This window comes from Tsukamurella ocularis (assembly GCF_024807615.1).
GTDB classification, from domain to species: domain Bacteria; phylum Actinomycetota; class Actinomycetes; order Mycobacteriales; family Mycobacteriaceae; genus Tsukamurella; species Tsukamurella ocularis.
This window is the reverse complement of record NZ_JANUCJ010000004.1, coordinates 172,431-228,081: the sequence shown is the minus strand read 5'-3', so window position 1 is coordinate 228,081 and position 55,651 is coordinate 172,431. Positions and strand designations below refer to the sequence as shown.

Below are 55,651 nucleotides of genomic sequence, written 5' to 3'. Positions count from 1 at the left end.
CGGCATCGGCGGCCTGCTGGGCATGCGCATCGACGAGGTGAACGAGGGCGAGGTCACCTTCAGCCTCGACACCCGCACCGACTTCGCAAACCCCCTCGGCAGCGTGCACGGTGGGATCTGCGCCACCCTGCTGGACTCGGTCATGGGTTGCGCCGTGCACACCACGCTCGGCCCCGGCGTGGGCTATGGAACCCTGGAGCTGAAGGTGAACTACGTGCGCACCGTGCCCACCGACGGCGTCCACCTCACTGCGACCGGTCGGGTCATCCACGGCGGCCGTCAGGTCGCGACAGCGGAGGGCCGGGTCGAGGACGAGCGCGGCCGGCTCGTCGCGCACGGCACCACCACGTGCCTGATCTACCCAGCGATCACGCCGTAGCCCGCGCGGCGATCGAACCGTTCACCGACGACGGCAGCGAGGACAGCGACACCTGCCGCAACGACCGGGACGGCCACGCGCCGATGCGAGGACGACCCACGGCGTCGACGATCCCGGTCGCCAGGACGCGCGCCCGTTCGAGTTCAGTATCGTCGCCGAAGAATTCACGCCGGGTGGTCGCCAGGGGGGAGGCAGGCGTCGATGCGGCGGCGCGCCCGAGCCCCGGTCACGCCAGGGACGCGGCCGAGATCAGTGCCTCCAGGTGCCCCACGACGTCGTCCAAGGGCTCGACGGATCGCTCCACCCGGCACAGGATGATCGCCCCCTCGATCGAGGCGATCACCATCGTCGCGAGACTCTCGGCCGCACCCGGGTCGAGCCCGTCGGCCACCATCCCCGCGGCGAGGACCTCCCGCCAGCGCCGCATCGTGTGCGCGATCACCGGACGGAGGTGCTCCTCGTCGGACGAACCGCCCACGGCGACCGACACCACGGGACAGCCCGCTGCGAAGTCCGAGCCGCGCAGGACGGCGATCCAGAAGGCCGAGAACCGGCGCAGGGCCTCGACGGCACCGTCCCCCGAAGCGCCCTCGACGAGCGCGGTGATCGACTCTCCCGCGAAATCGAGCGCGTCCGCGACGAGTTCGGCGCGGCCACCCGGGAAGTGGTGGTAGACGGAGCCGCGAGGGGCGCCGCTGCGTTCGAGCACGGCGTCGATGGTCACCCCGGCTGCGCCCCGCTCCCGCATCAGATCGACGGCACTGAGCAGCATGCGTCGTCGGGTGTCTCCCCGTGGTGCCACTGTGCACCCCTCTCAACCCTTGCTCTGGATTATGGCCTAGTCCATACTAGGACCATGACCCCCGAGGCGCCCACCACCGACTGGCAGAAGTCCGCATGCATCCTCTGCGAGTGCAACTGCGGCCTGGAGATCCAGGTGCAGGACGGGCGGCTGGCCAAGATCCGCGGCGACAAGGAGCACGCGACGTCGCACGGCTACACCTGCGAGAAGCCGCTCCGCCTGGACCTCTACCAGAACGGGCGCGACCGGCTGACCTCGCCGCTGCGCCGCCGCCCGGACGGGACGTATGAGGAGATCGACTGGGACACCGCGATCTCGGAGATCGCCGCGCGGCTCACCGCCGTGAAGGAGACGCACGGCGGCGAACGGATCCTCTACTACTCCGGAGCCGGGCAGGGGAATCACCTACCCGCGGCGTACGGACAGTCGCTACGTGCGGCGCTCGGCACCCGGTTCTACTCGAACGCGCTCGCCCAGGAGAAGACGGGCGAGGCCTGGGTCGACGCGCAGCTCTACGGCACCCACACCAAGGGCGACTTCGAGCACGCGGAAGTGGTGATGTTCCTCGGCAAGAACCCTTGGCAGACGCACTCCTTCCCGCGCGCCAGGCCAGTGCTCAAGGAGATCGCCAAGGATCCCGCACGCTCGATGATCGTGCTCGACCCGCGCCGAAGCGAGACCGCGGCGATGGCCGACTTCCACCTGCAGGTCCAGCCCGGCACCGACGCATGGTGCCTCGCGGCGATGCTCGGCGTCCTGGTCGAGGAGGACCTGATCGACCACGCGTTCGTCGATGAGCACACCGACGGAATGGACGACGTGCTCGTCGTCTTGCGACGGATCCCCGTCGGCCAGTACGCCGCCACGTGCGGCGTCGACGAGGCCTTGATCCGCGCGGCGACCCGCCGGTTCGCGACCGCGGCAAGCGCGACGACGTACGAGGACCTCGGCGTTCAGCAAGCACCGAACAGCACGCTCGTCTCATACCTGAACAAGTTGCTGTGGATCCTCACCGGCAACTTCGGCCGTGCCGGCACGATGTTCCTGCACTCGTGGTTCTCCTCCCCCATCGGCTCCCCCGGAGGAGACCCCCGTCGCACGCGGCGAACACCGTCGAGTGGAGCGGCGAAGGCGGCGCGCCGGACGATCGCGAAGGGAGTCGCACTGGGTGCCGCCGGGCTCTCCCGCGCCGTGCCCGCGGTCGCCGGAACGCCGCTCCCCCACGCGCTCATCGATTCCGCCGCGCACGCGCTGCTCACTCGAATGGCACCGATGATGAGCGCGGGGCTCGCCGCCGAGCAGCAGCCGACGACCGAGCGCACGACGCCCGTCACGGGTGCGCGGATCATCGGCGGACTCATGCCGTGCAATTCGATCGCGGACGAGATCCTCACCGATCATCCGGATCGCCTCCGCGCCATGTGGATCGACAGTTCGAACCCCGCTCATTCTCTGCCGGAGTCGCGGCGGTTCATCGAGGCGATGCAGGCCTGCGAGCTCACCGTCGTCGTCGACGTCGCGATGACCGAGACCGCTCGCCAGGCCGACTACGTGCTGCCCGCATCGAGCCAGTTCGAGAAGTGGGAGTGCACCTTCTTCACCATGGAGTTCCCGCACAACGCCTTCCAGCTGCGTGCGCCACTCCTCGCTCCGCGGCCGGGCACTCTGCCCGAGCCGGAGATCTACGCCCGCCTGCTCCGCGAGCTCGGCGCCGTCGACACCGGGCTCCTGGACCGGCTTCGCACCGCACTCTCGGCCGGCACCGACGCGTTCGCGCTCGCGTTCTTCTCCGCCGCGGCCGCGGAACCGTCGCTGCTCCGCCTCGTCGGGTACGTCCTGTACGAGACGCTGGGGCCCACCCTGCCCGACGGTGCGCGCAGCGCCGCGATCCTGTGGGGAGCGGCCCAGCTGTGCGCGCTGTCCCACCCGGATTCCGTTGCCCGCGCGGGCTTCACCGGCTCGGGCATGCGGCCGGGACAGCAGCTCTTCGAGGCCGTCCTGCGCGAGCGGTCCGGCGTCACGTTCTCCGTCGACGAGTGGGAGAACGCCTGGGACTACGTGTTGCGGAAGGACAACCGCTTCACCGTCGCCATCCCCGAGCTGTTGGCCAAGGCCGACGAGCTCCGGGAGGCGCCGTCGTCGTGGACCTCGGAGGAGTTCCCCTTCGTCCTGATGGCCGGCGAACGGCGGTCCTTCACCGCCAACACGATCATCCGTGATCCCACGTGGCGGCGGCGGGACGCCGACGGCGCACTGCGGATCAGCGCCGAGGACGCGGACCGCCTCGGTCTGGAGCCGCAATCGCGGGTGCGGATCACGACCGAGGCGGGCTCGCTGGAGTCCTCGATCGAGATCAGCGACACGATGCGCGCCGGCCACGTCTCACTGCCCAACGGTCTCGGCCTCGACTACCCCGGCGAGGACGGCCTCACGCGGCCCGGCATCGCCCCCAACGAGCTCACCAGCGCGAAGTACCGCGACTGGTTCGCCGGGACACCGTGGCACAAGTACGTGCCCGCCCGCATCGAGCCGGTCTCGACATGACGCCGCCGACGGTGACCGTCGCCGACGTGATGCTGCGGCGCCCGACCGTGCATCCGGCCGATATCACCGTCGGCGCGGCGCGTACAGCGTTCGCGACGAGCCCCAAGCTCCACCTGCTCCTGCTGATCCGTGACGGAGCGCTCGTCGGAACACTGGACCGCGACGACCTGACCGGGACTACGGACGACGCCGCCCCCGCGCTCACTGTGGCATCTCTCGCGGAGCGCACCACCGCGCCCGGGGTGCCGGCCGCCCGGCTCCGCTCCCACATGATCACCACCGGGGTCCGGCGCCTCGCCGTCGTGGACGACGACCTGCGTTTACGGGGGCTGCTGTGCCTCAAGGCCAGCCGGACCGGATTCTGCACCGACGACGGTGTCGACGACATGCGGCGCCGGCGCCCCTCGGCACGCACTCGGTCGTCGACCCGCAGATGAGTCGAACCCAGCGCGTCAGCGGACGCATCCGACGAGGTCTGAACCCGCGCTCGCACGCCACCACTCGGCCACAAGCGCTCATGATCTTACTCACACGTAAAGAAGAATTGTGATGTACACCACACGACGACATTCGCCCTCCTACGCGGCACAGGCGCGCCGGACGGCAGCGCACAGCCGTGGCGGGCGTGCCACGTGCGACCGCTCCCCGCTGACGTTCGAGCAGGTCAGGACGGGTAGCCGATCCGAGGGCAGCAATGTGGCGGCGGAACAAGCCCGTGAGGCCGAGGGCGCGGCACTGCGATACCCGCCGGGTCGCTGCGGATCCCGCAGCGCGCAGTTCGTCATCCCATCACGTAACGAATGTGTGGCTAGTCGGGAGCAGGGGCTAATCTACCCCTGCTCCGAGGAGGCTCGGGGCACGGCGGTCCCGGCCCCCCGGACATCTCCGTGCAGCTAGCAGTGTGAGGGCCCGTGTCGATCATTCAATCCGGCGTCACCAAGGTCGCTCAGGGCGGCGTCTCCGCGCTCACTCAGGTGGGCATGATCTTCCAGCTGTTCGCGAGCATCGTCCGCAACACCTTCCGGCGGCCGTTCCAATTCCGCGAATTCATCGAGCAATCCTGGTTCATCGCGAGCGTGACCATTCTTCCGACGGCGCTGGTCGCCGTCCCCTTCGGCGCGATCGTCTCCCTGCAGACCGGTTCGCTCATCGGCCAACTCGGCGCCGAGAGCTTCACCGGCGCCGCGAGCGTCCTCGCCGTCGTTCAGCAGGGCGCCCCCGTGGTCACCGCACTCCTGGTCGCCGGCGCGGCCGGCAGCGCCGTGTGCGCCGATCTGGGCGCGCGCACCGTCCGCGAGGAGATCGCAGCGATGGAGGTGCTCGGCATCGACCCCGTCCACCGTCTCGTGGTTCCTCGCGTCCTCGGGATGATGTTGGTCAGTGCCTTTCTCAACGGCCTGGTCTCGGTCGTCGGCGTGGTGGGTGGCTACTTCTTCAACGTGGTTCTGCAGCACGGCACCCCCGGCGCGTACCTCGCCTCCTTCTCCGCGCTGGCGCAGCTCCCGGACCTTCTGGTCGGTGAACTCAAGGCTCTCGTCTTCGGCCTCATCGCCGGCGTGGTGGCCGCGTACAAGGGCCTCACCCCCGGCGGCGGCCCCAAGGGCGTCGGTGACGCCGTCAACCAGTCCGTGGTGATCGCCTTCCTGCTGCTGTTCTTCGCGAACATCATTCTCACCGCGGTGTACCTCCAGATCGTCCCGGCGAAGGGCTCGTAGACATGGCGTACTTCACCGGTAGGACCCGCCGGGCCGTCCAGGCGCCGCTCAAGGTCCTCGACAGCGCGGGCGAGCAGATGTCCTTTTACGCGCGGTCGATCGGCTTCATCCCCCAGTCTCTGCGCCGCTACCCCAAGGAGGTCGGACGGGTCCTCGCCGAGGTGGCCTTCGGCAGCGGCGCGCTCGCCGTCATCGCCGGCACGGTGGGCGTCGTGCTGATGCTCTGCGGCTTCACCGGCGTCGTCGTCGGCCTCCAGGGCAACGCCGCCCTCCAGCAGCTCGGCGCCTCGGTGATGACCGGCTTCCTCTCGGCCTACGTCAACACCCGTGAGTTGACGCCCCTGGTGGCCGCGCTGGCGATGTCCGCCACCGTCGGCTGCGGCTTCACCGCACAACTCGGAGCGATGCGGATCTCCGAGGAGGTCGACGCGCTCGAGGCCATGGCCATCCCGTCGATCGCCTTCCTCACCGCCACGCGCACGATCGCCGGCTTCATCGCTGTGATCCCGCTCTACATCGTCGGCCTGCTCGCGTCGTACGTCATGACCAGATTCGTCAACACCACGTTGCTCGGACAGTCGACGGGTACGTATGACCACTACTTCAACTTGTTCCTCTCGCCCGCCGACGTCCTGTGGTCGTTCGGCAAGGTGCTGGTTTTCGCCTTCGTTCTGGTGCTCGTCCACTGCTACTACGGCTACCACGCATCGGGCGGCCCCGCGGGTGTCGGCATGGCCGTCGGCCGGGCAGTGCGCACGTCCCTCGTCGCGATCGCGCTGCTCGACTTCTTCCTCAGCCTCGCGATCTGGGGCACCACGACGACGGTGAAGATCGCCTGATGCGCACGCTCCGCCGCCGTCTCCTGGGACTCGCCTTCTTCGGCGTGTGCGCCCTGTTCCTCGTCGTCACCATCGGCAAGTACCAGCAGCGCTTCGAGACCTTCACCTGGGTCGAGCTGAACACCGACACCGCCGGTGCGTCGCTCCCCGTGAACTCCGAGGTCCGAGCGCGCGGAGTCGAGGTGGGCACGGTCCGTGACGTCTCCGTGCGCGACGGCCACACCGTGATCCGGATGGGCCTCAAGCCCGACCAGGCTCGGCAGCTCCCCGGCGACGTCACCGCCCGGATCCTGCCCAAAACGCTCTTCGGCCAGCGCTACGTGGCTCTGCAGGTGCCGGCCGGACAGGGCGGTACTGGCACACCCGGAGCGACGGCGCTGCGCGATGGCGCGACGATCTCCACCGACACCTCCGGCAATGCCACCGAGCTGAACCAACTCTTCGACAAGCTTCTCCCCCTGCTCCGCGCCGTCCCGCCGGAGGATCTCAACGCCACGCTGGGCGCCCTCGCGAACGGTCTGTCGGGCAACGGGAAGAACCTGAACACCGCCTTCGAGCAGTTCACCACCGTCTTCACGCGCGTCAACGCGGTGATGCCCGACCTCCAGGCGACCCTGCGCTCGCTCGCCACCGTCACCGACACCTACGCCGATGCCCTGCCCGACCTGATCACCGCGCTCGACACCTTCCGCACGACGAACACGACCGTCGTCTCCGGGCGACAGGCCTTCCACGCCTTCTGGACCTCGGTGGCCGACGGTGCCGGACGCACCGCCGGGCTGCTCGAGGCGAACCGGTCCGAGCTGGTCACCGTCGCCAACAAGTCGCACACGACACTGACCATCCTGGCCCGCTACTCCCCCGAGTTCGGGTGCACCTTCGAGCGTTTCGCAACGCTCCTGCCCGAGGCCAACCGCATCGTCGGGGAGGGCACGAACCAGCCGGGCGCCCGGATCTCGATGATCATCGCGAACTCCCGCGGCCGCTACCTGCCCAACCAGGACGAGCCGCGCTGGTTCGACGACCGCGGACCGGCGTGCTACAACGCCGCCAAGGGAAAGCCGACCCCCGGATACAAGGGCGGGCCGCACGCCGGCGGTTCCTTTGCGCCACCGCTGCGCAACGTCGGCCCTCAGGACGGCCGGTTCCAGCTGCCCGAGCCGAACGTCTCGGCACCGTCGCAGATGCCGACGGTCGGTGTCGCCGCACAGAACTCCCGCGCAACGCGGGTGGCGTTCGCAGCGGCGTCCGGCGTGGACGCGAACGACGTCCCCGAATGGCTGACCGCCGCGTTCGTCCCCGCTCTCGCAGGCAAGGAGGTGGAGATCCGATGAAACCCATCACCGGTCCGTTGCTCAAGCTGATCGCCTTCGCCGTTATCACCGCCACCGCGACGGGCATCCTCGGTTCGTCGATCGCACAGAGCGACTGGTCGTTCTCGCGGGCCTATCACGCGATCTTCTCCGACGCGACGATGGTCCAGTCCGGCGACGACGTGCGGATCGCAGGTGTCCGCGTCGGTCAGGTCAAGGACGTGACGATCCACGACCGGGGCCGAGCGGATGTGGCCTTCACCCTCACCGACCGCGACTCCATCCCCGGCACGGCGACCGCGGCCCTCCGGCTCAAGAACCTCGTCGGCCAGCGCTACCTGGAGCTACTGCAGAGCCCCACCGACGACGAACCCGCACGGGGCACCGCGCGCACCTCGCCCTACAAGCCGGGCGACACCATCCCGATCGAGCGCACCCGGCCGGCAGTGAATCTCACCGACCTGTTCAACGGATTCCGGCCACTGTTCAAGCAGCTCACCGCCGACGACGTGAACACGCTCGCGAACCGCATCATCACGGTCTTCCAGGGACAGGGCGGCACGGTGAACGACCTGCTGGTGAACACGGCGTCGCTCACCAACACCATCGCCGACAAGGACCGCGTGATCGGCGAACTGATCACGAACCTGACCACAGTGCTGGGCACGATCAACGAGCGCGACAAGCAGTTCACCGACCTGCTGACCACCACCCAGCAGCTCGTGACCGGGCTGTCGCAGGACCGGGGCGCGATCGGCTCGTCGCTGGGCTCACTGGCGCAGCTCACGTCGGTGACCGAGTCGATCCTCACGCCGACGCGCGGCGCGATCAAGGACGACATCGCCGGCCTGAAGGCTCTCACCGACAAGCTCAACGGGCGCAGCGCCGACGTCGCCCACACCCTGAACTTCCTGCCCGGGAAGATCGAGGCCGTCGGTCGTCTCGCGTCCTTCGGCGGCTGGTTCCAGTTCTACCTGTGCGGCGTCGACCTGGTGGCGGGCACCGGCAAGGGCGACCGCCTCTCGCTGGCGATCGACGTTCCGTCGGTGAACCAGCCCGTGTACACGAACACCGCCACGCGGTGCTATCGGGACGGGAATCCGCGATGACCCACTCCTCCACGCCCCCCACCGATGAACGGCGACGCGGACAGCGGCGCTCCCCCATCCAGACCGGCGCGATGGGCATCGTCCTCCTCCTCATGGCAACTGCCTCGGCGTTCTTCATCGACCGCCTCCCCCTGGTCGGCGCGGGAACCACGTACACCGCGTTGTTCAGCGAGGCCGCCGGCCTGCTGCCGAGCAACGAGGTCCGCGTCGCCGGCGTCAAGGTCGGCACCGTCCAGTCCGTCGACCTCGACCTGAAGGCCGCGAAGGCGCGGGTGAAGTTCCGCGCCAAGGACGTCTGGCTCGGCGACAACACGTCCGCGAGCATCCAGATCAAAACGGTCCTCGGCCAGAAATACTTGGCACTGGACCCCCGCGGCGCGAATCGCCTGGACCCGAAGCACACGATCACCGACACCACCTCCCCGTACGACGTGGTCGCCGCCGTCTCCGACGCCTCCAGCACGATCGACAAGACGGATACGAAACGGCTCGCTCAGAGCATGCACACCCTCGCGGATGCCTTCCGCGAGACGCCGCCGAACGTCCGCGAATCGCTCACCGGCATCACCCGGCTGTCCGAGACGATCAACAAGCGCGACGAGGACCTGCAGCGCCTGTTGTCCGAGACCGGCAAGACGTCGAAGCTGCTGGCCGACCGCACGGAGAACTTCCGCAAGCTGATCAGCGACGCAGGCGCCCTGCTCACCACCCTGAACCAGCGCCAGGACGACATCACGCGGCTGCTGGAGACCACGCAGTCGCTCTCGACGACACTCACCGGCATCGTGCGCGACAACGAGAAGCAGATCGGTCCGGCGCTCACCTCGCTGCGTCAGGTGGTGCAGTTGCTGCAGGACAACAAGAAGGGCCTGGAGAGCACGATCACGCTCCTTGCGCCGTTCTACAAGGTCTACAGCAACGTCTTCGGCAACGGCCGGTGGCAGGAGTCGGTGGTCACCAACCTCACGCCGCCCGGGCTGCCGGTGATCCCCGGCAGCCGTCCTCCGGTCCGCACGGACTTCCTGACCAACGGAGGCCAGAAATGACGAGCCTCGAGAAGTTCGGCCTGAACCCGCGCCGCCTCGCCTACGCGGCGGCCGCCCTGGTGGCGGTCGTCGTCATCGCGAGCTGCGGCTGGTGGTTGGTACGCACGATGGGCGCCACTCGCGTCACCGCGTACTTCGACCGCGGTGTGGGCATCTACGCGGGCTCGGACGTGCGGATCCTCGGCGTCAAGGTCGGCGAGATCGACGAGGTCACGCCCGAGCGCGACCGCGTCCGGGTGCAGCTGCAGGTGAATCGAGGTGTGAAGCTGCCCAAGGACCTCTGGGCCGCGCAGGTCACCCCGTCGGTTATCTCCGACCGCTACGTCCAGCTCCTTCCCGTCTACACCGACGGCCCCACCGCGAGCAGCGGCGCCGTCGTGAACCAGGACCACACCATGACACCGGTCGAGATCGATCAGGTGTACGCGTCGATCAGCACGCTCGCCCAGGCCCTCGGCCCCGAGGGGGCGAACAAGGCGAAGGCGGGCGAGCAGGGCGCGCTGACGGACCTGCTCGACGTCTCCGCCGAGAACCTCGCGGGCAACGGCCAGGCGATGGCCGATGCCATCGCCGGCCTGTCGAAGGCGAGTACGACCCTGTCGAACTCGCGTGACAACATCGCGGCGACGGTCAAGGGGCTCAACACCTTCGTCACCATGCTCGCCGAGAACGACAAGCAGGTGCGTACCTTCAATACCCAGCTCGCGGACCTCACGAAGTACCTCGCCGGCGAACGCGACGACTTCACGAAGGCCTTGAACCTGCTGGCGACCGCCCTCGGCGACGTGGGTGCCTTCGTCCGGGACAACCGCGACGCACTGAGCTCGAACGTGCACGGCCTCACCGAGATCACGAAGGTGCTCAACGACACGAAGACCGCACAGGCGCAGATCCTCTCCTACCTGCCCGTCGCCGCGAGCAACCTGGATCAGGCCTACGACCCCGACTCCGGAACCCTGACCCTGCGCCCCAACCTCCCCGACCTGCAGGACCCGCTCGGCACCGCGTGCAAACTCGCCGACCTCGGCAAGCTCATGCCCGGCAACCCGCAGTTCGCGCAGATCTCGACGACGCTCGGCCCGCTGCTCTCGCAGTGCACCAACATCGCCAAGCAGATCACCGACGGCGTGCGCGTCCCCTCGCTCAACCTGCCGCTCGGCATCCTCTCGGGCGCCAACCTGCAGCGCGGCTCCGTGCCCGGCACGGTGCCCGGACGCACGGCACCGTCGGTCGACGGTGTGCTCCCGCCGACCCCGGCGGGCACGGGCCCGTCGACCACCGCGGTCGCGCCCAGCACCTCGGTCGTGCCCGGCACACCGTCGACGCCGGCCCCGACCGGTTCTGCGAAGCCCGCGGCGCCATCGACGACCGGAGGCGCACGATGAAGCGGCAGCTCCTGGCCTGCGGCGCGCTGGCGATGACCTCGGTCCTGCTCACGGCCTGCGGCGGCATCTACTCGGTGCCGCTGCCGGGAGGCCCGGCGCTCGGCGCGCACGCGACGACGCTCCACCTGCAGTTCGCGAACGTCATGGACCTCGTGCCCGAGTCCTCGGTGCGGATCGGCGGCGCCACCGTCGGCAAGGTCGAATCGATCGGCCTCGCCGAGGACGGCTGGACCGCCGACGTCGTGGTCAAGGTACGCGACGGGGTGAAGGTGCCCGCCGACAGCCGGGCCGCGATCGAGCAGTCGAACCTGTTGGGCGAGAAGTACGTCACGCTCGTCTCGTCCGCCGGATCCGACGGTGCCTCCCTGCAGAGCGGCGCGACCCTCCAGGCTGCGGCGAACAAGACCAACGCGTCCATCGAGCAGGTTCTGGGCGTGCTCTCGCTGGTACTCAACGACGGTGGGGTGGGCAAGCTCAAGCCCATCGTCGACGAGATCAACACCGCCACCAGCAACCCGCAGCGCGTGCGTTCGCTCATCACACAGACCGATCGGCTCATCGCGGGGCTGAACAAGCAGCGCTCCGACATCACGGCAGCGATCGATGGCGTCGCCAAACTGTCCGAACGAGCCGCGAACCAGACCGTGCAGATCAGCCGGATCCTCGCCGAACTGCCGCGCGGCACAGCGATCCTCAACGAACAGCGGCCCGAGATCATCGAGATGATCAAGCAACTCGACCGGCTCGGCAAGGTCGGGACCGAGGTGCTGTCGAAGTCGCAGAAGGAACTCATCGAGGACCTGCTGTCCCTGCGGCCCACCTTGCGCGCGCTTGCAGGAGCGGCCGACGACATCGTCACCGCGCTGCCCTTCATCGCCACCTTCCCGTTCCCGGACGCCGGTGTCGACGCGATCAAGGGTGATTCAATGAACCTGTTCATCTCGCTCGATACCCGCCTGATCAACCAGCTGGAGGCGCTCGGCGCGGGTGCCGGCCCCCCGACCCCGGTCACCCCGAAGTACGGCCCCGGCTCCGGCCGGGCGACGAGCACCACGCAGGGAGGCACGCGATGATCCCGAAGCTGCAACGGCGCCAGCTGCTGGTCTTCGCCGTGCTCGCGGTGGTCGGCATCGCCTTCGTCGGCGCCCAGTACGCCCGCATCGACAAGATGCTCGGATTCGGTGTCTACACGGTCAAGGTCATGCTCAAGGATTCCGGCGGCATCTTCACCAACGCCGAGGTCACCTACCGCGGTACGCCCGTCGGCCGGGTCGGGCAGCTGCACCTCGTCCCCGACGGTGTGCAGGTGGACCTGCAGCTCGACAAGAGCCGGCCGTCGGTGCCCGACGACGTCCAGGCCGTCGTGGCCGAACGCTCGTCGATCGGCGAGCAGTACCTCGACCTCGTGCCGAAGAAGCTGCCGGAGGGCGGCACACCGTCGAAGACCGTGCTCGCGGACGGCGCGGTCATCCGGGACACCCGAGTCCAGGAGCCGATCGAGGACTTCCTCAAGCACGTGACGGTACTCAGCGAGTCCGTCGATCCGGCCAAACTCAAGACCGTGGTCACGGAACTGTCGGTGGCGCTCGGCGGGAACGGCCAGAACCTGCGGGCCCTGGTCGAATCGCTGTCGCACCTCGCGCAGACAGGTAGCGACACCCTCGATCCGACCCTCTCGCTCATCACGAACGGCCGCACCGCGCTCGCGACGCAGGCCGAGCAGTCCTCGGCGATCCGGCAGTGGGCGGACAGCCTCAAGGTGGTCACCGCGACCCTCGCGAACAGCGATCCCGACCTGCGCAGGCTGCTCCAGACCGGCAACCTGTCGGCGACCCAGCTCAGCACGCTGGTCCAGCAGTCCGGCGGTGACGTGACGAAGGTGGTGCACGATCTGGCGTCGCAGCTGACGGCCGTCGACCCCGTGGCGCCCAACCTCAAGCAGATCCTGATCCTGTTCCCGATGATCGCGTCCGGCGCTTTCGCCACCTCACCGGGCGACGGTCTGCTGCACTACGGTGTGGTCCTCGAAGTGAACAACCCGCCGGCGTGCACCGTCGGATACGAATCGACGCAGAAGATGATCGACGCGATCAAGAAGCAGAACCCGGATTTCGATATCACCCGCGATCCGTTCCCCTTCAATACGCAGGTCGGCTGCGATGTGCCACAGGGCAACCCCACCGGCGTCCGGAGCGCGGATCGCGCCCGCTACGCCGATCCGCGCGTACCGCAGCCCTGGGACGGCAAGCCGAAGGTGATCGCACCGGACCGTCTCGACCTGGGTCCCGTCGCGCAGGCCGCCGCCACGATTCTGGGAGGGCACCCGAAGTGACGCAGCCCGCCGCCCGCAAGCCCCTCGCCCTGGCCCTGGGACTTCTCGCCGTGGCCATGATCGTCGCAGTCGTCGTGGGCGTGAACTGGTGGGGCCGGCACACGGCGCACGAACGCGCTGCTGCGCGCGATGCCGCCGTCGACGGTGCCCGTCAGGCCGTCATCGATATCCAGAAGATCGACACGAAGGACGTCGACGGGACGTTGCGGCGCATGGGCGAGGCGATGACCGGCGACCTGCGCAAGGACTGGGACGAGCGCGAGCGGGTGTCCACCGAGGACATGCTCAAGCAGTACACCGGCGTTGCGCTGCAGACGGATCCGGTGGTCGCCTCCGCCGCACCGATCGAGTTCGACGATGCCGGCGGCGCCGCGAAGGTGCTGGTGTACCTCGTGGTCCGCCAGTCCGAGAACGGGAAGCAGGCGGACAACGCCTACCGCTGGACCTATGTCATGTCGATGACCAGGGTCGACGGCACTTGGAAGGCGTCGGGGATGCAACCCCTGCAGGAGCGCGCCGCCATCGGCCCTGCGGATCCGTCGAAGCCGGCGACCGGCGCCGCGCCCGAGGCGACGACCGGGGCGTCACCCGCGCCTGCGACGCCCGCACCGCCGACCGCCGCGCCGGCGCCGGAGCCGAGCGAAGGAGGCACGCCGTGACCGAGGGCGCAAAGCCGGAGAGCATCGAGCCCGACGAGGCCGCACCCGCGCTGTCCCTGGACAAGTCCGACACCGTCGCGGATTCCTCGACGTCCAAGCGGCGCCCCGTCGCGCGCGGGACGTCGCTGCGCCGCCCCGTAACCGCCGCGCCCTCCCCCGGAGACCACCTCGACGATGCCGACAAGGCGGCCACCGCTGCTGCGTCGGACGCCGTCGACGTAGAGGCCCCGCCCGTCGCGCCGGCATCGCCGAAGAGCGCCGTTCCGGTGCGTCGGAACGAGTCGAACCGGCTGCCCATCGCGATCGGGGCTACGGCGGTGACCATCCTGGTCGTCGCGGCTCTCGTCGCGTGGATCCGGCCGTGGGCGGCCGCGGTGGACAATCGCGCCTTTGTGGACACCGGACTGACCACGCAGGTCACTTCCGTCGCGAAGCAGGCCGCGAAGGAGATCTACACGATCGACATGAACGACCTCGGACCGTGGGAGAAGCGCCTTGACGCGGTGTTGACACCGGGCATGATCGCCGAGGCGAAGAAGCTCCGGACCGCGATCACCCAGACCGCCGGCGCCCTCCAGGACGTGAAGGTCAAGGTCGACGACGGCGACCTGACCGCGGGTGTCTCCCTGGCGCGCGAGGATCACGCCGAGGTGCTGCTCAACGTGCGCCAGCAGGTGTCGACGCAGGGCGTACCCTTCGCGACGATGCAGTCGCCGATGAAGTTCGTACTGGACCGGTTCGACGGAACGTGGAAGGTCAGCTCGATCACGCCGCTGTAGGCCGGCGCTCAGTCGCCGTCAGGTGGCGGCGGGCCGCCTCGCCGCCAGTCGTCGACCGACGACGGTGCCGAGGGACGCGGGGATCACGATGAGCAGCGCCGTGAAGCACGCGCCGATGACGAGTTCGAAGGGCAGCGAGCCCTGCCCGATCCCCGGTAGCCACCACGTCCCGATCACCCAGCACATCGCGCCGGAGACGACGCCGGCGAAGAGCGCCGCCTTGAACCAGCGGCCCACGAGGTCGATGCCCTGTTCCGCGACCGGGTTCGCGCGGGCATCGGTGAGTCCGTCGTAGCCGCCGGCGATGATGGCGACGGCCATCACGACGGCAACCGCGGCGAAACGCTGCGCGCTCCCCTCCGTCGGGAAGGCCACGATGCCCCACGCCAGCGCGGAGCGCACGACGACCTGCACAGCCGCGAGGGCCACGCCACGGATCAGCCACGGTTTCATGGCGATGATTCTATCCGCCTTTCCCGCTCCGGCAGGTCATCAGGCCTCGCTGATGTGGCCCACACGACGGATCTGAACCACGAAGCGCCGACCCGGATGTCCCTCCCGGCCGGCGCTTCGTGGTCGACGCGCTACAGCATGCAGCTGACGCAGCCCTCGACCTCAGTGCCCTCTAGCGCCATCTGGCGCAGGCGGATGTAGTACAGGGTCTTGATGCCCTTGCGCCACGCGTAGATCTGCGCACGGTTCACGTCGCGCGTGGTGGCGGTGTCCTTGAAGAACAGCGTCAGCGACAGGCCCTGGTCCACGTGCTGCGTGGCGGCCGCGTACGTGTCGATGATCTTCTCGTAGCCGATCTCGTACGCGTCCTGGTAGTACTCCAGGTTGTCGTTGTCCATGTACGGCGCCGGGTAGTACACGCGGCCGATCTTGCCCTCCTTGCGGATCTCGACCTTCGCCGCGACGGGGTGGATCGAGCTCGTGGAGTGGTTGATGTAGCTGATCGAGCCCGTGGGCGGCACCGCCTGCAGGTTCTGGTTGTAGAGCCCATGCTTCTGGACGTCGGCCTTGAGCTCACGCCAGTCGTCCTGCGTGGGGACGTGGATCTCGGCGTCGGCGAAGAGCCCGGTGACCTTGTCGGTGGCCGGCTTCCACTCCTGCTCGGTGTACTTGTCGAAGAACTCGCCCGAGGCGTACTTGCTGTTCTCGAAGCCGCCGAAGGACTGGCCGCGCTCGCGCGCGATGTTGTTCGACGCGCGGATCGCGTGGAAGAGCACCGTGTAGAAGTAGATGTTCGTGAAGTCCACGCCCTCGTCGGAGCCGTAGAAGACCCGCTCGCGCGCCAGGTAGCCGTGCAGGTTCATCTGCCCGAGACCGATCGCGTGGGAGAGGTTGTTGCCCTTCTCGATCGACGGCACGGAGCTGATGTCGGTCTGGTCCGAGACGGCGGTGAGGCCGCGGATGGCGGTCTCGATGGTGGCGCCGAAATCGGGGCTGTCCATCGTCTTCGCGATGTTCAGCGAGCCCAGGTTGCAGGAGATGTCCTTGCCGATCTCGGCGTAGGACAGGTCGTCGTTGTAGGTCGACGGGGTGGAGACCTGCAGGATCTCGCTGCACAGGTTGGAGTGCGTGATCTTTCCGGCGATCGGGTTCGCGCGGTTCACGGTGTCCTCGTACATGATGTACGGGTAGCCCGACTCGAACTGCAGCTCGGCGAGGGTCTGGAAGAACTCGCGGGCGTTGATCTTGGTCTTGCGGATCCGCGAGTCGTCGACCATCTCGTGGTACTTCTCCGAGACGTTGACGTCCGCGAAGGGCACGCCGTACACGCGCTCCACGTCGTACGGGGAGAACAGGTACATGTCGTCGTTGTTCTTGGCGAGCTCGAAAGTGATGTCGGGGATCACCACGCCCAGCGACAGGGTCTTGATGCGGATCTTCTCGTCCGCGTTCTCCCGCTTGGTGTCGAGGAAGCGGTAGATGTCCGGGTGGTGCGCGTGCAGATACACGGCGCCCGCGCCCTGCCGGGCGCCGAGCTGGTTGGCGTAGCTGAACGAGTCCTCGAGCAGCTTCATGATCGGAATGACGCCCGAGCTCTGGTTCTCGATCTTCTTGATCGGCGCGCCGTGCTCGCGGATGTTGCTGAGCAGCAGCGCGACTCCGCCGCCGCGCTTGGACAGCTGCAGCGCGGAGTTGATCGAGCGGCCGATCGACTCCATGTTGTCCTCGATGCGGAGCAGGAAGCAGGAGACGGGCTCGCCGCGCTGCTTCTTGCCCGAGTTGAGGAAGGTGGGGGTGGCAGGCTGGAAGCGGCCGGCGATGATCTCGTCCACCAGGTTCACGGCCAGCTTCTCGTCACCGTCGGCGAGGGTGAGCGCGACCATGCAGACGCGGTCCTCGAAGCGCTCCAGGTAGCGCTTGCCGTCGAAGGTCTTCAGCGTGTAGCTGGTGTAGTACTTGAACGCGCCCAGGAAGGTGGGGAACCGGAACTTCTTGGCGTAGGCCGCGTCGAACAGGCCCTTGACGAAGGAGCGGCTGTACTTGTCCAGCACCTCGGGCTCGTAGTAGTTCTCCTCGATGAGGTAGTCGAGCTTCTCGTCCAGGTTGTGGAAGAAGACCGTGTTCTGGTTGACGTGCTGCAGGAAGTACTGCCGCGCGGCCTCCCGGTCCTTCTCGAACTGGATGCGCCCGTCCTTGTCGTACAGGTTGAGCATCGCGTTCAGGGCGTGGAAGTCCAGCTCGCTGTGGCCGGGGCCGCCGTGGACGCCGGACTGGCTCGCGGAGGGGACGAGATCTTCCTGAGTTGCGGTCATGAGCGCGCGCTTTCCTTTTCGGGGCTGGAGATGGTTCCGGCGAAGAATTCGGTGAGCCCGCTGTGGACGCGATCCACGTCGTCAGTGGTGCCCATGAGCTCGAAGCGGTAGAGGTACGGGACCCGGCACTTGCGCGAGATCACATCCCCCGCGAAGCAGAACTCTTCGCCGAAGTTGGTGTTCCCCGCCGCGATCACGCCGCGGATCAGGGAACGGTTGTGCTGGTCGTTGAGGAACCGGATCACCTGCTTGGGGACGTATCCCCCGCCCGAGAGCGCGGTGGCCTGCTTCCCCCCGCCGTACGTCGGGGTGATCAGGACGAAGGGCTCGTCGACGGTGAGCGGATCGGACGCCCGCGTCACCGGGATGCGCACGGCGCGCATGCCCAGCTTCTCGACGAATCGGTGCGTGTTCTCCGACACCGACGAGAAGTAGACGACGAGCGGCGCAGCCATCGCTACGCCGTGGCGGCGACGGCGGCGAGCGCCTTGACCCGGTCCGGGCGGAAGCCCGACCAGTGTGCATCGCCGGCGACGACGACGGGGGCCTGCAGGTAGCCGAGCGCCATGACGTAGTCGCGGGCGTCCGAATCCTCGGTGATGTCCACCACGCGGTACTCGAGGCCGGCCTTGTCGAGCGCCTTGTACGTGGCGTTGCACTGCACGCACGCAGGCTTGGTGTAGACGGTGATCTCGACCTGGCTCATGGACTGCTCCCCTTCGCTGGACGGCCCCGGAGACTGCTCGGAACCCGATTATCGACCTACGGACTGACAAGTTTTCTCGCCACGTTTACCTGCGTGAACTCAGTCGGTCAGCGGACCTCTCAGCGACGTCCTCATGCCTCCCGGACGACCTTTCGGCGCGTCCGCTCTCGCAGTGGACTGAACACTACACCTAGTGGTGGCCCCGAGGAAGCGACACAACCACTTGCGAACAACATTCGTGAAATTACCAGCTCGCAAGATGGTCTTTCGAGCGTTTTTCATCGTGAATCCCCAGGACACGCCGAGGATCGACGACACGCCGATCCGACACGCCCGGCACCGTCGGAACACCGCCCGCGACGGCCATGCGGACGCGCGGGACCGCCCTACCGGACGGGTGCGACGAGCCTCTCGAGGAGGTCGCCCGCGCGCTGCGCGACGGCGTCGTGCTCGCGGACCGACTTGCCGTCGAGGCCGGAGATCGGAAACTCCTCGACGAGCCCCTCGGGGACCTCGCCACCGGCGATGGTGACGGCCCGCTCCGCGTCGGCCAGGGTGGTGTCCAGACGGTGCCCCACACCGGCCAGGGCGACCCGCTTGCCCGAGAGCGCGCTGGCACCGTAGGGCCGAGAGCCCCAGTCGATGACGTTCTTGAGCACAGCACTGACGGTGCCGTTGTTGGGCGGGGCGAGCAGCAGGAGGGCGTCCGCCGCCGCGATCCGGTCGCGGAGGGCCGCAGCGGTGGCCGGCGCACCCTCGCCGTCGATGTCCTCGTTGTAGAAGGGCACGTCCGCGATCCCCTCGGCGATCTCGACGCGCACCCCCTCGGGCGCGTTCGCGACTGCGACCTCGGCCAGCTCGCGATTGAGTGAGCTGCTGCGCAGCGATCCGACGACGGCGAGCACGGTGATGTCCGACATGATCCTCAGTTCTCCTGACGTTCCGAGCGACCCCGTCGGGCCGCATCCGCACACGTTAACGGACTTCGGTCCGGATTTCTTCCCCGGGATCATGGTGAGTCGAAAACCCGCACGGTAGGCTCCATCCGATGACCGGACCACTCCTGCCCCTCGCGCAGCCGCAGACCGAGCCGCGCCGTGACGCGGCCCGCAACCGCGAGCTGCTCATCGACGCGGCGCAGCGGCTGTTCGCCGAGCACGGCGTCGACGCGGTGAGCATGGACGCGGTGGCGCAGGCGGCCGGCGTGGGCAAGGGCACCGTCTTCCGCCGCTTCGGCTCGCGCGCCGGGCTCCTGCAGGCGCTGCTCGACCACGACGAGACCGAGCTGCAGCATCGCTTCATGTTCGGCCCGCCGCCGCTGGGCCCGGACGGGGACCCGGTGTACCGCCTCACCGAGTACGGCACGGCCCGGATGCAGCTCATCGCGCGCCACGGCGACCTGCTGCGGGGCGCCGAACAGGCCTCCCGCGACCCGTACGACGCCCCGCCGTGGCGGGTGTCGACGATGACGGTGCGCGCCATGCTCGTCGAGGCGGGGCGCACGGCGCAGGCCGACGTGTGGGCAGCGGCGCTGATGGCCACTCTCAGCCCGGCATGGGTACTCCATCAGCTGGCCTCCGGCGTCACTCAGGATGAGCTCGAGGCCGTCTGGGCGGAGCACGTGCGCCTAGTGACCGCGCTCTGAGATCTTCGCCAGGTAGGCGAACCGGTCGTTCGCCACGCGCATCGCGATCTCGTAGGGCAGCGCGAACTTCCGCTTCCAGAAGTAGCCGAAGCGCGTGTCGAGCGAGGTGTACACGAGAAACCGGTTGTGGAGCACCCCGTCGACGATCGCCTGGGCCGCCTTCTCCGCGGTCACCTTCGGGAAGGCGTCGATGCCCTTGTTGACCTTCGGATTGGTGCGGTCGACCCCGTTGATCTCGACGGTCTTCACCAGGCCGGTCTCCACGGCGCCGGGCACGACCACCGAGACGCCGATGCCGTGCCGGCGCAGGTCGTAGCGGAGCACCTCGGAGACCCCGACGAGGCCGAACTTCGCGGCCGAGTACGCGGCGTGCCAGGGCAGTGCGATGAGGCCGGCCGTCGACGAGACGTTGACCAGCTGGCCGCCGCGGCCCGCGGCGATCATCGGCGGGACGAAGGTCTCGATCACATGGATCGGGCCCATGAGGTTCACGTCCACGGTCTTGCGCCACTGCTCGTGGGTGAGGTTCTCGACAGTGCCCCATACGGCGATGCCCGCGACGTTCATCACGATGTCGAGGGCGCCGGCGGCGGCGTGCACCTCGTCGGCGAACGCGCGGACCGCGTCATAGTCGGAGACGTCGAACGCCCTGGACGCGATGACCTTCGCGCCCAGGGCGGTGACGTGGCGGCTGACGGCGTCGAGCTGTTCGGTGTTGATGTCGGTCAACACCAGCTCGGCGCCGTGCGCCGCGAGGAGATTCGCGGTAGCGCGGCCGATCCCGCTGGCGGCGCCGGTGACGAGGACCTTCTTCCCCTTCAGGTCCTTGATCGGCGGGGCCATGTGGACGAGCCGGACGATATTGCGGAGTGCCATATCAGCCAGCTTGCCAGATCGGGCCGCGCTACCGCTTCCCGCCGGGGCGTGACGTCCCCGGCGGAAGTCGGTGCGGTGTGATTCCTACTTCGGCAGGATCGCGCCGGCGCTCAGGATCGCCTTGAGGATCTCCTGCGCGGCGGCCGGACCCTGCGCAGACTGCAGGGAGTTGAAGGCCTGCGGGCTGGAGATCAGCGTGTTGACGAGCTGCGTCCCCTGCGCGCTGGTGAGGAACTCGGCGGCCTTGGGTCCCATCTCGAAGAGGGAGTTCAGGCCCAGGGGCTGAGCCTGCCCGGGGATCGTCAGCGTTGGAAGCTGCGGCAGAGCCACCTGTCCCAGACCGGGGATGGTCACCGAGGTGCCCTGCGGCGCAGCCGCCGCCGGCGCGGTCGCCTGCGGCGCGATGCCGGCCGCCGGGGTCGCGCCGCCCTGCAGCATCGGCACACCCGAGACGATCGGAGAGGCCCCGGCGCCCACGCCCGGAGACACGGGGGCTGCCGCGGCGGGCGCGCCCGGCACGGCGGGGACGATCGGGGTCTGCGCCGGGGCGGTCGGCACAGCCGCCGGAGCGGTGGCGGCAGGCGCCGTCGCCGCGGGCGCGGCCGGAGCCGCGGGGGTCACCGGCACCACCGGGTCGACCTGCGGCGCGACGGGCTGAGCCACGACGGGTTGCTCGACGACGCCGCCGGGCTTGACCTTCCCGGTCAGCTGCTGGATCACGCCATTGGTGAGGACGGAGGCGTACTGGGTCTGACCTTCACGCGAGGTGAGCAGCGCCGCATCGTCGGCGTTGGCCAGGTTCCCCAGGTTCGCGTAGACGAGCGGGATGTTCACCAGCGAGGCGAGGGCGTTGGTGGTCTTCGCGATGCCGTCCTGGCCGCCGAAGTACTGCGCGGGCACGAAGCCGCCGGCGCGGGTGGCGTCGCGGAGGACCGTGGTTGCGGGGTCGCTGACGGCCTGCTGGGCCGTCACCTTGGGGTCGGTGGCGCCCGGAGCGGCCGTCTCCAGCACGAACCCGCGCTGGGCCGCATCCTGGACCGCGCTGTTGATGCTCACGGCGAGGTCGGCGCCGGACGTGTTCGCGGCGGTGGCGCGCTGGTCGACGCAACCGCCGAAGCCGGCGTCGTCCGCGCGGGAGAGAATGACCTTGGCGCCCTGGGTCTTGAGCGCCGCCTCCACCATCTTGGCCACGGCGAAGTTGACGGAGTGGTCGGCGGTGCCGTTGGAGGCGATCGCCACCGGATTGACGCAGGGCACCTGGCCGCCACGCCCGTCGGCGACCTTGCGGGCCTGCTCGACGGCCGACGCGACGGAGGATCCGGCGTCGAGGAACACTGTCTTGCCGGTCAGCGGCTTGGCCGGTGCGGCGGGGGCGGGGTCGGCGGATGCGAAGCCGGGCACGCCGAACAGCGCGACGGCCGCAGTCGCAAGCGAGCCTGCGAGGACACGGGTCTTCTTCATGGGTAGCTGGGCGCCGGGGAAGTGGCGCCGCTCTCCTTCCAAGTCTCTTGTGCAACTTTCGTCACATCAGTCACACGAGAAACAGTCAACCATCAATTGAGACTTTAGGAAAACCTCAACCTTGATCGTTATCGGATCGTTACCAACGCAGGACGCCCGTCAGTCCTCGAGGATCGCCGAATCAGCTTGCGCCGCAGCCGAGTACCGCAGCAGGGAGAGCACTGCCCGCGGGTCGGAGGGGGCGTCCGGGTCCGCCAGGCATTCCTCGACCCGGGCGCGGATCCCCTCGTCGTCGAGCCCGATACCGAGCAGGACGAGTACCGACGCCGCCCCGCCCCGCCGGCCGCGCTCCGGGGCAGTCCGCACGTGCCGCCCGACGGCGTGCACCTCAAGGCGGGTGCCGTCCGCAACGGTGACGAAGCCCTTCGTCCGGAAGACGCCCTGCGGCGGATCGGCGAGCAGCGCAGCGGTCGCGCGGGCGTCCAGCGGCCCGGTCTCCACGGTGACGGCGGCGTAATCGTCGTGCAGGTGCCGATGCGATTCGCCGTGGTCATGATCGTGGTGGTGGTCGTGCTCGCGCAGCGCCTCGTCGAGGGTGAGCTGGCGCGGGGAGTCACGCCGTTGGGCGGCCCGGCGTGCCAGGACCTCTGCGTCGATGAGGAGACCCACCGGCACGACGGCGTCAACCGTCCCCACCACCGGGGCGGACGGCGCGTGCTCGCGCACCAGCGACCGCGCAGCGTCCGGGTCGGTGGCGAGATCGATCTTGTTGAGCACCACCAGGTCGGCGAGCGCCAGGTGGTGTCGCAGCGAGGGGTGCCGCTCCATCGTGCCCGCGAGGTGCGCGGCGTCCGCGACGTAGACGAGCCCGCCGTAGTCGATCCGCGGATCCTCCGCGAGCACCACGCGCCGGACCATCGCCGCGGGCTCGGCAAGCCCGGAGGCCTCGACCACGACGAGGTCGAGGTCGCGTGCGGCGAGCGAGGACAGCACGTCCTCGAGCTCGTCGTCGTCGACGGTGCAGCACACGCACCCGTTGCTCAGGGAGACGGTCCGCACCGACCCGCCGCCGGACGCGCCGGAGACGAGCATCGCGTCGATGTTCACCGTGCCGAAGTCGTTGACCACGACGCCGATCCGGGCGTCCCCCGCGCCGGACAACAGGTGATTGAGCAGCGTCGACTTGCCCGCGCCCAGGTAGCCGGCCACCACGACGACGGGAACGGGACCGCCGCTCACGGCGCGCAGTCCTCGCACAGCACCGCCAGAACCCGGTCCTGCGGCGGCGCGAGGTTCGCGACGTTCGAGGTCGGCGCACCGCACGCGGTACAGCGACCGATCTGCTTCGCCGCGTCGGAGAAGTCGATGCGCATGCGCCGGTCGAAGACGTACATCGAGCCCTCCCAGAGTCCGCGGTCGCCGAACCGCTCGCCGTACCGTGCGATGCCGCCCTCGAGCTGGTAGACCTCGCCGAACCCCCGGCTGCGCATCACAGCACTGAGCACCTCGCAGCGCACGCCGCCGGTGCAATAGGTGATCACCGGGCGGTCCTTGAGATGGTCGTACTCCCCCGCGTCGAGCAGGGTCACGAAGTCGCGGGTCGTCGTAGCCGGGGTAACCACCGCGCCGGCGAACCGGCCGATCTCGGCCTCGATGGCATTGCGGCCGTCGAAGAAGACGGCGTCGGGCTTCTCAGCGACCAGCGCGTGCACCTCGTCGGGCGTCAAGGGCACTCCCCCGCCGCGGACCCCGGCCTCGTCGACCTCCACCTCGTCGGGGACGCCGAAGGTGACGATCTCGTCGCGCACCTTGACCGAGAGCTTGGGGAAATCCTCGGCAGAGCCGTCGGACCACTTCACGTCGGCGCCCTTGAAGGCCGAGTACTCGCGGACGGCGCGCACATACCGCTTCACCGCCCGGATCTCGCCGCCCACCGTGACATTGATCCCGTGGCGGGAGACGATGATCCGGCCGCGGAGACCGTTCGCCTCACACAGCGCCCGCTGCCACAGCCGGATCGCCTCCGGATCGGCCAGCGGGGCGAATACGTAGAACAGCACGACCTTGCCCATGACGCCCACCATTCTATCCAGGCCGCCTTGCGCTCAGCCTGCGTCCAAGGGTTCCGACGATGCCCCCGCTCCCCTTCAATGGCCCCCATGCCTTTTCGCCTCCCCCGCCGCGCCGCGGCGCTCGCCACCGCCCTCGTCGCGGTGCTCGGCGTCTCCGCGTGTGCGTCGTCGACGGGGCCCGCGTACGACCCGTCCGCGCCGATCGCCGACCAGGTCCCGGCCGGCACCGTCATCACGGTCGCCGACCAGCAGTCGATCCTCAAGACGATGCTCACCGCGTCCGGGGAGGCCACGAAGCTGGGGTTCACCGTGAAGTTCGCGGACTTCGCCGGCGGCCCCGCGATCCTCGAGTCCTTCCGCGCCGACGCCACGCAGGTCGCGATCGTCGCAGATGTGCCCCCGATCCACGCCCGGATCGCCCGCTTCCCCAGCCCGATCATCAAGGCCTGGCAGCTCGACCGCGGCGGCGTCTCGACCGTCGCGCGTCCCGGTGTGCAACTACGCACCGCTGCCGACCTGCGCGGACGCAAGATCGGCTACGCCGAAGGCACCGCCCATCAGGCCATGGTCCTTCGCCTGTTGCGCTCGGCGGGCCTGTCGAAGCACGACGTCCAGCTGGTCCCGCTCCAGCTCACCGAGGTGGGCGAGGCGCTCGGCGCCGGCCAGATCGACATCGCCCCGCTGATGGAGCCCATCAGCACCAAGTACCGGCTCGCCCACCCGGACGCGCAGGTGCTGCCGGACAAGCTCAACCAGGACGCTCAGTCCGGCCTGATGTTCCTCTACTCGCCGCAGGCCGCGCTAGCCGATCCCGCCCGGGTCGCGGCCCTGAAGCGACTCTCGGCGGCGGTCGACCGCGCCCGCGCGTGGGTGGACGCCGACAAGGACCGCTGGATCCAGACCTATTACGCGGGGGCGCTGAAGATCCCCGCCGCCGTCGGCCGTATCGCGTACGAGGGCCAGGGCAGCTGGCGGTCCGTGCCGCTCGACCGCGCCCTCGTCGCGCGCCAGCAGAGCACCATCGACGTCCTCGCCGACTTCGGCGAGATCCCCGGCGGCCGCGTCTCCGCCGACGGTTCCGTCGACTTCCGGTTCGACACCCATCCCGCAACGTAAGGGCCCTCCCGTGACCTCTCCCCCGACCGGCCGCCTCGGCAGCGGCCTCGCCCACGATTCCGCACCCGAGCAGCGACCGGGCGCCCTCGATCCCGACCACGAGCTCCTGCCCCGCACGTCCACGCGCCGCGCCCTCGTCGACTCCCGACCCATCGGCGCATGGATCCTCGCCGGCCCCGCGCTCGTCGTCGCCCTGTGGGCCGCGGGCTCCGCCACCGGGATCATCCCGGACACCGTGCTGTCCGCGCCGTGGACCGTGGCGAACACTGCGTGGAACCTCGCGGTCGACGGGTCGCTGTGGTCCAACGTCTGGGCCTCCGCGCAGCGTGCGATCATCGGCGGCGTCCTTGGCGTGAGCCTCGCCGTCGTGCTCGCCCTACTGTCCGGGCTCACCCGCCCCGGCGAGGCCCTCATCGACGGAACCGTCACCATCTACCGCGCGATCCCCGCGCTCGCCTTGCTGCCCCTGTTCATCGTCTGGTTCGGCATCGGCGAGGAGATGAAGATCATCCTCATCACCCTGGCGGTCGCGACGCCGGTCTACCTCAACACCCACGCGGGCCTGCGCGGCATCGACCGCAAGTACGTCGAGCTCGCGGAGACCGTCGGCCTCAGTCGCGCGAAGTTCGTGCGGTACATCGCGATCCCCGGTGCCCTGCCCGGCTTCTTCACGGGCCTGCGCCTCGGGGCGACCGTGGCCTGGCTCGCGCTGGTCGTCGTCGAGCAGGTCGGCGCTTCCGACGGCATCGGCTACCTCATGTACAAGGCCCGGCTCTACGGCCTGACCGACGTCATCGTCGTGGGCCTCGCCGTCTACGCGATCCTCGGCTTCGGCACTGATCTCCTCGTCCGCTTCTCCGCACGAAAGGCCCTGTCATGGCAGAGCACCCTGGCCCACTGAGCACGCCGACCGCGAACGGAGACAAGGACGGTCCGGTGATCGAGGCGCGGAACCTGGTACGGGGCTTCGACGGTCGCGCGGTTCTCCGCGGCGTCGACCTGACCATCCGCCGCGGCGAGTTCGTCGCGCTGCTCGGCCGGTCCGGCTCCGGCAAGTCGACGCTGCTGCGGGCCATCGCCGGCCTCGACGACGGCGTGCCCGGATCCGGTGTGCTCGAGGTCGATCCGCGACGCGCCGTGGTCTTCCAGGACTCCCGGCTGCTCCCCTGGTCCCGCGTCCTCGACAACGTCATCCTGGGCCTGGGTGGCGCCGACGCCGAAGGCGTGGGCCGCGAACTCCTGCGCGAGGTGGAGCTGGATGGGCGCGAGAAGGCCTGGCCGCGCGAACTCTCCGGCGGACAGCAGCAGCGCGTCGCGCTGGCCCGCAGCCTGGTCCGCGAGCCCGCCGTGCTGCTGGCCGACGAGCCCTTCGGCGCCCTCGACGCGCTGACCAAGCTCAAGATGCACGACCTGCTCCGCCGCCTCGTCGCGCGGCACCGCCCCGGAGTCCTGCTCATCACCCACGACGTCGACGAGGCCATCGCGCTCGCCGACCGGATCCTCGTGCTGGACCACGGCATCCTCTCCGTGGACGTCACCCTCTCCGACGGTGCCGGGCGCCGGCCCGGCGAGTCCGGGTTCGCGGAGTTGCGCGGTTCGCTGCTCGACGCCCTGGGCGTGGAGCAGGATTCGGTGGTGGCCGCCACCGCATGACGATTCCCGACCACGCCCGCGGGTACGACGGCTTCGCCGGGCGGATCGGCCGCTCCGAGGCCGAATCGGAGCCGGCCTGGCCGGCGGAGGTGCGGGCCCGGCCCGGGGCGCCGAACATCATCGTCGTCCTCGTCGACGACATGGGCTTCTCGGACATCGGGCCCTACGGCTCGGAGATCCCCACCCCGCACCTGGACGCGCTCGCCGCCCGCGGCATCGTCTCCACCAACCACCACACCACCCCCGTGTGCTCCCCCGCCCGCGCGGCCCTGCTCACCGGGCTCAACCCGCACCGCGCGGGCTACGGCTCGGTCGCCAACTCCGACCCGGGCTTCCCCAACCTGCGCCTGAGCCTCGCCGACGACGTGCTCACCCTGCCGGAGATCCTCCGCGAATCCGGCTACGCCACCCACGCGGTCGGCAAGTGGCACCTCGCGAAGGACTCGCGGCTCGGACCCGACGCCGACCGCTCGTCGTGGCCCCTGCAGCGCGGCTTCGACCACTACTACGGCTCCCTAGAGGGACTGAACTCCTTCTTCCACCCGAACCAGCTAGTGCGCGACAACACCGTCGACCCGGTGACCGAGTACCCGGAGGACTTCTACGTCACCGACGCGCTCACGGACACCGCTGTCTCCTGGATCAAGGACCTCCGGGCGCACGACGCCGAGAAGCCCTTCTTCCTCTACTTCGCGCACATCGCGATGCACGGCCCGCTGCAGGTGAAGGACGTGGACCTGCCGCGCGGCGACCTCGACTACGCCCGAGGCTGGGACGCCGTGCGCAAGCAGCGGTTCGCGCGACAGCAGGAGCTCGGGCTGTTCGGCGCGGACGTCCGGCCGGCGCGGCGCAACAGCGAGCCCGGCTACGACGTGCCGCCATGGGACGAGCTCGATCCCGAGCGGCAGCGGCGGTTCGCCCGGTACATGCAGGTGTACGCGGCGATGGTGCGCACCGTCGACGACAGCCTCGGCCGGCTGCTGGAGACCGTCGAGCAGCTGGGCGAGCTGGACGACACGATCGTCGTCTTCACCTCCGACAACGGCGGCACCGCCGAGGGCGGCCCGGAGGGCACCCGCAGCTACTTCGCCGAGTTCGTGAAGTTCGCCGACGGCATCGGCCCCGACGGCTGGGAGGGCGACGTCGACCATCCGGAGGAGCTCATCGGCACCGCGCGGCTCGGCGTGCACTACCCGCGCGGCTGGGGGCAGGTGTCCAACACGCCCTTCCGGTTCTACAAGGGCCAGACCTTCGCAGGCGGCGTCCGCGTGCCCCTCGTCCTGTCGTGGCCCACGGGCCTGCCGGACGCGCACGGCGTGCGCGACCAGTTCTCCTTCGTCACCGACGTGGCGCCCACCCTGCTGGACCTGGCGGGCGTGCCGACACCCGCCACGCGGCACGGCCTCCCCGCGCAGGAGCGCGACGGGCTCTCTCAGCGCGCCGCCTGGTCCGACGCGACAGCACCGTCGGCCCGCACGCGCCAGTACTCGGAGTTCCGTGGGCACCGCGGCTACTACCGCGACGGCTGGAAGCTGCTGAGCCTGCACGGCCGGGGCGACGACGCGCTCGCGCCGCGCTGGCAGCTCTTCGACAACCGGGCGGACCCAGCGGAGACCACCGACCTCGCCGAGCAGCATCCCGGCCTCGTCGCCGAGCTCGCCGCCGAGTGGGAACACGAGGCCTGGCGGAACACGGTGTTCCCGATCGTGATCGACGGCTCCACCCGCAATCCCGCGGAGCGGCGCCTCGTCGATCCCGTGCGACTGCTGCCCGGCACACCCGTGCTCGAGCGGTACCGCTCGGCGAAACTTGTGCAGTACAGGGACTTCCGCGTCGACATCGACGTCGAGTTCGCCGACGGCGCCGAGGGCGTCCTCGTCGCGCACGGCGACGCGCTGGGCGGCTACCTCGTCTACGTCGAGGACCGAGCGGTCGTCGTCGGCTACAACGCCTACGGCCGGTACGCCGAGGCCCGCTCGGGCCCCGTCGAGCCGGGACGTCGCACCGTCGCGCTCACGGCGACGGTGCGCCCGAACCTGCGCTGGGACCTCGCTCTCGCGGTCGACGGAACCGAAGCCGCAGCGCTGACCGATCGCGTCCAGCTCATCGGCATGGCGCCGTGGACAGGGATCTCCGTCGGCCTCGACGCCCGCGGACCGGTCGCCTGGGAGCTGCGCGAGCGCCGCGGTACCTTCCCGTACTCCGGTGCGCTGCACGCGGTCACGTACACGCCGGGCCCCGTGGGCGTTCCGTCGGACGACATCGACCGACTGCAGCAGGAGGCCCAGGAGGAGGCGGACTGAGCGGGATTGCGCCCGCGCTGAACGCAACCCTGGCCCCGTCGGCCCGGATCGGGTGAGCTGGATGCACCACGCACGCAACGCACCCCGGAGGCACCCATGACCGCAACGCTCGAGCCCACCACCACCGCGCCCGAGATCACCGTGACCAAGCTTGGCGAGCACATCGGGGCGATCGTGCACGGGGTCCGGGTCGGCGGCGACATCGACGACGCGACCGCGGAGACGATCCTCGACCTGCTCGCCGAGCACGAGGTCATCTTCTTCCGCGGCCAGGACCACCTCGACGACGCCGGCCAGCACGCCTTCGCCGCGCGCCTCGGCGTGCCGACCACCCCGCACCCGACGGTCCGCTCGAACTCGGACCTGCTGCCCATCGAGGGCGCGGCGAACAGCTGGCACACCGACGTCTCCTTCGTCGACCGCGTACCGAAGGCGTCGATCCTGCGGCCCGTCGAGCTGCCGCCGCACGGCGGGAACACGACGTGGGCGTCCACCACGCGCGCCTACGACCGGCTGCCGGAGCCGCTCAAGGCGCTCGCCGAGAACCTGCGCGCGCTGCACACCAACGACTACGACTACGCCGGCCACAACGCCACCTACCAGCGCGCCGAGTACCACAAGGAGTTCATCCGCAACATCTTCGAGGCCGAGCACCCCGTCGTGCGCGTGCACCCGGAGACGGGCCGCCGCTCGCTCCTGCTGGGCCACTTCGTGAAGTCCTTCGCGGGCCTGAGCACGCAGGACTCGGCGCCGATCCTCGCGCTGCTCCAGCGGCGGATCGAGAACCCGGACAACACCGTCCGCTGGGCGTGGCAGCCGGGCGACGTCGCGATCTGGGACAACCGCTCCACCCAGCACTTCGGCATCAACGACTACGGCGACCACAAGCGCCTGCTGCGCCGCGTGACCCTCGCGGGCGACCTGCCCGTCGGCGTCGACGGCAAGGAGGGCGTGGCGCTCAAGGGCGATGCCTCGGACTACGCGCCCGTGACCCCTGCGCGCTCGCGGGGCTGATCCAGCCAGCCCAGGATCCGCTCGTAGACGGCGTCCGAGCGGAGCAGGGTGAAGTGATGGGCTCCGCCGAGGTGCATCCCCGCCTCGGCGGTGAACCCGATGCGGCGGGCCTTTCGACGGCCCGCCGCACTCGGCGCGAGCACCAGCCCGTCGCCCAGGAGGCGCCCCACCGGGTGCCGCGCGTCGCGGGTGAAGGTGGCGGCGACGAAGAAGTGCTCCGCGCCCTCCAGGAGCGGGATCTCCGCCGCGGCGGCCGCGCCGAGCGCGTCGGCCTCGCGGCCCCGCCAGTCCTCGTCGACGATCGAACCCCCGCGCAGGTCACGGATCCCCGCGCTGCGCCGGCGCAGTAGCCGCCCGAAGGGCGCCGTCTCCGGGATCGCGGTCAACGCCGCGCTGCCGTAGTGCGCGGCCTGCTCCAGTGGGGCGCCCAGGTGCGGCGTCCCGAGGCTGACGGTGGCCGACACCGCGGCAGACCACGCCATCACCGCCTCGTCGGCGAGATGCGCCGCGGTGCGGGCGACGAGGCCGCCCATGGAGTGGCCGATCAGCACGAGGTCCGTGACGGGGACCGGCCAGGCCGCGACGAGCCGCTCCAACAGCTGCGCCAGATCGCGACCGTTGTCGCTGATGTGTCGCCCGCTGTTGTAGCGGACGTACACCGGCGTGGCGCCGAGGTCCACCGCGAGCCGCACGCCGTAGTCGTCGGCCTCCAGGCCGCCCACGCCCCACGCGTGCTCGGTCTCGGTGAGCCCGTGCAGGAGCACCACCACGCGACCCGTCGCGCCGTCGAAAACCTCCGCCGGATCCAGCCGGCCGACCGGGACGGGCCCCTCCCCCAGGTGGACGACGGCACCGTCGATGCGGACCGTGACGGGGTCCGCGGCCAGCGGTGAGGCCCGGGTCTCGAGGTCGTCGCCGATGAGCCCCAGCACGGCGCCGATCAGCGTCGCCCCGCGCACCGTCTCCGACGGTGGCCGGTCCCCCGGCCAGTCCGCACCGACGGCCGCGACCCGCCCCACTGTCCGCGCGACGGTGCTGATGGTTGCGTAGACGCCGTCGGTAATGCCGTCGTGCAGCGCGCGCACCGGCGCGACCACGGGGCCGACGCCCAGGCGGACGTAGCGGAAGACCCGGTCGGAGATCGCCCGGTGCACGCAGTGCACACCGTCAGCGGCACCCGCGATCTCACTGCAGCCCAGCTCAGCGAGAGCGCGCACCTCGGCTCGACGGCGATCTTCGACAACACTCACGAAGATCGAGTGTACGAGTGTGCACTCGAACTGTCCAGCGGCGACGTCAGGCGCGATACTCCCAGCCAGCGGCGACCCACGCGGCGGACGGCATGCAGTTGCGGCCGTCGAGCAGCACGGGGTTGCGCACGACCGCGCCGACCACCGCCGGGTCCAGCTCGCGGAACTGGGTCCACTCGGTGAGCACCAGCACCACGTCGGCGCCCTCGCATGCCTCGAGCGCGGTGGTGGCGTAGTCCAGCGTCGGGAAGACGCGGCGCGAATTGTCCATCGCCTCGGGGTCGTACACCGAGACCGCCGCGCCCTGCAGCTGGATCTGGCCGGCGATGTTCAGCGCCGGCGAGTCGCGCACGTCGTCGGAGTCCGGCTTGAAGGCGGCGCCGAGCACCGCGACTTTCGCGCCGAGCAGCGAGCCGCCGCAGGCCTCCCGCGCCAGGTCCACCATGCGGGTGCGGCGGCTCATGTTGATGGCGTCGACCTCGCGGAGCAGGCCGTGCATGTGGCCGGCGCCGAGCTCGCCCGAGCGGGCCATGAAGGCGCGGATGTCCTTCGGCAGGCAGCCGCCGCCGAAACCGATTCCGGCGCCGAGGAACTTGCGGCCGATGCGAGAGTCGACGCCGATCGCGTCGGCGAGGGCCACTACGTCGGCGCCCGCCGCCTCACAGACCTCGGCGACGGCGTTGATGAACGAGATCTTGGTCGCCAGGAAGGCGTTCGCGGAGATCTTCACCAGCTCCGCGGTGGCGGTGTCGGTGACGAAGAACGGGGTGTCGCGGGCGAGGATCTCCGCGTATACCTCGCGGGCGACCTCCTCGGCGCGGCCGCCGGGCTCGACACCGAGCACGAGTCGGTCGGGCTCAAGGGTGTCCATAACGGCGTGGCCCTCGCGCAGGAACTCGGGGTTCCAGGCGAATTCGACGCTCACGCCGGCCGGCACCAGCTCGGCGGCGCGGGCGCGGAGCAGGGCGGTGGTGCCGACGGGGACCGTCGACTTGCCGAGGATCACCGCGTCGCGGCGCAGGTGCGGCACGAGCGAGTCGATCACGGAGTTCACGTAGGTCATGTCGGCCGCGAACTCGCCCTTGCGCTGCGGCGTGCCCACGGCGATGAAGTGCACGTCGCCGAAAGCGCCGGCCTCCTCGTAGGAGTCCGTGAAGCGCAGCCGGCCGGCCTCGATGTTCCGCTTGAGCACCGCGGGGAGCCCCGGCTCATGGAAGGGCACCTTGCCCTCCGAGAGCGCGGCGATCTTGCTGAGGTTGACGTCGACACCGAGCACCTCGTGGCCCAGCTCCGCCATGCACGCCGCGTGCGTGGCTCCCAGGTACCCCGTACCCAGCACTGTGATCTTCATGCGCCGAAAGTAGGTCGGCACCGGGGCGACACGGAAGGGCCGCGCGCCGGAGTTGGGCAAGGGTTACGCGGAGATTCACGAGCGCGCCCGACGCGATCCCCCGCGTTCGCCTCGGGGTGGCCTCGGGTTCGCCTCGGCGTTACTGGGGCGGAGCGGCCGGACCGTCCGTCTTGGGCGCCGCGGGACGGGGTGCGGGCGCGCTCGGTCGGGGCGCCGGCGCTGCCGGGCCAGACGGGGACGAGGGCGCACCGTCGTAAGAGGAGGACCCGCGGCGGGGCTCCCGGCCCTCGCGGCCCTTGAGGATGCGTTTGGGCAGACGGTTGACCAGGTCGCTCATCGGGTTCACCGCCGCAGCCATCAGCGCGACGGCCTCGTTGAGCTCGGCCACGACGTCGGGGAGCTGGGAGACGGCGTCCAGCGTCCCGCCGGGGGCGATGGCGCGCTCGATGGCGCCCTCCTGCCCGAGGAGCTGGTCGACGATGCCGCCGTCGGCGATCGCCCGGTCGATGACCCCGTTGGGCTCGGTGAGCTTGTCGATGAAGCCGTCCTGGCCGGTGAGCTTGTCGAGGACACCGTCCTTGGCGGCCAGCTTGTCCAACACCCCGCCCTTCTCGGTGAGCTTGTCAAGAACACCGTCCTTGGACATGAGCTTCTCGAGGACACCGTCGGGTGCGGTGAGCTTGTCGATCACGCCGCCCTCGGAGGTGAGGCGCTCGAGGACGCCCTCGGACTCTGTGATCTGGTCGACGACGCCGCCGGGGCGGGTGAGCCGGTCCAGCGGCCCACCCTCCTGCGTGAGGCGGGTCACGGGGCTGTCTTCTTTGGTGGCCTGGTCCAGGAGGCCGCCGGCCGCGGTGAGCTTCTCAAGCATGCCTCCGGGCTCGGTGAGCCGGTCGACGACGCCGCCGGGCTTGAGCACGCGATCGAGGGGCCCGCCGCGCGAGAGGATGATGCCGACGGGACGGTCGGGTTCGAGCAGCGAGGCGAGGCGCTGCAATAGCTGCATCGGCGTGGCTGAGGACATCCCCGCCTCCATGTGCAGCGCGTTACTTACTTCCGTATCGACGTTCTGCACGGCGAATCGGGTGACGGCGACGCCGCCCTCGATCGCCGACATCGCGGCGTCGGCAGTCGAGAAAGCGACGCGCAGCGGTGTGGTGACGATGCCCTTGAGGTCCATAGCCGCCCATCGTAGGGGGAGCAGTGAGAGGATCCGAGGTGAATTCACTCATTGAGCGGGGGCGGAGGCGAACTGGGCGACCGCTCGTGTCGCACATTGACACGTCGGAAATCTCCGACATATCCTCAACGGCGTGACCACCGGGACAGAGAGAACCGATCGCGTCTTCCTCGCGCTCGCCAATCCCGTTCGCCGCGAACTCCTCCGCATCCTCGCCGAGGGGCCGCGCGCCGCGGGCGAGCTCAGCGAGCGGTTCTCGCTGAGCCGCCCGGCAGTGGCGGAGCACCTCAAGGTGCTCCGTGGCGCGGGACTCGTCGCCGACTCCCCCGACGGCCGACGTCGGATCTACCGGCTGACAGCCGAGCCGCTGGCGGACCTTCGCGACTGGTTGCACCCGTTCGAGAAGTTCTGGCGCGCACGCCTGTCCGCGCTCGCCGACGTCGCAGAGGAGTTGTGAATGACCACCATCACATTGGATCAGTTCGTCGCCGCCACGCCAGCCGCGGTGTGGCGTGCCCTGACCGAACCGGAGCTGGTGCGCCGATGGTGGGCGAAGGGCGACATCGCGGCCGAGGTCGGCCACGAATTCACCCTGGACATGCCGGGCTTCGGCGCGCAGCCGTGCCGAGTCCTGGAATCGATTCCGCCCGAGCGCTTCGTGTACACCTTCACTCCCGCGTGGACCCTCGCGTGGACCCTGCAACCCGAGGGACGGGGCACCCGCGTCCTCCTGGAACACAGCGGATTCGACCTCGATGACACGCGGATGGCCGCCGCCTTCGAACGCATGGGTCCGGGGTGGCGCGACGTCGTGCTGCCGCGCCTCGCGGAGACCGCCGCCGCGCTCTGACGACGGCACGTCTGCCATGATCGGCTGGTGACCGAGCGCACCGTTCTCGCCGACCCCGTCAACTCCGCCCTCGCCGGCCCTCACGCGCGGTTCCGGCAGGCCTCGGGACGGATCCAGCGGTACCACCCGGACGTCTCGGTGTTCTACGGCCACCCGCGCGAGCTCACCGATGAGGACTACGCGGACGTCGCGCGCCTGACCGGCGCGGACCGGATCGCCCTGCTGCGCGACCGCTCGGCACCGCTCCCCGCGGGATGGACCGTCGTGGAGACGATCGGCCTGGTGCAGTACGACGGCAGCGCCGTCGAGACCGCGCCGGAGCCGGAGGCCGTGCGCCTCACCGCCGCTGACGTCCCGGAGATGACCGCGCTCGTCGAACGGACCAAGCCCGGCCCGTTCCTGCCGCGCACCATCGAGCTGGGCACGTACCTCGGCATCCGGGACGGCGACGGCACCCTCACCGCGATGGCGGGCGAGCGGATGCACCCGCAGGGGTGGACTGAGATCAGCGCGGTGTGCACGGCGCCCGGAGCGCGGGGGCGGGGCCTGGCCTCCAGGCTGATCCGCGCCGTCGCCCACGGTATACGTGAGCGCGGCGACGTCCCCTTCCTACACACCTCGGACGACAACCCGGCGCAGAAGCTCTACGACGCCATGGGCTTCCACCACACGATCACGGTGCCTCTCGAAGTGATCCGCGTCCCGGCGGCTAGGAACTAGGCCGCGGGAGCACCCGTGGCGCCGGCCGAGCGCTCCGAGCCCAGCCGAACCGCGGCCGCGCACGCGGCGACCAGCAGCACCACGAGCAGTGCGCCGATACCGAAGGTCTCCCAATCGAACGGGCCGGCGGCGGCACCGTCGGCCTGCTTGCGCGCGGAGCCGGACAGGAAGGGCACGATCACCAGCACGCCGATGCCGGCGACGGCCTCGGCCGTGACCACCTTCGGGAAGTGATGCAGGGCCAGCCGGACGACGGTGTCTTCATCGCCGGCGAGGCGCGCCCGGCGGATCGCAGGGATGAGCACCCGCACGTTGTAGACGCCTGCGGCCACCATCCCCGCGACGAGAACCAGCTTGATGAGCAGGTACCGCCCGTACGGCGTGGTGACGAACTGGGCGAACGAGCCGACGTGCACCCACGTCAGCCAGAGCCCGCTCACACCGACCGCGATAACGGCGCCCATCGCCCACGCACTGAACCGGACCCACATGCATTCGAAGGCGCCGGCACCGTCGATCCCGGAGCGTCGAGCGCGGAGGCCGGCCGCCGCGAGCACGAACAGCCCGCCGAGCCAGACGACGCAGGCCAGGATGTGCGCGAGCTTGAGTACGCGGTTGGCGGCGGCGTCCATGCCCACCACCGCGGTCGTGAGGCTGGGCGCCGACGCCGCGAGCATCACGACGGCGAAGCCCGCGGTCGCCGCGAAGGCCATCGAGCGGCCGCGCAGCCGCCAGACGACCAGCAGGAGCACGACCGCGAGTGCGAAGAGGCCGAGTTGCACCGTGGCCATCGCAGCGCCCGAGATCCACGCGCCCTTCTCCTTCGGCAGGTCGAGGTACGCGCCGAATCGGGCCGGCGAGAGCGACTCGGCGAACGAGATCCCCAGCTTGCTCCGCGCGATGCGCCCCGCGTATTGCGCGTAGGCGGCGACCGCGGTGAAGGCTGCGAGGTACGGCGCAAGGCCGCGCTGGGCACGCTCGGCCGCGCCGCCCCGCGCCGTGGCCGGAAGCAGGAAGGCGAGTGCGAGGAACAGCCCGCCGGCGAGCGCCAGGGCGCCGAAGTACCCCATCTGCGTGAGGATGCGCCACAGCGGAGGGGCGGCCGGAGCGGCCGCCGCGAGATGCAAGGTAAGGCTCGTCATAGTCGAGTGAGACTAGCCTTACTTATCCGGTGTGACCAATCGGACAAAACCCCTTTTTACCTGGGGTTTTATTAGTTTTGACAACGTATCCGGTTCCGACGCGCGGACATTCTCGGCCGAGAATTGATAGGATGATTCGGCCGCGATGGCGTCGCGGCGACAGCTCCGTGTATCTACCTGGCACGGCCTCCGGGCACCCAAGGCGGCACGTCGAAACGATGGCGGCCGCCGCGCCGCGGAAAGGCCCGACGACGGTGACCGCCACCATGTCCCACGAGACGTCCCCCCCAGGAGACTCCTTCCTCCGCACCGACATTGCTGTCGGTCGCCGGGCGCAGCTACTTCCCGGTCGCCTTCGTCGCGCGGCTCCCGTTCGCCATGATGGTGGTCGGCGTCCTCACCCTGGTCGTCGCCGGCCGGGACTCGCTCGCCTTCGGCGGGCTGAGTTCCGCGATGGTCGGCATCGGCTCCGCCGCGATCGGTCCGCTCGTCGGCGCGGCGGCGGACCGGTTCGGCCAGCGCCGGGCCGTGCTCGCCGCGGGAGTCGCGAACAGTCTCGCGCTGCTGCTCATGACGTGGGTCGTCTTCAGCCCACTACCCGGCTGGGTGGTGCTCGCCTCGGCCGCACTGGTGGGCGCGAGCGCCCCGCAGGTCGGGCCGATGTCGCGCAGCCGCCTGGTCACCATGATCACCACGAAGCTCCCCGAGGGCCGGCGGGTGCGCACTCTGCTCTCGGTGATGGCCTACGAATCCGCGGCTGACGAGGTGATCTTCGTCTTCGGCCCGGTCATCGTCGGCCTGCTCGCGACCACGATGTCGCCCGCCGCCCCGATGATCGGCGCGGCCGTGCTGACGGTGCTCTTCGTCTCGGCCTTCGCCCTGCACCCCAGCGGCCGGGCGCCCGAGCAGCACGGCGACGGCGCCGTCGTCCAGGCGCCGGCGCGCGAGCTCGCGAACCCCCTGCTGTTCACCGTGATCGCCGGCGTCTTCGGCATGGGCCTGTTCTTCGGCTCCACCCTCACCGGCCTCACGGCCTTCATGCGCGACACCGGCAACGCCGCGTCCGCCGGGCTCTTCTACGGCGTCATGGGTGTCGGGTCCGCCGCACTCGCGCTCGGCTCCGCGCTCCTCCCCGAGCGGTTCAGCATCGCGGCGCGGTGGGTGAGCTTCGCGACGGTGCTCGTGGCCGGCGCCGTGCTGATCGCCGCCGCGCCCTCGCTCCCGCTGCTCGTGGCCGGCCTGGCCATCGCGGGCATCGGCGTGGGCCCGACCCTGGTGACCGAGTTCAGCCTGGGCGCCGAGCGCAGCCCGCTGGGCCGCTCCGCCACCGTCATGACGATCCTCGGCAGCAGCCTGATCCTGGGCCAGTCGCTGGCGTCGGCAGTGAACGGCGCGCTCGCGGAGAACTTCGGCACCGCGGTGGCACAGTGCGCGCCGCTAGTCGCCGCCCTCGTCGTGCTGGGTGCAGGCGGCGCGAACGCCGTGCTCTCGCGGCGTCAGTCGGCCGACGCCGCCGCGGGCAGCGCTGACGCTGCGGGCGACCAGCCCGGCCCCTTCACCACGTAGCCCCATCGCGCGCGCCAGGAGCGCGTACCGCGCACGTCCGCGAGGATCGCGGAGTACTCGTGGGTCGCGACCTTCAGCGGGTTGTGCGTCTCGATGTTCTTCGTCAGCCCGAAGCGCACCCGCTCACCCTCGGGCTCGAAGGTGCCGAACAGGCGATCCCAGACGATGAGGATGCCGCCGTAGTTACGGTCGAGGTACGCCGCGTTCGAGCCGTGGTGCACGCGGTGGTGCGACGGGGTGTTCATCACGAATTCGATCGGCCGCCACAGCTTCCCGACCCGCTCGGTGTGGATGAAGAACTGGTAGAGCAGGCTCACCGACTGTTGCAGCAGGATCATCCACGGCGGAATGCCGATCAGCGCCAGCGGGATCCAGTAGGGCAGCGCGGTGAACGGCGTCCAGGTCTGCCGCAGTGCGGTCGAGAGGTTGTAGAACCGGCTCGAGTGGTGCACCACATGGCTCGCCCACAGGACGCGCACGGTGTGGTGGGTGCGGTGGTACCAGTAGTAGGCCAGGTCGTCGGCCACGAAGAGCAGCACCCAGGTCAGCGGGTTCGTCGCCGGGAGGTGCACCGGCGCGATCAGGTACGCGCCGGCCAACGCCGCCAGTACCACGAGCTTCCAGCCCAGGTTGATGACCACGTTGCCGATCCCCATGGTGAGGCTGGTGCGCGCGTCGCGCAGGTCGTAGCCGAGCTCGTCGTCGTCCGGCCGGAAGCGGAAGGACAGGTACTCGAGCGCGAGGCAGAGCACGAACACCGGGATGGCGGCGCGGATGAGGTCGAACACGATGGCATCGGTGCTTTCTACGAGTTCGCCGAGACGGCGTCGAGCGCGGCGACCACGCCGGCCAGCAGGTCGGAGGTCTTGCGGTGGGCAGCGGCACCGTCTCCGTCGGCGATGTGCCGGGCGAGGTCGAGGTGCGCCTGCCGGTCCAGCAGCTCACCGTCGAGCCCGAGGGCGCCGAAGGTCTGCTGCCCCACGCCCCGCATGCCGGCGAGGAGGGTGTTGAGCGCGAGCCGGTAGGCGAGGTTCCCGGAGCCGTCGATCACGGCGGTCCAGAAGGCGGCGTCGGCGGCGTACCCGCCGTCCGGATAGCCCTGCGCGAGCGCGACGATCGCGGCCTTCTGCTCCGCGGTCGCGCGCTCGGCGCACAGCCGCGCGGCGTCGGCGGCGATCGTGCGGCGCATCTCGGTGACGTCGCGCAGCACCCGCAGTGGGGGCACGACGCCGGCAGCGGCGACGGCGCTGAGCACGTCCAGCCCGGCGCTCTCGCGCCAGTCGAGCACGCGGGTCTTGCCGCCCTGCGCGATATGCACCAGCCCCGCCTGCCGCACGCCCTTGAGGGCCTCGCGGATCGCGTGCCGGTTCACGCCGAAGCGCTCGGCGAGCTCGCGCTCCGCGGGCAGCGGCTCGCCCGGGGCGAGGCGCCCGGACAGGATCTCGTCGACGATGCGCGCGAGCACTTCGTCCGAGACCGCCGTCCTGGCGATGGGGGTGACGTCCATGGCGAGCAGCATGGCACGACTGCAGCCCCTGGTCAACTGGTTGGACCAGTTGTGTGAGGTGCACACTGGGGACGTGACCACGACCAGTGCCGGGCTCCTGCTGTTCCGTCGCACCGACGACGCTGTCGAGGTGCTGCTCGGCCACATGGGCGGCCCGTTCTGGAGCCGGAAGGACGCGCACGCCTGGTCGATCCCCAAGGGGCTGTACACCGACGAGGAGCCTCTTGCCGCCGCGGAGCGCGAGTTCGCCGAGGAGATGGGCTCCCCCGCGCCAACGGGCCCGACGGTGCCGCTGGGCTCCGTCCGGCAGTCCGGCGGCAAGACTGTGACGGTCTTCGCCCGCGAGGGCGACTTCGACGCGGAGACGATCAGCTCCAACGAGTTCGAGCTGGAGTGGCCCCGCGGCTCCGGCCAGATGCAGAGCTTCCCCGAGATCGACCGCGCCGGCTGGTTCAGCCCCGAGGAGGCCGCGGAGAAGCTGGTGAAGGCGCAGTCGGCGTTCCTCGATCGGCTGCGGGAGCACCTGTCCGGAGCGTGAGCGTCCAGGCGCCGACGGCGCAGGCGAGCGAGGCTCCGGCGGCGGCCACGGCGATGTGGTTCGACCCGGCACTGGATGCTGGCACCAGTCCCCTGACGGGTCGTCAGTTGCGGTAGTTCTCCACGGTGTTCGCCGATCGGGTCGCTGCACCGTCCGGATTCTCGCCGAACTCACGGCGCGCGCGGCGCTGGCGGAGCAGATCCCAGGCCTGGTCCAACTGGGTCTCGAGCACCTGGAGCCGGGCGTGTTCCTCGCTCTCGCTGATCTCGCCCGCGCCGAGCTTCTCCCGGAGCGTGTGCTCCTCCGCGATAAGGGCGTCGATCCGGGTGTGTACTGCGTCGTCGGTCATGTTCCGATCCTGCCACTGATCGCCGAGCAGCGTGGGGCCACAATCGACGTGCCCCGCCGAACCCTCGGCGCAAGCGCGTCCGATCGCGGACAACCACTCCAAGTACAGGAGGCACCGTGGCCAAGGGCTACTGGGTCAGCAACTACCGCGCGATTCTCGATACCGACAAGGTCGAGGCCTACAACGTGCTGGCGGCCCGCGCCGTCGCCGCTGGCGGCGGCCGGCTGCTCTCCCGCGACGGCCGCGTGGTCGCATACGAGGCCGGCGTCGCTGAGCGCACGATCGTGATCGAGTTCCAGAGCTTCGAGCAGGCGGTCGCCGCCCGCGAGAGCGCCGCCTACCAGGAGGCCCTTGCCGCCCTCGGCGACGGCGTGGAGCGCGACTTCCGCATCGTCGAGGGACTGGACTGAGTCACCTCTGCGCGGCCGCGCGATTTCCGGCCACCCGGCTCCGGCGGCAAGAACACGAAGGCCACGGCGGACCGTCGAACCCCGGAAACGAAGAATTCCCCTCCGACCTGCGTCGGAGGGGAATTTTCGGGTGGAGCTAAGGGGACTCGAACCCCTGACCCCCACACTGCCAGTGTGGTGCGCTACCAGCTGCGCCATAGCCCCGTATTGCGTTGTTCACCTGCGGTTTCCCGCCCGGAGAACATTACAGGAGGCAGCTCTCGTGCACCAAATCAGCTGGTCAGTGTCGGTTTTACTTCAGCAGCGGCGTCAGCCAGTCGCCCTGCACGGTGATCTTGTCGCCGTTGTGCACGACGGTCGGCGTGCCGGTGCTGCCGATGTCCTGCATCAGCTGGCTGCCCGCGCCGGCGTTCTGCGCGGACTCGACGGTGTACTTGCCGTCCCGGATGGCACTGACCACGTCGGCCGGCAGCTCGACGCCCTTGGCCTTGGAGCCGTCGGCGAGCATCGTGGCGATCTCGGCGTTGGTCTTGTCGCCCTCGCCCTCCTCGGGCTGGTTGGCGTACATCGCCGTGTGGGCGCCCAACCACGCCTTCTGCTTCTGGTCATCGGGAAGCGAGGACTTGGCGATGGCGAGCAGGCCGCCGGCGGCGCGGTCCGAGTAGTCACCCGACGGGCTGTTGCGGTTCAGGAACGACAGCATGAAGAACTTGATCTGCAGCTTGCCGTCCTCGACGGCTTTGGTGATCTGCTCGCCGTACTGGCGCTCCATGTTGCCGCAGGCGGGGCAGTACGGATCCTCGAAGAAGGTCAGCTTCGTCGGGGCGTCGGCCTTCCCGAGGACGAAGACCGGGGTCGCCTTGTCGATGGCGGCCTGCGCCTTGTCGACAGGCGTGCCCTCCTTCTTGCTCAGCAGCAGGACGCCGCCGATGACGACCACGATCACCACGAGCACGGCGATGCCGCCGAGCACGTAGGTCGTGGTGTTGGACTGCTTCGCGGGAACGTACTTCGCGTTCTTACCCTTGCTCACGCCGACCACAATAGCGGCCGCCGGCGAGTGCGCAGGTCAGGCGCGGTCAGGAGCCCAGAACGCCGTCCACGAGCGCCTTCGCCTCGGCCTGCACCTGCGCGAGGTGCTCCGGCCCCCGGAAGGATTCGGCGTAGATCTTGTACACGTCCTCCGTACCCGACGGCCGCGCCGCGAACCACGCGCTCTCCGTGGTCACCTTGAGGCCGCCGATGGGCGCGCCGTTGCCGGGCGCGCGGGTGAGCTTGGCGGTGATGGGCTCCCCGGCGAGCTCGTCCGCGGTGACCTGCTCGGGCGAGAGCTTCGCCAGGACGGCCTTCTGCTCGCGGCCGGCGGGCGCGTCGGTGCGGGCGTAGGCGGGCACGCCGTACTGCTCCCCCAGCACCGCGAAGTGCTGCGACGGGCTCTTGCCGGTGACGGCGAGGATCTCGGAGGCCAGCAGCGCCAGGATGATGCCGTCCTTGTCGGTGGTCCACACGGAGCCGTCGTGCCGTAGGAAGGAGGCGCCGGCGGACTCCTCGCCGCCGAAGCCGACGCTCCCGTCGAGCAAGCCCGGGACGAACCACTTGAAACCGACGGGGACCTCCAGGAGCCTCCGGTTCTGCTCGGCCACGACCCGGTCGATCATCGACGAGCTGACGAGCGTCTTGCCGACGGCTGCGTCGTCGCGCCAGCCGCCCCGCGACGCGAAGAGGTAGTCGATCGCGACGGCGAGGTAGTGGTTCGGGTTCATCAGCCCGCCGTCGGGGGTGACGATGCCGTGCCGGTCGGAGTCCGCGTCGTTGCCGGTCGCGATGTCGTACTGGTCCTTGTTCGCGATGAGCGAGGCCATCGCGTTCGGCGAGCTGCAGTCCATGCGGATCTTGCCGTCGGTGTCGAGCGTCATGAATGCGAACTGCGGGTCGACCGTTGGGTTGACCACCGTGAGATCGAGGTTGTAGCGGTCGCCGATAGCGCCCCAGTAGCCGACGGCCGCGCCGCCGAGGGGGTCCGCGCCGATGCGGACGCCAGCGTCGCGGATCTTGTCGAGGTGCAGCACCGACGGCAGGTCGCCGACGTAGGAATCTAGGAAGTCGAAGCGCTGGATCGCGTCCGACGCGAGCGCTTGCGCCAGCGGGATCCGGCGCACGTCGCGCAGGCCACCCTCGAGGATCTCGTTGGCGCGGGCGGCGATCACCGACGTCGCGTCGGTGTCGGCGGGGCCGCCGGTGGGCGGGTTGTACTTGAAGCCGCCGTCCGCGGGCGGGTTATGCGACGGTGTGACGACGATGCCGTCCGCCTCGACGCCGCCGTGCTTGCGGTTGAAGGTGAGGATCGCGTGGCTGAGCGCCGGCGTCGGCGTATACCGGTCGTCGTGGTCGATGAGCGTGTCCACGCCGTTCGCCGCGAGCACTTCGACGGCCGTCTCCCAGGCAGGGCCGGACAGCAGGTGCGTGTCCTTCGCGAGGTAGAGCGGGCCGCGCACCCCCTCCGCGGCACGGAACTCGACGATGGCCTGCGTGGTCGCGGCGATGTGATTGTCGTTGAAGCTGCCGCTGCGCGACGTGCCGCGATGCCCCGAGGTGCCGAAGGCGACCCGCTGATCCGGATCGCCGGGGTCGGGCGCGACCGAATAATACGCTGCACGTACAGCTTCGACGTCGATCAGGTCCTCGGGAAGAGCCGGTTGGCCGGCGCGCGCATGAGCCATCTTCAGTCCACCTCGTCAGTGCGGGAACGCGGCCGCGGATCGCACGGCCGCTGTCGTCCAACGTATCGCCGAAACGGGTTCCGCGCGCGGTAATCCGGCGCACCGGCGGTAGCAGCGGTGGCGAGACGGCGACGCGGCGTCGCGACGGTGGACCGTCGCGACGCCGCGGCCGTCAGACGATCGCCCAGACGATCAGCACCATCGCGAAGCCCACCACCGAGAGGATGGTCTCCAGCACCGACCAGGTCATGAGGGTCTGCTTGACCGTCATGTTGAAGTACTTCGCGACGATCCAGAAGCCGCCGTCGTTGACGTGGCTGAGGATGATCGAGCCCGCCGAGATCGCGATCACGATGAGCGCGATCTGCGCCTGGGAGAAATTGCCCGCGGCCACGGTGTCGCCGATGATGCCGGCGGTCGCGGTGATCGCCACCGTCGCCGAGCCCTGCGCGACGCGCAGCGCGCAGCTGACCAGGTAGGCGGTCACGATGAGCGGCAGGCCGAGGTTCGACATCGACTCCGTCAGCGCCGTGCCGACACCGGTCGCCCGCAGGACCGCGCCGAAGAGTGCGCCTGCGCCGACCACGAGCAGAATCATGCCGATCGGCTTGAGCGCCGCGCCCGTCATCTCGGCGAGCTGGGTCGCGTTGATGCCGCGCCGGATGCCGAGCAGGTAGAAGGCCATCACCACGGCGATGGTCAGGGCGATCGCGGGCGTGCCGAGAAAGACCAGGATCGCGAAGGGCTTCGTGCCCGACGTCAACCACACCGAGCCGAACGTGCCGCCGAGGATCAGCAGCATGGGCACCGCGATGATGAAGGCGATCAGCGCGAGCGGAGGCTTGTCCTTGCTCGCGTGTTCCTCCTCGGGGACGAACTCCTCCGGCACGTCGACGATGACGCGCTTGCCGATCCACGTACCCCATACGACGCCCGAGGCGAACCACGCCGGGATGCCGCAAACGAGGCCCATGACGATGATCCAGCCGAGCGAGGTGTGCAGCAGGCCGGCTGCGGCCACCGGTCCCGGGTGCGGGGGCAGGAAGGCGTGCGTCATCGACAGGCCCGCGAGCATCGGCATCGCGTACATGACCAGCGACTTGCCGCCACGCTTGGCGCAGACGTAGACCAGCGGTGCCAGGATGAAGATGCCGATGTCGAAGAACACCGGGATGCCCAGGATGAGGCCGGTGACGCCCATTGCGAGCGGCGCGCCCTTGGGGCCGAACAGCTTCAAGAGCCAGCTGGTGAGCACGTCGGCGCCGCCGGAGCGTTCCAGGATGGCGCCGAGCACCGTGCCGAGGCCGATGATCGGGGCGATGTGCCCCAGGATGCCTCCGAATCCGGTCTCCAGGATCGATTGCGCCGCGCCCTTCTGCGGCGATCCGACGAGCTTCTCGACGGAGACACCCGCGACCAGCGCGAGGCCCACCGAGACGATGATCAATGCGATGAAGGGTTCGAGCTTGACCTTGATGATGAGGAAGAGCAGGACCGCGATCGACACCGCCGCGAGGGTCAGCAGACCTCCGGTGTCGTGCTGCAGCCAGTCGATGGCCGAGGACATGAGTGGTACTCCCGTTCTGGAAGGGGATCAGAGCGCTGCGACGAAACGCGCGGCGCGGAGGGTGATGTCGGCCCAGTCGCCGGCGGCGACGGTGTCGGGGGGCACGACGGACGTGCCGGCGCAGACGGCGACAGCGCCGGCACCCAGGAACTCACGGGCATTGGCCTCGCTGACCCCGCCAGACGGGAGGAGCGGCAGGCCGGGGAACGGACCGTGCAGGTCCTTGAGGTACCCCGGCCCGAAGGCGCGGGCGGGGAAGATCTTCACTGCCACCGAACCGAGCGCGGCCGCACGGGCCACCTCCGTGGGGGTGAGCGCGCCCAGGAAGACGGGCACGCCGAGGTCGCGGGCGGCCTGGGCTACCTCTTCGTTGACGTCGGGCGTCACGAGGAAGCGGGCGCCGGCGTTCACGGCGTCGCGGGCCTGCGCGGCGGAGCGCACCGTGCCCACGCCGAGGTTCGTACCCTCGACGCCGGCGGCGCGCTCAAGGTGGCCGAGCACCCCGGGCGTGGTGAACGTCAGCTCCACGGTACGGATCCCGCCCTCGGCGAGCGCGCGGCACAGAGCCGCCGCGTCGGGGAGTTCGGGGGCGCGCACCACGGTGAGCGCCCGGTCGGCGGCGAGCGCATCGAGCAGCGCGGATTGTTCGGTCACGGTCACAGGACCCCTTCTTCGGTCAATCGCAGCGCGCCGCCCGCGAGCGCGCCGGTGAGGTTGCCGTCGTCGAGCGCGGGTACCCCGCGGACGAGGACGTGTGTGAATCCCGCTGCGGGCGTGCGCGGGGCGTCGTAGGTGGCGCGGTCGATGACCGCGTCGGGGTCGAAGAGCGCCAGGTCGGCGGCGTAGCCCTCGCGGACCAGGCCCCGTCGGACCAGGTTCAGGCGCCGGGCCGCGCGTCCGGTGAGGTGGCCCACGCACTCCTCGAGACTCATCAGCCCCAGCTCACGACTGTAGTGGCCGAGGTAACGGGCGAAAGTTCCCCATGCCCGCGGGTGCGGCTTGCCTCCCACGAGCAGGCCGTCGCTGCCACCGGTGTGCGTGGGGTGGCCCATGATGGCGCGCACGTTCTCCTCGTGCCCGACGTGCTGCAGGATCCCGGTGGCGAGGCGATCGTCCAGGAGGATCCCGATGCACACGTCGAAGGGGTCGCGCCCCTCGTCGGTGGCGATCCGCTCGATGGTGCGGCCCACGTAGCCGGCCAGGGCGTCGGTGCCGACGCCGCTGATCTCGATGGTGTTCCATTCGGCGATCACGCCGTGACAGCCGTCGGATCCGGTGTGCTCCAGGTGCTCCCGGATGCGGGCGAGATCCTGCGGATCGCGCAGGCGCGCGAGCGTCGCGTCGGCGCCGCCCGCCGCGGCCCAGCTCGGCAGGATCGCGGCCAGGGTGGTCGCGCCGGGCAGGTACGGGTAGGTGTCGAGGGAGACGTCAGCGCCCGCGGCGACGGCCTCGTCGAGCAGCGCCAGGAGCTCGGGCGCGCGGCCCTTGTTGGGCCCGAAGTTGAGGGTGGCGTGCGCGAGGTGCAGCGGGCAGCCGGTGCGCCGCGACAGGTCGATCATCTCGGCGTAGGCCTCCATCGCGCCCGCGCCGTAGCTGCGGTGGTGCGGCGAGAAGTAGCCGCCGAACTCGCCCGTGGTGCGCATGAGCGCGGCCAACTCGGCGTCGTCGGCGTACATCGCTGGGGTATAGGTGAGGCCGGTGGACAGGCCGACGGCGCCCTCCCGCAGGCCTTGCGCCAGAATCTCCTGCATCCGCGCCACCTCGGCCGGGGACGCGACACCGTCGCCGAAGCCGAGCGTGAGGGCCCGGAGCAGGCCGTGCGGCACGAGGTAAGCGAGGTTGGTGGCGGTGCCCGCCGCGTCGAGCCGGTCCAGGTACTCGCCGACGGTGCGCCAGGAGAAGTCGAAGCCCTCGGGATCGGTGTTCCACCCGGCGATCTGTCGCCGCACGACGGCGAGCGTCTCGTCGGAGACGGGGGCGTAGCTCAGCCCGTCCTGGCCGATCACCTCGCACGTGACGCCCTGCGTGATCCGCGAGGGGTGCTCGGGGTTGAGGAGGACCTGCAGGTCGGAGTGCGCGTGCATGTCGATGAAGCCCGGGCTCAGGACGAGACCGTCGGCGTCGATGACGCGGTGCGCCGGCCCGAGGTCGGCGCCGATCGCGGTGATGACGCCTCCCGTGATCGCGACGTCCGCGGTGTAGCGCGGCGCCTCGGTACCGTCGACGACGGCGGCGGCGCGGATCAATGTGTCGTGCATGATGGCCCCGCTCTAGAAGTACGTCGAGATCATGTCGACGACCTGCGGGTCCTCGCTGTCGTCGGCCACGACGGGGATGACGCGCCACTTGTCGAAGACGGTGCACGGGTGGCTCAAGCCCAGCCGCACGACGTCGCCGACGGCGAGCGGGTCGCCGGCCGGCAGCCGCAGGAAGGCGTGCTGGTCGTTGACCGCGGAGATCTCGGCCTTCAGTGGGCGGGCGGGCTCGCCGAGTCCCGGTGCGGCGACCTGCGGTTCGGGCAGGCCCTCGTCGAAGGAGACGTCGCGGCGGCCCACGTCGAGGAGCGCCAGGCCGGGCTCGGGCCGCGAGATGACGCGGGCCCAGACGTGCATCGCCGACCGCAGCCGGGGTGCGTCGGCCTCGCGACCGGACGGCGTGATGCCGCGGTAGAAGCCGTCGTCGTGGATGATGTACGCCCCCGAGCGGACGACGATCCGCGCGTCGTCGATGTCGCCCAGGACGGCGGCGACGCGGTCGAAATAGGCGCTGCCCCCGGCGGAGACGACGATGCGGCCCTCCGGGTACAGCGGACGCAGCCGGGCGTGCAGGTCCTTCAGCGTGCGGAGGTAGTCGTCGACGGTGCCGAGCGCCGCGGCCGAGGTGTCGTGCGCGAACGCGCCCTCGTAGCCGGTGACGCCGCCGAGGCGCAGCCGCGGGGAGGCGGCGATGCGCTCGCCGATCGCGAAGGCCTCGTCGACGGTGCGCGCGCCGGTGCGGCCGCCGGGGCCGCCCAGCTCGACGAGCACGGTGGGCTGCCGGGTCGCTTCGGCGAGGCCGCGGTCGAGCACGTCGACGGTGCCGAGCCCGTCCGCCCACAGGGTGACTTCGAGCCCGGGGTCGGCGTCGAGTGCCTCGCCGAGCCACCGGATGCCGGCCGGATCGGCGATCGCGTTCGCCACGTGGAGGTTCCGGAAGCCCGTGGCAACGGCTGCCTCCAGCTGCGGCAGGTTGGCGATAGTGATGGCGGTGGACCCCGCATCGAGCTGGTCCTGCCAGAGCGCGGGCGCCATCGTGGTCTTGCCGTGCGGTTCGAGGTCGAATCCGTGCGCGGCGGTCCACCGGGCGAACTCGGCGACGTTGTCGGACATCGCCGCCCGGTCGAGCACCAGCACCGGAGTCGAGAGCTCCGAGAGCCGCGGTGTGCGAGCGAGGAAGTCGGCCGTGCCCATGCAGTTCGCCCACGCGGGCACCGCCTTGTCGAGCACACTCAACACCGTCGGCCGCGCGCCGTTCCCGTTGGTCATCGTGCATCCCAATCTGCTACGTTGCGTATGATGCAATCACCGTTGCGTGATGCGTGTCACAGACGCTAGCATTGCTGCGAGGACCTGCACAACCACGAGATGAAAGAGCGGTACGACCGGTGACGGAAGCATGGATCGCGTGCCTCGGGGAACCGCTGGCGCTGGTCGCGGCGGCCGACCTGGACGCGCCCGCTCCCGCCATGCACGCCGGCGGCGCCGAGGCCAACGTCGCCGCCGGCACCGCGGTCCTGGGCACGCCCACGGCCTTCCTCAGCCGGGTCGGCGGGGACACCGAGGGGCGACGGATCGTCGAGCACCTGCGCGCGCACGGCGTGCTCACCGACGGCATAGAGGTCGACGACCACGGGTTCACCGGCCGGTACGCGAAGACCGAGGGCGTCGACGCGGACGGCGAGCCCGCGACCGCCAGCACCTACCGTCGCGCGGGCAGCGCGGCGGCGGCGATGGGCCCCGACTTCCTGACGCGCCCCACGATCGCCGCGGCCCTCGGACAAGCCCGGATCGTGCACACCAGCGGCATCACCCCGGCCCTGTCCCCATCGTGTGCGGACCTCACCCGCGCCCTGCTCCGGGATCGAACGGGCGTGCGCGGCACCGTCACCTTCGACGTCAACTGGCGCGAGCAGCTCTGGCCCGACGGCGACCCGTCCCTGGTCATCGAGCTGGCCCGCTCCGCGGACGTCGTCCTGGTCGGATCCGACGAGGCCGAGCGCGTGCTCGGGATCGGCTCCCCCGCCGACGTGCGGACCCTCCTACCCGAGCCCCGCACCGTCGTCGTCAAGGACGGTGCCATCCGGGCCATCGCGATCGACCGCGCGGGCGCGCAGATCACCGTCCCCGCACTGTCCGTCGACGTGGTCGAGCCTGTGGGCGCGGGCGACTCCTTCGCCGCGGGCTTCCTGCACGGGCTCGCGCACGACGAGGACATGCGCAGCTGCCTGCGCCGCGGGCACGCGGGCGCCGCGGCGACCCTGACGGTGCGCGCCGACTTCGCCACCCTGCCGCCCGAGGCGATGACAGCGCTGCTGACCTGTGACGACGACACTTGGTCCGCCGCGCACATCAGCCCGAACGGGATCCGCGTGGGCGACGCGGACTTCCCGCCGCCCCGCGAGAGCGGATCACCATGAGCCAGAGCCTGACCCGCGCGCTGGAGATCCTCCGCCTGCTGGGCGAGGGACCCGCCTCGCTGGACGAGCTCGCCGACGAGCTCGGCGTGCACAAGACCACCGTGCTGCGCCTGCTGCGCCCACTCACCGAAGCGCGCTTCGCGTACCACGACGAGGCGCATCGGTACCACCTCGGATCGCGCGTCTTCGATCTGGCGGCACGCGCCTCGGAGCAGCGCGGGATCCGCGAGATCGCCGCGCCCCACCTCGTGGCGTTCAACCGTGAGTACGGCCGGACCACGCACCTCGCGGCCCGCGAGGGCGACGCCGTCGTCTACATCGACAAGCTGGAGTCACGGGACCTCATCCGCATGTACTCGCGGGTGGGCATGGAGGTCAATCTCAACTCCAGCGCGGTCGGCAAGCTCATGCTGTCGACGCTGCCCGACGACGAACTGCGCCGGTTCGTCGCCGGAATGGACTTCACCCGGCGCACGCCGAACACGATCGTGACCCCGGAGGACTACCTCGCCGAGATCGAGCGCGTCCGCGCGCAGGAATGGGCGGTCGACCGCGAGGAGAACGAGCCCACGATCAACTGCATCGGCGCGCCCGTCCGCGACGCGAGCGGCACCGTCGTCGCCGCGGTGTCGGTGTCGGTGCCCGACGTGGTCCTGCCCTTCGACGAGCTACTGGGCCTGCTGGAGCCGCTGCGCGCGACGTGCGCCGCCATCTCCCGCGACTGCGGGTACCGCCCGCGCTGAACCTCCCGGACACCCCGGGGAAACACCGAAACACTCACGAGAGCAAAGGAATCACCACCATGACCGCGACCGCCGTCTCCACCACCGACGCGCCCGCTCCCGCCCACTTCTTCTCCCAGGGCGTGCGCCGCGGCAACCTGCTGCAGGTCTCGGGCCAGGGCCCGATGGACCCGGCGACGAACCAGTACATCGCCGAAGGCGACGTCAAGGAGCAGACCCGGCGCACCCTGGAGAACGTCAAGGCGATCCTCGAGGCCGGCGGCGCCTCGGTGGCCGACGTGCTCATGTTCCGCGTCTACCTCACCACGCGCGACGACTTCGCCCCGATGAACGAGGTCTACGGCGCGTTCATCGCCGAGAACGTGCCCGAGGGCGCCGCACTCCCCTGCCGCACGACGGTCTTCGTCGACCTCCCGCACGAGGTCATGCTCGTGGAGATCGACGCGCTCGCCGTGATCGACTGATCGTCGCAACACTCCGCCATTGATACATGCGCATACAGCCATGTATGTTCGTCCGGTGATCTCATCGGACAAGGGGCGGAGCTGAGATGAGCGGACACGCGGGACACGACCACGGGGTGTCGGCGGACGCCGACAAGCGCTGGCTGAGCCTGGCCCTGGCGCTCATCGTCGGCTTCATGGCGATCGAGGTGACGATCGGCATCATCGCGAGCTCGCTCGCGCTGATCACCGACGCCGCGCACATGCTCACCGACGCCGCGGCGATCGTGCTCGCGCTGGTCGCGATCAAGATCGCCGCGAAGCCGGCGAAGGGCGGGTACACCTGGGGTCTCAAGCGGGTGGAGATCCTGTCGGCGCAGGCCAACGGGATCACCCTCCTGCTCCTCGCGGCGTTCTTCGTCTACGAGGGCATCTCGCGACTCATCACGCCGCCGGACGTCGATGGCCGGCTGGTCTTCTTCACCGCCCTCGCCGGCTGCGTCGTGAACCTCGCGGCCACGTGGTGCATCCGGCGGGCCAACCGCACCAGCCTCAACGTCGAGGGCGCCTACCAGCACATCCTCAACGATCTGTACGCCTTCATCGCCACCGCCATCGCGGGCGCGATCATCTGGGCCACCGGATGGGGCCAGGCGGATGCGATCGCCGCCCTGGTCGTCGCGGCGCTCATGCTCAAGGCCGGCTGGGGGCTGGTCAAGGCGTCGGGGAGGATCTTCCTCGAGGCCGCACCCGAGGGCATCGACCCCGCCGAGGTCGGGCGCGACGTCGCGGCCGTCCCGTCCGTGACCGAGGTGCACGACCTGCACATCTGGGAGATCACGTCGGGCCAGCCCGCGCTGTCGGCGCACGTGCTCGTCGACGCGGCCGCGGACTGCCACGCCGTCCGCTCGAAGATCAGCGGCATGCTGCACGACGAGTACGGCATCGAGCACGCGACCCTCCAGGTCGATCACGACGGCGCCGAGGACCACTGCGACGAGCCCCACGGGGAGGCGTACCGCTCGGAGTGAGCCGCGACACGATCCTTCTCAACCCTGGTTGTTTAGGTTAGGCTCCCCTGCATGATTGCAGGACACTCCTTCTTCGCCCTGGCGGCGGCCGTCGCCGCGACCGGCGCCCTCGCGGCACCCGCTGCCGCCGCGCCCGCACAGGGCACCGTCGTCATCGTTCCCGGCCAGTACATCGGCGCGCTGCCGTACCAGCCGATGAAGGCGGCCCTCGAGCGATCCGGGTCGCGCGTCGAGGTACTGAACCTGCGGGGACTCGACCTGCGCTCCGACGCCACCGCGATCGGCGCGGCCGTCGACCGGGCGAGGGCTGGCGGCGGCCCCGTCTCCCTCGTCGGGCACAGCGTGGGCGGCCTCAGCGCCCGCTACTACCTCAAGGCGCTGGGCGGAGCCCCGAAGGTGACCCACTACGTCGCGATCGGCACCGCGCAGTACGGCAGTCCCGCCGCCTGCTCGCAGTCCGGCACCGCCCGCGAGGTGTGCCCCGGATCCGGCTTCCTCGCCACGTTGAACAGCGGCGTCGGGGCCGTCGGTCCCACGCAGTACTTCTCGATCCGGAGCGCCAAGGAGTGGGCCGACGGCCGCATCACCGGACCGCAGTGCCGGATGACGCCCGTCCCGTCGGCCACCGGGAACGGCGGATTGGACCACACCGTCGAGCCCGTGGACCCACGCGTCATCGCCCAGGTCCAGGCAGCGGTCGCCGGACGATGCGAGGGCGTGCACGCCAACGAGGCCGCCGGATCGATCCAGGCTGAGAACACGCTGTACCCGGCGGGCCGGGCCGCCAGCGGGGGCTAGCCGCCAGCGGGTCAGGCGCCAGTGAAGGGCGGCACCACGTAGCAGGGCACCGGCCGCGGATGCTGCGGATCGAGGGCGTTGAGCGCGAAGTACGCCGCGCGCCGGGAGCCCGCGATGGCCAGGTGGTCGGAGAAGTCCTGGCCGCAGGTGTCCTGCACGACGATGTTGGTGACCTTGGTTCCGGGCAGGCCGTCGAGCTGGCCGCTCGTGTAGGGCAGCACCAGCTCGTCGAAGCGGGTGGAGATGTTCGTGTACTCGACGCCGCGCACGTAGGGCGTGCCGTCGGCCCAGATCTTGTCGAGGAAGCGCGATCCCGGCAGCATGTCGCCGATCGACTCGAACACCGGAAAGTACGGATCACGGACGTTAAGGCCGCGCACGAAGACCGACGCCGCCCGCCCGAGATCGCCGCCCGTGCCGCGCCACAGCGGCGCGAGCGAGACGTACTTGCCCACCTTGTCGGCGCCGCCCAGGTACTTCACGAAGTACGACGGCATGAGCGTGCCCTGCGAGTGACCGATGAGATCGACCTTCTTCGCGCCGGTCGATGCAAGAACGCGTTCCACAGTCTCCTTGAGCTGCTGCGCGCTCGTGACGAGCGGACGAGTCCCGCCGATCTGATTCGCCGGCCACGGCGCACCGGGCAGCGCGCCGTAGGTGAAGGAGAAGACGCAGTAGCCGTTGTTTTTGAGCAGCGGCGCGTAGGCGCCCCAATTGGTCTGCGAGCCGCCGCCGGTGCCGTGCACGAGCACGACAGGGTTGGGGTGGCGAGCCGTCGGCCTGCAGGAGTAATCGTTCGTCCCGGGCAGCGAGCCGTTCGGGTTCGTCAGCTCCGACGGTATGCCGCCGAAGAAATTGAAATTCTCGGGCAGCGGCGCCGCGTTCGACGGTGCCGCCACCAGGAGCGCGATTCCGGCCGCCGCGACGACCGCCCGTCGCCATACGGAACGCAGGTTCATGATCACGGACGATAGTCCAGCCTCTCGCACACCGGGAGACGTTTCTAGAACTTGTTCCATCAGATATCCAGCGGGGCGACGACGCCTCCTCGCTCACGAATCGTGCGATGCGGTCACTTTCCCGGCTAATTACCTATATCCGACAAACGGCTTGCTGCCGCAAACGCGTACACCATAGGAACTGCGAGAGAGGGACCGTCCCGCAGTCGTCGCTCCCCCGGTCTGCAGGAGTACCCCATGTCCACCATCGTCACCCGCGTCGTCGTCGCCGCGTTCTCGATCGCCGCAATCGCCGCCCCGGCCGCCGTCTCGCACGCCGATCCGGCGTACAAGAACTGCACCGAGGTGCGCCAGGCCGGCAAGGCCCCGATCCTCAAGGGCCAGCCCGGCTACGGCTCCCACCTCGACCGTGACGGCGACGGCATCGCCTGCGAGGTGAAGAAGTAGCACCAGACACGGAAGCGCCCCCAGCCGGTGGCCGGGGGCGCTTCGCTGTGGAGCCGCCGGGAATTGAACCCGGGTCCTCCGTCATTTCTACGGGGCTTCTCCGTGCGCAGTCCGCTCTGTCTCTACTCGGATCTTCCGGTCTCACGGACGAGCCGGAATGACGATCCCAGTCACTGTTTGATGTCCCTCACGATGCCGCGACCGCACCGTGAGGTGAATCCCTCTAGCTGATGCCAGGAACCGGGCCGAGGGCGAACCCGGGCTGACAGACTCGCTTTGCTACTTAGGCAGCAAGAGCGAAGTCGCGCTGATTGGAATCGGCGCTTATAGGGTTGCTGCGACGCTTACGGTGGTCTCCAGCCTGCACCGGCACGCTTCCCCCGCGTCAACAAACGAAGTCGAAACCGATCGGCCCCTCATCGTCCGCTCTGCGGAAGCCCATCCCTTGCGGAGTGGAAGTTCCATACTACCGCACCGGCATCGGTGGCTGTCCAGCGATTATCAGACGGTGCGCAGCCGCACGCCGGCGGCGGAGGCATTCATGTTCATCAGCACGGTGAGCAGCACCGCTCCGACGCGATGCGCCAGCGAAACGACCTTGGCCCGGTTCTCGACACTCATGGATCCGCTCCTCACTTGAGTCCCACCAGTCACATCAGTAACTCGTATCTCAAGTGAACGCCCGTCAAGACCGGAACTCAACGCGCCACGCCGGGCACCGTCGGAAAGAAATCAGCCGCGCATGCCCTTGACGCGCCGGCCCAGCTCCTTGACGAGCTCGCGCTCGGCGGTGCGGCGGGCGATGTCCTGCCGCTTGTCGTAGTCCTGCTTGCCCTTGGCCAGCGCCAGCTCGACCTTGACCCGGCCCTCGTTGAAATACATCGACAGCGGC

General features: G+C 69.9%; 56 protein-coding genes, 1 tRNA gene and 1 other RNA gene (2 of these 58 only partly in view). 31 read left to right on the top strand and 27 right to left on the bottom strand.

Features of this window, described 5'->3' with window-relative positions; translation table 11 throughout:
- Positions 1-379, top strand: the 3' portion of a protein-coding gene (locus HNP44_RS17490; protein WP_259142534.1) for a PaaI family thioesterase. 74 nt of this gene lie to the left of the window's left edge; only the last 379 of its 453 coding nucleotides appear in the window; the start codon falls outside the window, past its left edge; it ends in the stop codon at positions 377-379.
- A 226-nt stretch (positions 380-605) separates the two neighbouring features.
- On the opposite strand, the gene HNP44_RS17485 is transcribed toward HNP44_RS17490, so the two are convergent.
- Complete coding sequence (locus tag HNP44_RS17485) at positions 606-1,181, bottom strand: TetR/AcrR family transcriptional regulator (RefSeq protein WP_259142533.1); 576 nt, start codon at positions 1,179-1,181, stop codon at positions 606-608.
- 54 nt (positions 1,182-1,235) lie between these two features.
- Between HNP44_RS17485 and HNP44_RS17480 the strand changes: the two genes are divergently transcribed.
- From HNP44_RS17480 to HNP44_RS17425, 12 genes are all read left to right on the top strand, one after another.
- Positions 1,236-3,725: a molybdopterin-dependent oxidoreductase gene (locus HNP44_RS17480; RefSeq protein ID WP_259142531.1), complete on the top strand. Its 2,490-nt coding sequence runs from the start codon at positions 1,236-1,238 to the stop codon at positions 3,723-3,725.
- Positions 3,722-4,162 (top strand): CBS domain-containing protein, encoded by a 441-nt coding sequence (locus tag HNP44_RS17475; protein WP_259142530.1) that lies wholly within the window; start codon positions 3,722-3,724, stop codon positions 4,160-4,162. Before HNP44_RS17480 ends, HNP44_RS17475 begins: the two co-directional genes overlap by 4 nt.
- A 543-nt stretch (positions 4,163-4,705) precedes the next feature.
- Positions 4,706-5,440 carry an MlaE family ABC transporter permease gene (locus tag HNP44_RS17470; RefSeq protein ID WP_259142954.1) on the top strand — a complete coding sequence of 245 codons (735 nt, stop codon included), beginning with the start codon at positions 4,706-4,708 and terminating at the stop codon, positions 5,438-5,440.
- A gap of 2 nt (positions 5,441-5,442) precedes the next feature.
- The gene (locus HNP44_RS17465; protein ID WP_259142529.1) at positions 5,443-6,279 is read left to right on the top strand and encodes an MlaE family ABC transporter permease; all 837 of its coding nucleotides are present in this window, start codon (positions 5,443-5,445) and stop codon (positions 6,277-6,279) included.
- The gene (locus HNP44_RS17460) at positions 6,279-7,613 is read left to right on the top strand and encodes an MCE family protein (RefSeq protein WP_259142528.1); all 1,335 of its coding nucleotides are present in this window, start codon (positions 6,279-6,281) and stop codon (positions 7,611-7,613) included. The genes HNP44_RS17465 and HNP44_RS17460 overlap by 1 nt, the downstream gene beginning before the upstream one ends.
- The gene (locus HNP44_RS17455; RefSeq protein WP_259142527.1) at positions 7,610-8,701 is read left to right on the top strand and encodes an MCE family protein; all 1,092 of its coding nucleotides are present in this window, start codon (positions 7,610-7,612) and stop codon (positions 8,699-8,701) included. Before HNP44_RS17460 ends, HNP44_RS17455 begins: the two co-directional genes overlap by 4 nt.
- Positions 8,698-9,747: an MlaD family protein gene (locus HNP44_RS17450; RefSeq protein ID WP_259142526.1), complete on the top strand. Its 1,050-nt coding sequence runs from the start codon at positions 8,698-8,700 to the stop codon at positions 9,745-9,747. Before HNP44_RS17455 ends, HNP44_RS17450 begins: the two co-directional genes overlap by 4 nt.
- Positions 9,744-11,132: an MCE family protein gene (locus tag HNP44_RS17445; protein WP_259142525.1), complete on the top strand. Its 1,389-nt coding sequence runs from the start codon at positions 9,744-9,746 to the stop codon at positions 11,130-11,132. Before HNP44_RS17450 ends, HNP44_RS17445 begins: the two co-directional genes overlap by 4 nt.
- A complete protein-coding gene (locus HNP44_RS17440) occupies positions 11,129-12,205 on the top strand; it encodes an MCE family protein (RefSeq protein ID WP_259142524.1) in 1,077 nt (358 codons plus the stop codon). Before HNP44_RS17445 ends, HNP44_RS17440 begins: the two co-directional genes overlap by 4 nt.
- The gene (locus HNP44_RS17435) at positions 12,202-13,464 is read left to right on the top strand and encodes an MCE family protein (protein ID WP_259142523.1); all 1,263 of its coding nucleotides are present in this window, start codon (positions 12,202-12,204) and stop codon (positions 13,462-13,464) included. Before HNP44_RS17440 ends, HNP44_RS17435 begins: the two co-directional genes overlap by 4 nt.
- Positions 13,461-14,123, top strand: coding sequence for a hypothetical protein (locus HNP44_RS17430; protein ID WP_259142521.1), 663 nt, complete (start codon positions 13,461-13,463; stop codon positions 14,121-14,123). The genes HNP44_RS17435 and HNP44_RS17430 overlap by 4 nt, the downstream gene beginning before the upstream one ends.
- Positions 14,120-14,902: a hypothetical protein gene (locus tag HNP44_RS17425; protein ID WP_259142520.1), complete on the top strand. Its 783-nt coding sequence runs from the start codon at positions 14,120-14,122 to the stop codon at positions 14,900-14,902. Before HNP44_RS17430 ends, HNP44_RS17425 begins: the two co-directional genes overlap by 4 nt.
- Before the next feature lie 18 nt (positions 14,903-14,920).
- Here the strand turns inward: HNP44_RS17425 and HNP44_RS17420 are convergent, their stop codons facing one another.
- From HNP44_RS17420 to HNP44_RS17400, 5 genes are all read right to left on the bottom strand, one after another.
- Positions 14,921-15,355 carry a B-4DMT family transporter gene (locus tag HNP44_RS17420; RefSeq protein ID WP_259142519.1) on the bottom strand — a complete coding sequence of 145 codons (435 nt, stop codon included), beginning with the start codon at positions 15,353-15,355 and terminating at the stop codon, positions 14,921-14,923.
- Between the two features lie 131 nt (positions 15,356-15,486).
- Positions 15,487-17,667 carry a class 1b ribonucleoside-diphosphate reductase subunit alpha gene (gene nrdE, locus HNP44_RS17415; RefSeq protein ID WP_259142518.1) on the bottom strand — a complete coding sequence of 727 codons (2,181 nt, stop codon included), beginning with the start codon at positions 17,665-17,667 and terminating at the stop codon, positions 15,487-15,489.
- Entirely contained in the window at positions 17,664-18,122 is a 459-nt protein-coding gene (nrdI, locus tag HNP44_RS17410; RefSeq protein WP_259142517.1) for a class Ib ribonucleoside-diphosphate reductase assembly flavoprotein NrdI, read from the bottom strand. Before nrdI ends, nrdE begins: the two co-directional genes overlap by 4 nt.
- 2 nt (positions 18,123-18,124) lie before the next feature.
- On the bottom strand, positions 18,125-18,373 hold the full coding sequence (gene nrdH / locus HNP44_RS17405; protein WP_224650371.1) for a glutaredoxin-like protein NrdH: 249 nt from the start codon (positions 18,371-18,373) through the stop codon (positions 18,125-18,127).
- Positions 18,374-18,759: 386 nt separating this feature from the next.
- The gene (locus HNP44_RS17400) at positions 18,760-19,293 is read right to left on the bottom strand and encodes an NADPH-dependent FMN reductase (RefSeq protein ID WP_259142516.1); all 534 of its coding nucleotides are present in this window, start codon (positions 19,291-19,293) and stop codon (positions 18,760-18,762) included.
- A 128-nt stretch (positions 19,294-19,421) separates the two neighbouring features.
- On the opposite strand from HNP44_RS17400, the gene HNP44_RS17395 reads away from it, so the two are divergent.
- Complete coding sequence (locus tag HNP44_RS17395) at positions 19,422-20,018, top strand: TetR/AcrR family transcriptional regulator (RefSeq protein ID WP_259142515.1); 597 nt, start codon at positions 19,422-19,424, stop codon at positions 20,016-20,018.
- Here the strand turns inward: HNP44_RS17395 and HNP44_RS17390 are convergent.
- The 4 genes from HNP44_RS17390 to trhO form a co-directional block, all read right to left on the bottom strand.
- The gene (locus HNP44_RS17390; protein WP_259142514.1) at positions 20,001-20,894 is read right to left on the bottom strand and encodes an SDR family oxidoreductase; all 894 of its coding nucleotides are present in this window, start codon (positions 20,892-20,894) and stop codon (positions 20,001-20,003) included. The two genes, HNP44_RS17395 and HNP44_RS17390, sit on opposite strands and share 18 nt — an antisense overlap.
- Positions 20,895-20,978: 84 nt before the next feature.
- Positions 20,979-22,355 carry an N-acetylmuramoyl-L-alanine amidase family protein gene (locus tag HNP44_RS17385; protein WP_259142512.1) on the bottom strand — a complete coding sequence of 459 codons (1,377 nt, stop codon included), beginning with the start codon at positions 22,353-22,355 and terminating at the stop codon, positions 20,979-20,981.
- Positions 22,356-22,514: 159 nt separating this feature from the next.
- A complete protein-coding gene (locus tag HNP44_RS17380; RefSeq protein WP_259142511.1) occupies positions 22,515-23,594 on the bottom strand; it encodes a CobW family GTP-binding protein in 1,080 nt (359 codons plus the stop codon).
- Positions 23,591-24,427 (bottom strand): oxygen-dependent tRNA uridine(34) hydroxylase TrhO, encoded by an 837-nt coding sequence (gene trhO, locus HNP44_RS17375; protein ID WP_259142510.1) that lies wholly within the window; start codon positions 24,425-24,427, stop codon positions 23,591-23,593. The genes HNP44_RS17380 and trhO overlap by 4 nt, the downstream gene beginning before the upstream one ends.
- Before the next feature lie 87 nt (positions 24,428-24,514).
- Between trhO and HNP44_RS17370 the strand changes: the two genes are divergently transcribed.
- The 5 genes from HNP44_RS17370 to HNP44_RS17350 all read left to right on the top strand — a co-directional run bounded on the left by HNP44_RS17370 (position 24,515) and on the right by HNP44_RS17350 (position 30,513).
- Positions 24,515-25,543, top strand: a complete 1,029-nt coding sequence (locus tag HNP44_RS17370) for an ABC transporter substrate-binding protein (RefSeq protein WP_259142509.1) — start codon at positions 24,515-24,517, stop codon at positions 25,541-25,543.
- Positions 25,544-25,553: 10 nt separating this feature from the next.
- Positions 25,554-26,444 carry an ABC transporter permease gene (locus HNP44_RS17365; RefSeq protein WP_259142508.1) on the top strand — a complete coding sequence of 297 codons (891 nt, stop codon included), beginning with the start codon at positions 25,554-25,556 and terminating at the stop codon, positions 26,442-26,444.
- Positions 26,420-27,196, top strand: a complete 777-nt coding sequence (locus tag HNP44_RS17360; RefSeq protein WP_259142507.1) for an ABC transporter ATP-binding protein — start codon at positions 26,420-26,422, stop codon at positions 27,194-27,196. The genes HNP44_RS17365 and HNP44_RS17360 overlap by 25 nt, the downstream gene beginning before the upstream one ends.
- The gene (locus HNP44_RS17355; protein ID WP_259142506.1) at positions 27,193-29,499 is read left to right on the top strand and encodes an arylsulfatase; all 2,307 of its coding nucleotides are present in this window, start codon (positions 27,193-27,195) and stop codon (positions 29,497-29,499) included. Before HNP44_RS17360 ends, HNP44_RS17355 begins: the two co-directional genes overlap by 4 nt.
- A gap of 96 nt (positions 29,500-29,595) precedes the next feature.
- Entirely contained in the window at positions 29,596-30,513 is a 918-nt protein-coding gene (locus HNP44_RS17350; RefSeq protein WP_259142505.1) for a TauD/TfdA dioxygenase family protein, read from the top strand.
- Here the strand turns inward: HNP44_RS17350 and HNP44_RS17345 are convergent.
- The 3 genes from HNP44_RS17345 to HNP44_RS17335 form a co-directional block, all read right to left on the bottom strand.
- On the bottom strand, positions 30,477-31,763 hold the full coding sequence (locus HNP44_RS17345) for an esterase/lipase family protein (protein ID WP_259142504.1): 1,287 nt from the start codon (positions 31,761-31,763) through the stop codon (positions 30,477-30,479). The two genes, HNP44_RS17350 and HNP44_RS17345, sit on opposite strands and share 37 nt — an antisense overlap.
- A 46-nt stretch (positions 31,764-31,809) precedes the next feature.
- Positions 31,810-33,114: a UDP-glucose dehydrogenase family protein gene (locus HNP44_RS17340; RefSeq protein WP_259142503.1), complete on the bottom strand. Its 1,305-nt coding sequence runs from the start codon at positions 33,112-33,114 to the stop codon at positions 31,810-31,812.
- A gap of 139 nt (positions 33,115-33,253) precedes the next feature.
- A complete protein-coding gene (locus HNP44_RS17335) occupies positions 33,254-34,294 on the bottom strand; it encodes a hypothetical protein (RefSeq protein ID WP_259142502.1) in 1,041 nt (346 codons plus the stop codon).
- 133 nt (positions 34,295-34,427) lie between these two features.
- Here HNP44_RS17335 and HNP44_RS17330 point away from each other — a divergent pair, with 133 nt between their 5' ends.
- Genes HNP44_RS17330 through HNP44_RS17320 form a run of 3 tightly spaced genes read left to right on the top strand, consistent with a single transcriptional unit; the run spans position 34,428 to position 35,864 of the window.
- Complete coding sequence (locus HNP44_RS17330) at positions 34,428-34,751, top strand: ArsR/SmtB family transcription factor (RefSeq protein WP_259142501.1); 324 nt, start codon at positions 34,428-34,430, stop codon at positions 34,749-34,751.
- Positions 34,752-35,144 carry an SRPBCC family protein gene (locus tag HNP44_RS17325; RefSeq protein WP_259142500.1) on the top strand — a complete coding sequence of 131 codons (393 nt, stop codon included), beginning with the start codon at positions 34,752-34,754 and terminating at the stop codon, positions 35,142-35,144. It begins immediately after the preceding gene.
- 27 nt (positions 35,145-35,171) lie between these two features.
- On the top strand, positions 35,172-35,864 hold the full coding sequence (locus HNP44_RS17320) for a GNAT family N-acetyltransferase (RefSeq protein WP_259142499.1): 693 nt from the start codon (positions 35,172-35,174) through the stop codon (positions 35,862-35,864).
- Here HNP44_RS17320 and HNP44_RS17315 read toward each other — a convergent pair.
- The gene (locus HNP44_RS17315) at positions 35,861-37,006 is read right to left on the bottom strand and encodes a copper resistance D family protein (protein WP_259142498.1); all 1,146 of its coding nucleotides are present in this window, start codon (positions 37,004-37,006) and stop codon (positions 35,861-35,863) included. The two genes, HNP44_RS17320 and HNP44_RS17315, sit on opposite strands and share 4 nt — an antisense overlap.
- A gap of 315 nt (positions 37,007-37,321) precedes the next feature.
- Here HNP44_RS17315 and HNP44_RS17310 point away from each other — a divergent pair, with 315 nt between their 5' ends.
- The gene (locus HNP44_RS17310) at positions 37,322-38,572 is read left to right on the top strand and encodes an MFS transporter (protein WP_259142497.1); all 1,251 of its coding nucleotides are present in this window, start codon (positions 37,322-37,324) and stop codon (positions 38,570-38,572) included.
- Here HNP44_RS17310 and HNP44_RS17305 read toward each other — a convergent pair.
- Positions 38,503-39,360, bottom strand: coding sequence for a sterol desaturase family protein (locus tag HNP44_RS17305; RefSeq protein WP_259142496.1), 858 nt, complete (start codon positions 39,358-39,360; stop codon positions 38,503-38,505). The genes HNP44_RS17310 and HNP44_RS17305 overlap by 70 nt on opposite strands.
- Positions 39,361-39,377: 17 nt before the next feature.
- Positions 39,378-40,091: a FadR/GntR family transcriptional regulator gene (locus HNP44_RS17300; RefSeq protein ID WP_259142495.1), complete on the bottom strand. Its 714-nt coding sequence runs from the start codon at positions 40,089-40,091 to the stop codon at positions 39,378-39,380.
- 61 nt (positions 40,092-40,152) lie between these two features.
- On the opposite strand from HNP44_RS17300, the gene HNP44_RS17295 reads away from it, so the two are divergent.
- Positions 40,153-40,617, top strand: a complete 465-nt coding sequence (locus HNP44_RS17295; protein WP_259142493.1) for an NUDIX domain-containing protein — start codon at positions 40,153-40,155, stop codon at positions 40,615-40,617.
- A gap of 103 nt (positions 40,618-40,720) precedes the next feature.
- Here the strand turns inward: HNP44_RS17295 and HNP44_RS17290 are convergent, their stop codons facing one another.
- Positions 40,721-40,966, bottom strand: coding sequence for a DUF2630 family protein (locus tag HNP44_RS17290; protein WP_259142491.1), 246 nt, complete (start codon positions 40,964-40,966; stop codon positions 40,721-40,723).
- Between the two features lie 116 nt (positions 40,967-41,082).
- On the opposite strand from HNP44_RS17290, the gene HNP44_RS17285 reads away from it, so the two are divergent.
- A complete protein-coding gene (locus tag HNP44_RS17285) occupies positions 41,083-41,376 on the top strand; it encodes a DUF1330 domain-containing protein (protein WP_259142490.1) in 294 nt (97 codons plus the stop codon).
- Between the two features lie 131 nt (positions 41,377-41,507).
- On the opposite strand, the gene HNP44_RS17280 is transcribed toward HNP44_RS17285, so the two are convergent.
- The 7 genes from HNP44_RS17280 to HNP44_RS17250 form a co-directional block, all read right to left on the bottom strand.
- A tRNA-Ala gene (locus HNP44_RS17280) sits at positions 41,508-41,580 on the bottom strand.
- Between the two features lie 88 nt (positions 41,581-41,668).
- Positions 41,669-42,409, bottom strand: coding sequence for a DsbA family protein (locus HNP44_RS17275; RefSeq protein WP_259142489.1), 741 nt, complete (start codon positions 42,407-42,409; stop codon positions 41,669-41,671).
- 46 nt (positions 42,410-42,455) lie between these two features.
- The gene (gene pgm / locus HNP44_RS17270; RefSeq protein WP_259142488.1) at positions 42,456-44,096 is read right to left on the bottom strand and encodes a phosphoglucomutase (alpha-D-glucose-1,6-bisphosphate-dependent); all 1,641 of its coding nucleotides are present in this window, start codon (positions 44,094-44,096) and stop codon (positions 42,456-42,458) included.
- A gap of 172 nt (positions 44,097-44,268) precedes the next feature.
- A complete protein-coding gene (locus HNP44_RS17265) occupies positions 44,269-45,663 on the bottom strand; it encodes a GntP family permease (protein ID WP_259142487.1) in 1,395 nt (464 codons plus the stop codon).
- 27 nt (positions 45,664-45,690) lie between these two features.
- A complete protein-coding gene (locus tag HNP44_RS17260) occupies positions 45,691-46,317 on the bottom strand; it encodes a bifunctional 4-hydroxy-2-oxoglutarate aldolase/2-dehydro-3-deoxy-phosphogluconate aldolase (protein ID WP_259142951.1) in 627 nt (208 codons plus the stop codon).
- 2 nt (positions 46,318-46,319) lie between these two features.
- The gene (locus tag HNP44_RS17255; RefSeq protein ID WP_259142486.1) at positions 46,320-47,921 is read right to left on the bottom strand and encodes an N-acyl-D-amino-acid deacylase family protein; all 1,602 of its coding nucleotides are present in this window, start codon (positions 47,919-47,921) and stop codon (positions 46,320-46,322) included.
- A 12-nt stretch (positions 47,922-47,933) separates the two neighbouring features.
- Complete coding sequence (locus tag HNP44_RS17250) at positions 47,934-49,187, bottom strand: amino acid deaminase (RefSeq protein ID WP_259142485.1); 1,254 nt, start codon at positions 49,185-49,187, stop codon at positions 47,934-47,936.
- Between the two features lie 119 nt (positions 49,188-49,306).
- Here HNP44_RS17250 and HNP44_RS17245 point away from each other — a divergent pair, with 119 nt between their 5' ends.
- From HNP44_RS17245 to HNP44_RS17225, 5 genes are all read left to right on the top strand, one after another.
- Entirely contained in the window at positions 49,307-50,338 is a 1,032-nt protein-coding gene (locus HNP44_RS17245) for a sugar kinase (RefSeq protein ID WP_259142484.1), read from the top strand.
- On the top strand, positions 50,335-51,081 hold the full coding sequence (locus tag HNP44_RS17240) for an IclR family transcriptional regulator (RefSeq protein ID WP_259142483.1): 747 nt from the start codon (positions 50,335-50,337) through the stop codon (positions 51,079-51,081). The genes HNP44_RS17245 and HNP44_RS17240 overlap by 4 nt, the downstream gene beginning before the upstream one ends.
- Positions 51,082-51,140: 59 nt before the next feature.
- On the top strand, positions 51,141-51,545 hold the full coding sequence (locus HNP44_RS17235) for a RidA family protein (RefSeq protein WP_259142482.1): 405 nt from the start codon (positions 51,141-51,143) through the stop codon (positions 51,543-51,545).
- A gap of 86 nt (positions 51,546-51,631) precedes the next feature.
- On the top strand, positions 51,632-52,555 hold the full coding sequence (locus HNP44_RS17230; RefSeq protein WP_259142481.1) for a cation diffusion facilitator family transporter: 924 nt from the start codon (positions 51,632-51,634) through the stop codon (positions 52,553-52,555).
- Between the two features lie 51 nt (positions 52,556-52,606).
- On the top strand, positions 52,607-53,353 hold the full coding sequence (locus HNP44_RS17225; protein WP_259142480.1) for an esterase/lipase family protein: 747 nt from the start codon (positions 52,607-52,609) through the stop codon (positions 53,351-53,353).
- Between the two features lie 11 nt (positions 53,354-53,364).
- Here HNP44_RS17225 and HNP44_RS17220 read toward each other — a convergent pair whose 3' ends face one another.
- A complete protein-coding gene (locus tag HNP44_RS17220; RefSeq protein ID WP_259142479.1) occupies positions 53,365-54,312 on the bottom strand; it encodes an esterase/lipase family protein in 948 nt (315 codons plus the stop codon).
- A gap of 237 nt (positions 54,313-54,549) precedes the next feature.
- Between HNP44_RS17220 and HNP44_RS17215 the strand changes: the two genes are divergently transcribed.
- Positions 54,550-54,759 carry an excalibur calcium-binding domain-containing protein gene (locus tag HNP44_RS17215; RefSeq protein ID WP_259142478.1) on the top strand — a complete coding sequence of 70 codons (210 nt, stop codon included), beginning with the start codon at positions 54,550-54,552 and terminating at the stop codon, positions 54,757-54,759.
- Between the two features lie 45 nt (positions 54,760-54,804).
- Here the strand turns inward: HNP44_RS17215 and ssrA are convergent.
- Positions 54,805-55,175, bottom strand: a transfer-messenger RNA (tmRNA) gene (gene ssrA / locus HNP44_RS17210).
- A 316-nt stretch (positions 55,176-55,491) separates the two neighbouring features.
- On the bottom strand, positions 55,492-55,651 hold the final stretch of the coding sequence (smpB, locus tag HNP44_RS17205; RefSeq protein ID WP_224648840.1) for an SsrA-binding protein SmpB. 320 nt of this gene lie beyond the right edge of the window; only the last 160 of its 480 coding nucleotides appear in the window; its start codon lies beyond the right edge, outside the window; it ends in the stop codon at positions 55,492-55,494.

Coding starts and splice junctions, on each gene's coding strand:
- pgm (WP_259142488.1), bottom strand. CDS start 44,096: ATGGCTCATGCGCGCGCCGGCCAACCGGCTCTTCCCGAGGACCTGATC.
- HNP44_RS17420 (WP_259142519.1), bottom strand. CDS start 15,355: ATGAAACCGTGGCTGATCCGTGGCGTGGCCCTCGCGGCTGTGCAGGTC.
- HNP44_RS17390 (WP_259142514.1), bottom strand. CDS start 20,894: ATGGCACTCCGCAATATCGTCCGGCTCGTCCACATGGCCCCGCCGATC.
- HNP44_RS17220 (WP_259142479.1), bottom strand. CDS start 54,312: ATGAACCTGCGTTCCGTATGGCGACGGGCGGTCGTCGCGGCGGCCGGA.
- nrdH (WP_224650371.1), bottom strand. CDS start 18,373: ATGAGCCAGGTCGAGATCACCGTCTACACCAAGCCTGCGTGCGTGCAG.
- HNP44_RS17355 (WP_259142506.1), top strand. CDS start 27,193: ATGACGATTCCCGACCACGCCCGCGGGTACGACGGCTTCGCCGGGCGG.
- HNP44_RS17400 (WP_259142516.1), bottom strand. CDS start 19,293: ATGTCGGACATCACCGTGCTCGCCGTCGTCGGATCGCTGCGCAGCAGC.
- HNP44_RS17385 (WP_259142512.1), bottom strand. CDS start 22,355: ATGAAGAAGACCCGTGTCCTCGCAGGCTCGCTTGCGACTGCGGCCGTC.
- HNP44_RS17315 (WP_259142498.1), bottom strand. CDS start 37,006: ATGACGAGCCTTACCTTGCATCTCGCGGCGGCCGCTCCGGCCGCCCCT.
- HNP44_RS17250 (WP_259142485.1), bottom strand. CDS start 49,187: ATGACCAACGGGAACGGCGCGCGGCCGACGGTGTTGAGTGTGCTCGAC.
- HNP44_RS17480 (WP_259142531.1), top strand. CDS start 1,236: ATGACCCCCGAGGCGCCCACCACCGACTGGCAGAAGTCCGCATGCATC.
- HNP44_RS17450 (WP_259142526.1), top strand. CDS start 8,698: ATGACCCACTCCTCCACGCCCCCCACCGATGAACGGCGACGCGGACAG.
- HNP44_RS17470 (WP_259142954.1), top strand. CDS start 4,706: ATGATCTTCCAGCTGTTCGCGAGCATCGTCCGCAACACCTTCCGGCGG.
- HNP44_RS17455 (WP_259142527.1), top strand. CDS start 7,610: ATGAAACCCATCACCGGTCCGTTGCTCAAGCTGATCGCCTTCGCCGTT.
- HNP44_RS17440 (WP_259142524.1), top strand. CDS start 11,129: ATGAAGCGGCAGCTCCTGGCCTGCGGCGCGCTGGCGATGACCTCGGTC.
- HNP44_RS17225 (WP_259142480.1), top strand. CDS start 52,607: ATGATTGCAGGACACTCCTTCTTCGCCCTGGCGGCGGCCGTCGCCGCG.
- HNP44_RS17360 (WP_259142507.1), top strand. CDS start 26,420: ATGGCAGAGCACCCTGGCCCACTGAGCACGCCGACCGCGAACGGAGAC.
- HNP44_RS17465 (WP_259142529.1), top strand. CDS start 5,443: ATGGCGTACTTCACCGGTAGGACCCGCCGGGCCGTCCAGGCGCCGCTC.
- HNP44_RS17370 (WP_259142509.1), top strand. CDS start 24,515: ATGCCTTTTCGCCTCCCCCGCCGCGCCGCGGCGCTCGCCACCGCCCTC.
- HNP44_RS17235 (WP_259142482.1), top strand. CDS start 51,141: ATGACCGCGACCGCCGTCTCCACCACCGACGCGCCCGCTCCCGCCCAC.
- HNP44_RS17335 (WP_259142502.1), bottom strand. CDS start 34,294: ATGGACCTCAAGGGCATCGTCACCACACCGCTGCGCGTCGCTTTCTCG.
- HNP44_RS17475 (WP_259142530.1), top strand. CDS start 3,722: ATGACGCCGCCGACGGTGACCGTCGCCGACGTGATGCTGCGGCGCCCG.
- HNP44_RS17240 (WP_259142483.1), top strand. CDS start 50,335: ATGAGCCAGAGCCTGACCCGCGCGCTGGAGATCCTCCGCCTGCTGGGC.
- HNP44_RS17265 (WP_259142487.1), bottom strand. CDS start 45,663: ATGTCCTCGGCCATCGACTGGCTGCAGCACGACACCGGAGGTCTGCTG.
- HNP44_RS17445 (WP_259142525.1), top strand. CDS start 9,744: ATGACGAGCCTCGAGAAGTTCGGCCTGAACCCGCGCCGCCTCGCCTAC.
- HNP44_RS17395 (WP_259142515.1), top strand. CDS start 19,422: ATGACCGGACCACTCCTGCCCCTCGCGCAGCCGCAGACCGAGCCGCGC.
- HNP44_RS17230 (WP_259142481.1), top strand. CDS start 51,632: ATGAGCGGACACGCGGGACACGACCACGGGGTGTCGGCGGACGCCGAC.
- HNP44_RS17255 (WP_259142486.1), bottom strand. CDS start 47,921: ATGCACGACACATTGATCCGCGCCGCCGCCGTCGTCGACGGTACCGAG.
- HNP44_RS17290 (WP_259142491.1), bottom strand. CDS start 40,966: ATGACCGACGACGCAGTACACACCCGGATCGACGCCCTTATCGCGGAG.
- HNP44_RS17325 (WP_259142500.1), top strand. CDS start 34,752: ATGACCACCATCACATTGGATCAGTTCGTCGCCGCCACGCCAGCCGCG.
- HNP44_RS17340 (WP_259142503.1), bottom strand. CDS start 33,114: ATGAAGATCACAGTGCTGGGTACGGGGTACCTGGGAGCCACGCACGCG.
- HNP44_RS17300 (WP_259142495.1), bottom strand. CDS start 40,091: ATGCTGCTCGCCATGGACGTCACCCCCATCGCCAGGACGGCGGTCTCG.
- HNP44_RS17435 (WP_259142523.1), top strand. CDS start 12,202: ATGATCCCGAAGCTGCAACGGCGCCAGCTGCTGGTCTTCGCCGTGCTC.
- HNP44_RS17350 (WP_259142505.1), top strand. CDS start 29,596: ATGACCGCAACGCTCGAGCCCACCACCACCGCGCCCGAGATCACCGTG.
- HNP44_RS17215 (WP_259142478.1), top strand. CDS start 54,550: ATGTCCACCATCGTCACCCGCGTCGTCGTCGCCGCGTTCTCGATCGCC.
- HNP44_RS17460 (WP_259142528.1), top strand. CDS start 6,279: ATGCGCACGCTCCGCCGCCGTCTCCTGGGACTCGCCTTCTTCGGCGTG.
- nrdI (WP_259142517.1), bottom strand. CDS start 18,122: ATGGCTGCGCCGCTCGTCGTCTACTTCTCGTCGGTGTCGGAGAACACG.
- trhO (WP_259142510.1), bottom strand. CDS start 24,427: ATGGGCAAGGTCGTGCTGTTCTACGTATTCGCCCCGCTGGCCGATCCG.
- nrdE (WP_259142518.1), bottom strand. CDS start 17,667: ATGACCGCAACTCAGGAAGATCTCGTCCCCTCCGCGAGCCAGTCCGGC.